This is a genomic window from Burkholderia latens, from assembly GCF_001718795.1.
In the GTDB taxonomy this organism is placed as follows: Bacteria; Pseudomonadota; Gammaproteobacteria; order Burkholderiales; family Burkholderiaceae; genus Burkholderia; species Burkholderia latens_A.
Genome location: NZ_CP013435.1, coordinates 1,022,185 through 1,079,237, shown reverse-complemented (window position 1 = coordinate 1,079,237; position 57,053 = coordinate 1,022,185). Strand labels below are relative to the sequence as shown.

The 57,053-nt window shown below is 66.6% G+C and carries 52 protein-coding genes, 1 other RNA gene and 1 riboswitch (2 of these 54 only partly in view); of the genes, 22 read left to right on the top strand and 31 right to left on the bottom strand.

What is annotated here, in order from left to right:
* Positions 1 to 462: the 5' portion of an Lrp/AsnC ligand binding domain-containing protein gene (locus WK25_RS05045; RefSeq protein ID WP_040143708.1), read on the bottom strand. Its footprint begins 27 nt before the window's first position; the window shows 462 of its 489 coding nt (coding positions 1-462); it begins with the start codon at positions 460 to 462; the stop codon falls past the left edge of the window.
* Between the two features lie 145 nt (positions 463 to 607).
* Here WK25_RS05045 and WK25_RS05040 point away from each other — a divergent pair, with 145 nt between their 5' ends.
* Positions 608 to 1,894: a D-amino acid dehydrogenase gene (locus tag WK25_RS05040; RefSeq protein ID WP_069241116.1), complete on the top strand. Its 1,287-nt coding sequence runs from the start codon at positions 608 to 610 to the stop codon at positions 1,892 to 1,894.
* 304 nt (positions 1,895 to 2,198) lie between these two features.
* On the opposite strand, the gene WK25_RS05035 is transcribed toward WK25_RS05040, so the two are convergent.
* The 5 genes from WK25_RS05035 to WK25_RS05015 all read right to left on the bottom strand — a co-directional run bounded on the left by WK25_RS05035 (position 2,199) and on the right by WK25_RS05015 (position 6,636).
* A complete protein-coding gene (locus tag WK25_RS05035; RefSeq protein WP_040143706.1) occupies positions 2,199 to 3,134 on the bottom strand; it encodes an electron transfer flavoprotein subunit alpha/FixB family protein in 936 nt (311 codons plus the stop codon).
* A gap of 16 nt (positions 3,135 to 3,150) precedes the next feature.
* Positions 3,151 to 3,900 (bottom strand): electron transfer flavoprotein subunit beta/FixA family protein, encoded by a 750-nt coding sequence (locus WK25_RS05030; protein WP_014897713.1) that lies wholly within the window; start codon positions 3,898 to 3,900, stop codon positions 3,151 to 3,153.
* Between the two features lie 233 nt (positions 3,901 to 4,133).
* Positions 4,134 to 4,928 carry a MetQ/NlpA family ABC transporter substrate-binding protein gene (locus WK25_RS05025; RefSeq protein WP_069241115.1) on the bottom strand — a complete coding sequence of 265 codons (795 nt, stop codon included), beginning with the start codon at positions 4,926 to 4,928 and terminating at the stop codon, positions 4,134 to 4,136.
* A gap of 30 nt (positions 4,929 to 4,958) precedes the next feature.
* Positions 4,959 to 5,612 (bottom strand): methionine ABC transporter permease, encoded by a 654-nt coding sequence (locus WK25_RS05020; protein ID WP_040144905.1) that lies wholly within the window; start codon positions 5,610 to 5,612, stop codon positions 4,959 to 4,961.
* A complete protein-coding gene (locus WK25_RS05015) occupies positions 5,602 to 6,636 on the bottom strand; it encodes a methionine ABC transporter ATP-binding protein (RefSeq protein WP_040143704.1) in 1,035 nt (344 codons plus the stop codon). The genes WK25_RS05020 and WK25_RS05015 overlap by 11 nt, the downstream gene beginning before the upstream one ends.
* Before the next feature lie 216 nt (positions 6,637 to 6,852).
* Between WK25_RS05015 and WK25_RS05010 the strand changes: the two genes are divergently transcribed.
* Positions 6,853 to 7,770 (top strand): alpha/beta hydrolase, encoded by a 918-nt coding sequence (locus WK25_RS05010; protein WP_069241114.1) that lies wholly within the window; start codon positions 6,853 to 6,855, stop codon positions 7,768 to 7,770.
* 22 nt (positions 7,771 to 7,792) lie between these two features.
* On the opposite strand, the gene WK25_RS05005 is transcribed toward WK25_RS05010, so the two are convergent.
* On the bottom strand, positions 7,793 to 8,716 hold the full coding sequence (locus tag WK25_RS05005; RefSeq protein ID WP_040143702.1) for a histone deacetylase family protein: 924 nt from the start codon (positions 8,714 to 8,716) through the stop codon (positions 7,793 to 7,795).
* 170 nt (positions 8,717 to 8,886) lie between these two features.
* Between WK25_RS05005 and mltB the strand changes: the two genes are divergently transcribed.
* Entirely contained in the window at positions 8,887 to 10,110 is a 1,224-nt protein-coding gene (mltB, locus tag WK25_RS05000) for a lytic murein transglycosylase B (protein ID WP_059543825.1), read from the top strand.
* A 90-nt stretch (positions 10,111 to 10,200) separates the two neighbouring features.
* Here the strand turns inward: mltB and cysM are convergent, their stop codons facing one another.
* The 16 genes from cysM to gyrA all read right to left on the bottom strand — a co-directional run bounded on the left by cysM (position 10,201) and on the right by gyrA (position 27,951).
* Positions 10,201 to 11,103, bottom strand: a complete 903-nt coding sequence (gene cysM, locus WK25_RS04995; RefSeq protein ID WP_040143700.1) for a cysteine synthase CysM — start codon at positions 11,101 to 11,103, stop codon at positions 10,201 to 10,203.
* A 218-nt stretch (positions 11,104 to 11,321) separates the two neighbouring features.
* Positions 11,322 to 11,666: a ComEA family DNA-binding protein gene (locus WK25_RS04990; protein WP_040143699.1), complete on the bottom strand. Its 345-nt coding sequence runs from the start codon at positions 11,664 to 11,666 to the stop codon at positions 11,322 to 11,324.
* A 73-nt stretch (positions 11,667 to 11,739) separates the two neighbouring features.
* Positions 11,740 to 12,732, bottom strand: a complete 993-nt coding sequence (rfaD, locus tag WK25_RS04985) for an ADP-glyceromanno-heptose 6-epimerase (protein ID WP_059543826.1) — start codon at positions 12,730 to 12,732, stop codon at positions 11,740 to 11,742.
* 64 nt (positions 12,733 to 12,796) lie between these two features.
* A complete protein-coding gene (gene rfaE1 / locus WK25_RS04980; RefSeq protein ID WP_083252959.1) occupies positions 12,797 to 13,747 on the bottom strand; it encodes a D-glycero-beta-D-manno-heptose-7-phosphate kinase in 951 nt (316 codons plus the stop codon).
* 7 nt (positions 13,748 to 13,754) lie between these two features.
* Complete coding sequence (locus tag WK25_RS04975) at positions 13,755 to 15,155, bottom strand: UDP-glucose dehydrogenase family protein (RefSeq protein WP_069241112.1); 1,401 nt, start codon at positions 15,153 to 15,155, stop codon at positions 13,755 to 13,757.
* A gap of 89 nt (positions 15,156 to 15,244) precedes the next feature.
* Positions 15,245 to 16,417, bottom strand: a complete 1,173-nt coding sequence (gene lapB, locus WK25_RS04970; protein WP_040143697.1) for a lipopolysaccharide assembly protein LapB — start codon at positions 16,415 to 16,417, stop codon at positions 15,245 to 15,247.
* Positions 16,418 to 16,470: 53 nt separating this feature from the next.
* Positions 16,471 to 16,764, bottom strand: coding sequence for a lipopolysaccharide assembly protein LapA domain-containing protein (locus WK25_RS04965; RefSeq protein WP_040143696.1), 294 nt, complete (start codon positions 16,762 to 16,764; stop codon positions 16,471 to 16,473).
* A gap of 209 nt (positions 16,765 to 16,973) precedes the next feature.
* Positions 16,974 to 17,297, bottom strand: a complete 324-nt coding sequence (locus WK25_RS04960) for an integration host factor subunit beta (protein ID WP_006750752.1) — start codon at positions 17,295 to 17,297, stop codon at positions 16,974 to 16,976.
* Between the two features lie 22 nt (positions 17,298 to 17,319).
* Positions 17,320 to 19,032, bottom strand: a complete 1,713-nt coding sequence (gene rpsA / locus WK25_RS04955; RefSeq protein ID WP_040144903.1) for a 30S ribosomal protein S1 — start codon at positions 19,030 to 19,032, stop codon at positions 17,320 to 17,322.
* A gap of 140 nt (positions 19,033 to 19,172) precedes the next feature.
* Complete coding sequence (cmk, locus tag WK25_RS04950) at positions 19,173 to 19,859, bottom strand: (d)CMP kinase (RefSeq protein ID WP_069241111.1); 687 nt, start codon at positions 19,857 to 19,859, stop codon at positions 19,173 to 19,175.
* A gap of 14 nt (positions 19,860 to 19,873) precedes the next feature.
* Complete coding sequence (gene aroA / locus WK25_RS04945) at positions 19,874 to 21,178, bottom strand: 3-phosphoshikimate 1-carboxyvinyltransferase (protein ID WP_069241110.1); 1,305 nt, start codon at positions 21,176 to 21,178, stop codon at positions 19,874 to 19,876.
* A 14-nt stretch (positions 21,179 to 21,192) separates the two neighbouring features.
* Positions 21,193 to 22,119, bottom strand: coding sequence for a prephenate dehydrogenase/arogenate dehydrogenase family protein (locus WK25_RS04940; protein WP_040143693.1), 927 nt, complete (start codon positions 22,117 to 22,119; stop codon positions 21,193 to 21,195).
* 185 nt (positions 22,120 to 22,304) lie between these two features.
* Positions 22,305 to 23,387 carry a prephenate dehydratase gene (pheA, locus tag WK25_RS04935; protein WP_069241109.1) on the bottom strand — a complete coding sequence of 361 codons (1,083 nt, stop codon included), beginning with the start codon at positions 23,385 to 23,387 and terminating at the stop codon, positions 22,305 to 22,307.
* 33 nt (positions 23,388 to 23,420) lie between these two features.
* A complete protein-coding gene (gene serC / locus WK25_RS04930; RefSeq protein WP_040143691.1) occupies positions 23,421 to 24,503 on the bottom strand; it encodes a 3-phosphoserine/phosphohydroxythreonine transaminase in 1,083 nt (360 codons plus the stop codon).
* 162 nt (positions 24,504 to 24,665) lie between these two features.
* Positions 24,666 to 25,265 carry a DUF2059 domain-containing protein gene (locus WK25_RS04925; RefSeq protein ID WP_040144902.1) on the bottom strand — a complete coding sequence of 200 codons (600 nt, stop codon included), beginning with the start codon at positions 25,263 to 25,265 and terminating at the stop codon, positions 24,666 to 24,668.
* Between the two features lie 82 nt (positions 25,266 to 25,347).
* Positions 25,348 to 27,951, bottom strand: coding sequence for a DNA gyrase subunit A (gyrA, locus tag WK25_RS04920; RefSeq protein WP_040143690.1), 2,604 nt, complete (start codon positions 27,949 to 27,951; stop codon positions 25,348 to 25,350).
* A gap of 535 nt (positions 27,952 to 28,486) precedes the next feature.
* On the opposite strand from gyrA, the gene ompA reads away from it, so the two are divergent.
* The 4 genes from ompA (at position 28,487) to ssrA (ending at position 31,123) form a co-directional block, all read left to right on the top strand.
* Complete coding sequence (gene ompA, locus WK25_RS04915) at positions 28,487 to 29,155, top strand: outer membrane protein OmpA (protein WP_006400736.1); 669 nt, start codon at positions 28,487 to 28,489, stop codon at positions 29,153 to 29,155.
* A 152-nt stretch (positions 29,156 to 29,307) separates the two neighbouring features.
* A complete protein-coding gene (ubiG, locus tag WK25_RS04910; protein ID WP_040143689.1) occupies positions 29,308 to 30,006 on the top strand; it encodes a bifunctional 2-polyprenyl-6-hydroxyphenol methylase/3-demethylubiquinol 3-O-methyltransferase UbiG in 699 nt (232 codons plus the stop codon).
* Positions 30,007 to 30,019: 13 nt separating this feature from the next.
* Complete coding sequence (gene gph / locus WK25_RS04905) at positions 30,020 to 30,736, top strand: phosphoglycolate phosphatase (protein WP_069241108.1); 717 nt, start codon at positions 30,020 to 30,022, stop codon at positions 30,734 to 30,736.
* 17 nt (positions 30,737 to 30,753) lie between these two features.
* Positions 30,754 to 31,123: a transfer-messenger RNA gene (ssrA, locus tag WK25_RS04900) on the top strand.
* Positions 31,124 to 31,392: 269 nt separating this feature from the next.
* Here ssrA and WK25_RS04895 read toward each other — a convergent pair.
* The 3 genes from WK25_RS04895 to WK25_RS04885 all read right to left on the bottom strand — a co-directional run bounded on the left by WK25_RS04895 (position 31,393) and on the right by WK25_RS04885 (position 33,519).
* A complete protein-coding gene (locus WK25_RS04895) occupies positions 31,393 to 31,743 on the bottom strand; it encodes a DUF4148 domain-containing protein (protein ID WP_040143687.1) in 351 nt (116 codons plus the stop codon).
* 298 nt (positions 31,744 to 32,041) lie between these two features.
* The gene (locus tag WK25_RS04890) at positions 32,042 to 32,311 is read right to left on the bottom strand and encodes a hypothetical protein (RefSeq protein WP_040143686.1); all 270 of its coding nucleotides are present in this window, start codon (positions 32,309 to 32,311) and stop codon (positions 32,042 to 32,044) included.
* 101 nt (positions 32,312 to 32,412) lie between these two features.
* Positions 32,413 to 33,519 carry a substrate-binding domain-containing protein gene (locus WK25_RS04885; protein ID WP_040143685.1) on the bottom strand — a complete coding sequence of 369 codons (1,107 nt, stop codon included), beginning with the start codon at positions 33,517 to 33,519 and terminating at the stop codon, positions 32,413 to 32,415.
* Positions 33,520 to 33,650: 131 nt separating this feature from the next.
* Here WK25_RS04885 and WK25_RS04880 point away from each other — a divergent pair, with 131 nt between their 5' ends.
* Genes WK25_RS04880 through WK25_RS04865 form a run of 4 tightly spaced genes read left to right on the top strand, consistent with a single transcriptional unit; the run spans position 33,651 to position 38,953 of the window.
* Entirely contained in the window at positions 33,651 to 34,151 is a 501-nt protein-coding gene (locus tag WK25_RS04880) for an NAD(P)H-dependent oxidoreductase subunit E (protein WP_069241107.1), read from the top strand.
* A complete protein-coding gene (locus WK25_RS04875) occupies positions 34,148 to 35,725 on the top strand; it encodes a formate dehydrogenase beta subunit (protein WP_069241106.1) in 1,578 nt (525 codons plus the stop codon). Before WK25_RS04880 ends, WK25_RS04875 begins: the two co-directional genes overlap by 4 nt.
* 17 nt (positions 35,726 to 35,742) lie before the next feature.
* Entirely contained in the window at positions 35,743 to 38,694 is a 2,952-nt protein-coding gene (gene fdhF / locus WK25_RS04870; RefSeq protein ID WP_069241105.1) for a formate dehydrogenase subunit alpha, read from the top strand.
* 7 nt (positions 38,695 to 38,701) lie between these two features.
* Positions 38,702 to 38,953 carry a formate dehydrogenase subunit delta gene (locus WK25_RS04865; protein ID WP_059543838.1) on the top strand — a complete coding sequence of 84 codons (252 nt, stop codon included), beginning with the start codon at positions 38,702 to 38,704 and terminating at the stop codon, positions 38,951 to 38,953.
* 7 nt (positions 38,954 to 38,960) lie between these two features.
* Here WK25_RS04865 and WK25_RS04860 read toward each other — a convergent pair whose 3' ends face one another.
* Positions 38,961 to 40,631, bottom strand: coding sequence for an FAD-dependent monooxygenase (locus tag WK25_RS04860; RefSeq protein WP_069241104.1), 1,671 nt, complete (start codon positions 40,629 to 40,631; stop codon positions 38,961 to 38,963).
* A 130-nt stretch (positions 40,632 to 40,761) separates the two neighbouring features.
* Between WK25_RS04860 and WK25_RS04855 the strand changes: the two genes are divergently transcribed.
* A complete protein-coding gene (locus WK25_RS04855; protein WP_413464093.1) occupies positions 40,762 to 42,597 on the top strand; it encodes a tetratricopeptide repeat protein in 1,836 nt (611 codons plus the stop codon).
* Positions 42,598 to 42,663: 66 nt separating this feature from the next.
* Here WK25_RS04855 and WK25_RS04850 read toward each other — a convergent pair whose 3' ends face one another.
* Positions 42,664 to 43,959, bottom strand: coding sequence for an MFS transporter (locus WK25_RS04850; RefSeq protein WP_059543843.1), 1,296 nt, complete (start codon positions 43,957 to 43,959; stop codon positions 42,664 to 42,666).
* A gap of 426 nt (positions 43,960 to 44,385) precedes the next feature.
* Between WK25_RS04850 and WK25_RS04845 the strand changes: the two genes are divergently transcribed.
* Positions 44,386 to 45,258, top strand: a complete 873-nt coding sequence (locus WK25_RS04845; RefSeq protein ID WP_226208918.1) for a hypothetical protein — start codon at positions 44,386 to 44,388, stop codon at positions 45,256 to 45,258.
* Positions 45,259 to 45,336: 78 nt separating this feature from the next.
* Here WK25_RS04845 and WK25_RS04840 read toward each other — a convergent pair whose 3' ends face one another.
* Positions 45,337 to 45,993, bottom strand: coding sequence for a DUF2968 domain-containing protein (locus tag WK25_RS04840; protein ID WP_052111032.1), 657 nt, complete (start codon positions 45,991 to 45,993; stop codon positions 45,337 to 45,339).
* A gap of 164 nt (positions 45,994 to 46,157) precedes the next feature.
* Positions 46,158 to 47,360, bottom strand: coding sequence for a gamma-glutamyl-gamma-aminobutyrate hydrolase family protein (locus WK25_RS04835; protein WP_040143675.1), 1,203 nt, complete (start codon positions 47,358 to 47,360; stop codon positions 46,158 to 46,160).
* Between the two features lie 267 nt (positions 47,361 to 47,627).
* On the opposite strand from WK25_RS04835, the gene WK25_RS04830 reads away from it, so the two are divergent.
* The 8 genes from WK25_RS04830 (at position 47,628) to WK25_RS04795 (ending at position 55,637) form a co-directional block, all read left to right on the top strand.
* Positions 47,628 to 48,308 carry a GntR family transcriptional regulator gene (locus WK25_RS04830; protein WP_069241101.1) on the top strand — a complete coding sequence of 227 codons (681 nt, stop codon included), beginning with the start codon at positions 47,628 to 47,630 and terminating at the stop codon, positions 48,306 to 48,308.
* A gap of 7 nt (positions 48,309 to 48,315) precedes the next feature.
* A complete protein-coding gene (locus WK25_RS04825; protein WP_059543850.1) occupies positions 48,316 to 49,695 on the top strand; it encodes an amidase in 1,380 nt (459 codons plus the stop codon).
* 145 nt (positions 49,696 to 49,840) lie between these two features.
* Positions 49,841 to 50,353 (top strand): disulfide bond formation protein B, encoded by a 513-nt coding sequence (locus WK25_RS04820; protein ID WP_069241100.1) that lies wholly within the window; start codon positions 49,841 to 49,843, stop codon positions 50,351 to 50,353.
* A gap of 578 nt (positions 50,354 to 50,931) precedes the next feature.
* On the top strand, positions 50,932 to 51,936 hold the full coding sequence (gene xdhC, locus WK25_RS04815) for a xanthine dehydrogenase accessory protein XdhC (RefSeq protein ID WP_069241099.1): 1,005 nt from the start codon (positions 50,932 to 50,934) through the stop codon (positions 51,934 to 51,936).
* 18 nt (positions 51,937 to 51,954) lie between these two features.
* Positions 51,955 to 52,980: an adenosine deaminase gene (locus WK25_RS04810; RefSeq protein ID WP_069241098.1), complete on the top strand. Its 1,026-nt coding sequence runs from the start codon at positions 51,955 to 51,957 to the stop codon at positions 52,978 to 52,980.
* Positions 52,981 to 53,007: 27 nt separating this feature from the next.
* A complete protein-coding gene (locus WK25_RS04805) occupies positions 53,008 to 53,412 on the top strand; it encodes a hypothetical protein (RefSeq protein ID WP_069241097.1) in 405 nt (134 codons plus the stop codon).
* Positions 53,413 to 53,428: 16 nt separating this feature from the next.
* Entirely contained in the window at positions 53,429 to 54,751 is a 1,323-nt protein-coding gene (gene guaD / locus WK25_RS04800) for a guanine deaminase (protein ID WP_069241096.1), read from the top strand.
* Positions 54,752 to 54,845: 94 nt separating this feature from the next.
* Positions 54,846 to 54,986: riboswitch (yybP-ykoY riboswitch) on the top strand.
* Positions 54,987 to 55,064: 78 nt separating this feature from the next.
* A complete protein-coding gene (locus tag WK25_RS04795; protein WP_040143667.1) occupies positions 55,065 to 55,637 on the top strand; it encodes a TMEM165/GDT1 family protein in 573 nt (190 codons plus the stop codon).
* Positions 55,638 to 55,720: 83 nt separating this feature from the next.
* On the opposite strand, the gene WK25_RS04790 is transcribed toward WK25_RS04795, so the two are convergent.
* Positions 55,721 to 56,422 (bottom strand): DUF4136 domain-containing protein, encoded by a 702-nt coding sequence (locus WK25_RS04790; RefSeq protein ID WP_040143666.1) that lies wholly within the window; start codon positions 56,420 to 56,422, stop codon positions 55,721 to 55,723.
* Between the two features lie 187 nt (positions 56,423 to 56,609).
* On the opposite strand from WK25_RS04790, the gene pepN reads away from it, so the two are divergent.
* Positions 56,610 to 57,053, top strand: the 5' portion of a protein-coding gene (gene pepN, locus WK25_RS04785; RefSeq protein ID WP_069241095.1) for an aminopeptidase N. 2,250 nt of this gene lie beyond the right edge of the window; only the first 444 of its 2,694 coding nucleotides appear in the window; its start codon is at positions 56,610 to 56,612; its stop codon lies off the right edge, out of view.

Below are 57,053 nucleotides of genomic sequence, written 5' to 3'. Positions count from 1 at the left end.
CTCCTTGATTTCCTCCATCACGACGTAGCTCTTGGACTGCACCGCACCGGGCAGTTGCAGCAGGATGTCGCCGAGCAGCTTGCGATAGTCCGCCATTTCGCCGATCCGTGCCTTGATCAGGTAGTCGAAATCGCCGGAGACGAGATGGCATTCGAGCACCTCGTCGATCTTCATCACTTCACGGCGGAACTGCTCGAACATGTTGCCGCCCTTGTGGCCGAGCGTGATCTCGACGAATACCAGCAGCGCCGCGCCGAGCTGCGCCGGATCCACGCGCGCGTGGTAGCCGGTGATGACGCCGTCGCGCTCCATGCGCCGCACCCGCTCGATGCACGGTGTAACGGTAAGCCCGACCTGTTCCGCGAGGTCCTTCATCGCCATCCGGCCGTCGTCCTGCAGCAGTTTGAGGATGCGCCGGTCGAGCTTGTCGAGCGAGCGTACTGGCTGGCGTTGCGTTCTCATTTCTTTATGCTGAAAACCTGAAAAATACGATAACAAAACCTGCACATTCGACAATAACATAGCGCAAAAAACTAGATCAGCTAGAGGTTACACGGAGCCGCAGGTGCGCCCGGCCTCGACCTGATTTCTTCGATCTGGAGCAGCTATGCGAGTCGTCATTCTGGGCAGCGGTGTGGTGGGCGTGGCAAGCGCGTATTACCTCGCGCGGGCCGGTCATGAAGTCACGGTGATCGACCGGGAAGCCGGCCCGGCGCTCGAGACGAGCTTTGCGAACGCGGGCCAGATCTCGCCCGGCTATGCTGCGCCGTGGGCCGCGCCCGGCGTGCCGTTGAAGGCCGTCAAGTGGATGTTCGAAAAGCACGCGCCGCTTGCGATCCGGCTCGACGGCACGCGCTTCCAGCTCCAGTGGATGTGGCAAATGCTGCGCAACTGCACGGCCGAGCGCTATGCGGTCAACAAGGGCCGCATGGTGCGCCTCGCCGAATACAGCCGCGACTGCCTGCAGGCGCTGCGCGCCGACACCGGCATCCAGTACGAAGGCCGTACGGGCGGCACGCTGCAGCTGTTCCGCACGCAGCAGCAGCTCGACGGTGCGGCAAAAGACATCGCCGTGCTGCAGGAAGCGAACGTGCCGTTCGAACTGCTGTCGCCGGCAGAGCTCAAGAATGCCGAACCGGCGCTCGCCGCCGTATCGCACAAGCTGACGGGCGGCCTGCGCCTGCCGGGCGATGAAACCGGCGACTGCCAGCTCTTCACGACGCGCCTTGCGGCGCTTGCCGAATCGCTCGGCGTGAAGTTCCGCTACAACACGCCGATCGATGCGCTCGCGATCGCCGGCGGCAAGATCGCCGGCGTGCAGTGCGGCAGCGAGACGGTGCGCGCGGATGCGTACGTCGTCGCGCTGGGTTCGTACTCGACGAACTTCATCGCGAACCTGATGAAGATTCCCGTGTATCCGCTGAAGGGGTATTCGATCACTGCGCCGATCGTGAACGAGGCGGCCGCACCCGTGTCGACGGTGCTCGACGAAACGTACAAGATCGCGATCACGCGTTTCGACCAGCGCATCCGTGTCGGCGGGATGGCCGAAATCGTCGGCTTCGACAAGAACCTGCGCGCGGCGCGGCGCGAAACGCTCGAAATGTGCGTGAACGACCTGTTCCCGGGCGGCGGCGACACGTCGAAGGCGACGTTCTGGACGGGCCTGCGCCCGATGACCCCGGATGGCACGCCGATCGTCGGCCGCACGCCGGTGTCGAACCTGTTCCTGAACACCGGCCACGGCACGCTCGGCTGGACGATGTCGTGCGGGTCGGGGCAGTTGCTCGCCGACCTGATCTCGGGCAAGAAGCCGGCGATCCAGGCCGATGACCTGTCGGTCCATCGCTATCTGAAGGACGTGGCCGGCCAGACGCGCCCGGCATACGCGTAAATCGGAGCGAGCCGCTGCATCGACGACAAAGGCGCCGGACGGCGCCTTTGTTGTTTCGGAGAGCGCGGCTGCGAGTGTCGATGGGGTCCGAGACTGGCTTCCACGTGCGCTCGTCGCCCGCCGGGCGAATCGACGTCGTCGGCTCCCGTCCTGCCGCTGCGATGCGAGCCGCGCGACACGGTGCGATCGCAGACCGTCTGTGACGAAGGTCATCCGCCCCGCTTCGGCGACGACCCAACAAAAAAGGGGCGCTCATCGCGCCCCTTGTCGTGCCGTACGCCTAGCGCGTCGACGTCACGCGATATCAGCCGAGTTCGTTCACGAGTTCCGGCACGAGCGAGAACAGATCGCCGACGAGACCGTAATCGGCCACGCTGAAGATCGGCGCCTCCGGATCCTTGTTGATCGCGACGATCACCTTCGAATCCTTCATGCCGGCCAAGTGCTGGATCGCGCCCGAGATGCCGACCGCGATGTACAGCTGCGGTGCGACGATCTTGCCGGTCTGGCCGACCTGGTAGTCGTTCGGCACGTAACCGGCATCGACTGCCGCACGCGATGCGCCGAGCGCTGCCGACAGCTTGTCCGCCAGCGGCTCCAGCACCTTCGTGTAGTTCTCGCCGCTACCCAGACCGCGGCCGCCCGACACGATGATGCTCGCGCTGGTCAGCTCCGGACGGTCGAGCTTCGTCACTTCACGGCTGACGAACTGCGACTTGCCTGCATCGGCCGCCGCTTCGATCTTCTCGACCGACGCGCTGCCGCCTTCCGCCGCAACCGGATCGAAGCCCGTTGCGCGCACCGTGATGACCTTGATCGGGTCGCTGGACTGCACCGTCGCGATCGCGTTGCCCGCGTAGATCGGGCGCTCGAACGTATCGGCACTGTCGACCGCCGTGATATCCGAGATCTGCGCGACGTCCAGCTTCGCCGCGATGCGCGGCGCGACGTTCTTGCCGTAGGCCGTTGCCGGCGCGAGGATGTGCGAGTAGTCCTTCGCGATGTTCAGCGCGGTCGCCTCGACGTTTTCCGCGAGGCCTTCGGCCAGTTGCGGCGCGTCGGCCAGCAGCACCTTCGACACGCCTGCGATCTTCGCTGCCGCATCGGCCGCTGCTTGCGCGTTGTGGCCAGCGACCAGCACGTGGATGTCACCACCGATCTTCGTTGCCGCTGCGACCGTGTTCAGCGTCGCGGCCTTGATCGACGCGTTGTCGTGTTCTGCAATCACCAGAATCGTCATTTCTTTCCGCTCCCTCTCACAGCACCTTGGCTTCGGTCTTCAGCTTCTCGACCAGCGTCTTCACGTCCGGCACCTTCACTCCGGCCGCGCGCTTCGGCGGCTCGACCACCTTCAGCGTCTTCAGACGCGGCGCGACGTCCACGCCGAGGTCTTCCGGCTTCACCGTTTCCAGCGGCTTCTTCTTCGCCTTCATGATGTTCGGCAGCGTCACGTAGCGCGGCTCGTTCAGGCGCAGGTCGGTCGTCACGACTGCCGGCAGCGTCAGCGACAGCGTTTCCGCGCCACCGTCGACTTCGCGTGCAACCGTTGCCTTGCCGTCGGCGATCGTCACCTTCGACGCGAACGTCGCTTGCGGCAGGCCTGCGAGCGCCGCGAGCATCTGGCCCGTCTGGTTCGAATCGTCGTCGATCGCCTGCTTGCCGAGGATCACCAGTTGCGGCTGCTCCTTGTCGACCAGCGCCTTCAGGATCTTCGCGACGGCCAGCGGCTCGACGCTGTCGTTCGACTCGACGAGGATCGCGCGATCCGCGCCGATTGCCAGCGCCGTGCGCAGCGTTTCCTGCGCCTGCGTGACGCCTACCGACACCGCGATCACTTCGGTCGCGACGCCGGCTTCCTTCAGGCGCACGGCTTCTTCAACGGCGATTTCGTCGAACGGGTTCATCGACATCTTCACGTTCGCGATGTCGACGCCCGTGTTGTCCGACTTCACGCGGACCTTCACGTTGTAATCGACCACTCTTTTCACTGGCACCAGGATTTTCATGCACACGCTCCAAAGTTACGAATACGACCAGAGGCCATTCTATAGCGAGGCCTTGTGACTGCGCGGCCAAGCGGACCCATCCCTCATGGCTACCGAGGATAGCGCTCCTCGATGGCGCGCCGGTAATAGCGAACGGTCGTTCTATTTTAAAAGAGAAAAAACCCGGACGCAAAGCCCGGGTTTTCGATCATCGACTCTAATCGCCGCCGGGCGCGCCCTGTACGTTGCGCTGCTTACCACGCGGCGATGACCGCGCCGCCGAATTTCTGTTCGATGAACTGCTTCACTTGCGCGGAATGGTAGGCCGCGATCAGTTTCGCGACCCACGGCTTGCCGCGGTCCGCGTCGCGAATTGCGAGAATGTTCGCGTACGGGCCGCTCGGGCCCTCGATCGCAATCGCGTCCTGCTTCGGTTTCAACCCCGCTTCCATCGCGTAATTGGTATTGATCGCCGCCGCGTCGACGTCGCCGAGCGAACGCGGGATCTGCGCCGCATCGAGTTCGACGATCTTCAGCTTGCGCGGATTGTCGACGACGTCGAGCGGCGTCGCCTTGAGGCCCGCGTCCGCACGCAGCTTCAGCAGCCCCTGCTTCTGCAGCAACAACAGCGCGCGGCCGCCATTGGTCGGATCGTTCGGCACGGCGACGCGCGCGCCCGGCTTCAACTCCGCGAGCGACTTCACGCGCTTCGAATAAATGCCCATCGGGAACGTGACGGTGTCGGCCACCTTGATCAGCTTGTAGCCGCGATCCTTTACCTGCGCCTGCAGATACGGATCGTGCTGGTAGCTGTTCGCGTCGAGATCGCCCGACGCGAGCGCAGCGTTTGGCTGCACGTAATCCGAGAATTCGACGACGCGAATGTCGAGGCCGCTCTGTGCGGCGACCTTCTTCACCACGTCCATGATCTGCGCGTGCGGGCCACCCGTCACACCCACCTTGATGGTTTCGGCGTGCGCGTGCGCGCTCGCGAACAGTGCGGCTGCGCCCAGTGCAGCCGCGAATTTCAGCATGAAACGTCGTTGCATCGTCTTCCCCGAACCGAATGAAGGCCGTTTTTACTTGTGGCTGAGCCGGCGCACCAGCCAGTCGCCGAACGATTGCACGATCTGCACGAACACGATCAGGATCGCGACGACCGTCCACATCACTTCAGGCAGATAGCGCTGGTACCCGTAGCGGATCCCGAGATCGCCGAGCCCGCCGCCGCCGATCGCACCGGCCATCGCCGAATAGCCGACGAGCGACACGAACGTGATCGTCAGGCCGGCGACGATGCCGGGCAGCGACTCGGGCAGCAGCACCTTGAATACGATCTGCGACGTCGTCGCGCCCATCGACTGCGCGGCTTCGATCAGCCCGCGGTCTACCTCGCGCAGCGCCGTCTCGACCAGGCGCGCGATGAACGGCGCGGCCGCGAGCGTGAGCGGCACGACCGCCGCGGCCGTGCCGATCGACGAGCCGGTAACGAGCCGCGTAAACGGAATGACCGCGACCAGCAGGATGATGAACGGCGTCGAACGCACCGCGTTCACGATGCCGCCGAGCACACGATTCACGCCGAGGTTCTGCAGCACGCCCTGGCGGTCGGTCAGATACAGCAGCACGCCGAGCGGCAGCCCGACGAGCGCACCGACCGCCCCCGAGATGCCGACCATGATCAGCGTCTCCCAGAACGACTGCACGAACATATCGAACATCTCACTCAACATACGAAAGCTCCTCCACCACCACGCCTTGCTCGCGCAGGAACGCGAGCGCCTGCCCGACCTTGCCCGGTTCGCCGCCCGCGAGCACCGCCAGCGAGCCGAACGCCTGCCCCTGGATCTCGTCGATCTGGCCGTGCAGGATGTTGAAATCGAGTTCGTACCGGCGGATCGTCTCCGACAGGATCGGCTGGTCGACGCCGGAGCCGGTGAACGCAAGCCGCAGCAGATGGCCGCTGCCGGCCTTCAATCGCTCGGCCACGCGCGCCTTCAGCGCCGGCGGCAACTCCTGCGCGATCACGTCGCCGATCAGCGCGCGCGTCACCTCGTGATGCGGCTGCAGGAACACGTCGATCACGCGGCCTTCCTCGACTACGCGGCCCGCGTCGAGCACCGCCACGCGGTCGCACACCTGCTTGATCACTTCCATCTGGTGCGTGATCAGTACGATCGTCAGGCCGAGTTCGCGGTTGATGCGCTTCAGCAGGTCCAGAATCGAGCGGGTCGTTTCGGGATCGAGCGCCGACGTCGCTTCGTCCGACAGCAGCACCTTCGGCTTGCTGGCGAGCGCGCGGGCGATGCCGACGCGCTGCTTCTGGCCGCCGCTGATCTGCGCCGGATAGCGATCCTTCTGCGCGGACAGCCCGACGAGTTCGAGCAGCGGCAGCACGGCCGCCTCGATGTCGGCCCGGCTTGCGCCGGCCAGTTCGAGCGGCAGCGCGACGTTGTCGAACACCGTGCGCGACGACAGCAGGTTGAAGTGCTGGAAGATCATGCCGATCTCGCGGCGTGCTTCGCGCAGGGCGCCGGCGGGCAGCAGCGTGAGATCGCGCCCGCCGACGACGACATTGCCTTCCGTCGGCCGCGTGAGCAGATTGATGGTGCGCACGAGCGTGCTCTTGCCGGCGCCGCTTCGGCCGATGATGCCGAACACTTCGCCTTGGGGAATCGTCAGGTTGACGTTGTGCAATGCGTCGACCCAGCCTGTCGGCCCGGGAAAACGCTGCGACAGATTGCGTAATTCGATCATGTAAACAAAACGGCGGCCGGCTGGCGAGCAGGCCCGCCAATCGGCCGCCGATGCATCGGGAATAGCCGGCGATTTTACCGCAAACCCCTCATTCCCCTTAATAATCGATTTCGATCTTTTCATAACCGGACGAAATTAGAGCGCTGCCGCTGCCCGCCGCCGGACGGCCGCGTCTATGATCCGGATCACGATATGAACGAAAAGGGGACACGCCCGATGACCGCGACGACCACGCAGCCTCCCAACACCGCGACCACCACGGGCGCATCGCCGCCGCCCGCGCCGCGAATGGGCCGCCTGCGCACCGCAGACGGACTCGAACTCGCGTCGTACCGCTGGCCGGCCGGCGACGGCACGCTGCCGCCCCGCGCGACGATCGCGCTGGTGCACGGCCTGGCCGAGCATGCGGGCCGTTATGCGGCGCTTGCAGCGAGACTGAACGCGGCCGGCATCGACGTGCTCGCGATCGATCTGCGCGGGCACGGCCAGTCGCCGGGCAAGCGCGCGTGGGTCGAGCGGTTCGACGATTACCTGAACGATGCCGATGCGCTCGTCGACGAAGCCGCCCGCGGCAATACGCCGCTCTTCCTGATGGGGCACAGCATGGGCGGAGCCATTGCGGCGCTGTATGCGATCGAACGCGTGCCGGCCCGCGGCCATGCGCTGTCCGGTCTCGTGCTGTCGAGCCCGGCGCTCGCGCCCGGGCACGACGTGCCGCGCTGGATGCTTGCGATGAGCCGCTTCATCAGCCGCGTGTGGCCGACCTTTCCCGCGATCAGGATCGACGCGGCGCTGCTTTCGCGCGATCCGGCCGTCGTCGCGGCCAATCGCGCCGATCCGCTCGTGCACCATGGCGCGGTACCAGCGCGCACCGGCGCGGAAATCCTGGATGCGATGGCGCGTATCGAGCGCGGGCGCGGCACGCTGCGCGTGCCGGTGCTCGTCTATCACGGCACCGACGACAAGCTGACCGAACCTGACGGCAGCCGCGCATTCGGCGCGCACGTCGGCTCGCCCGATCGCACGCTGACGCTATTCGAAGGTGGCTTCCACGAAACGATGAACGATCTCGAGCGCGATCGCGTGATCGACGCGTTGATCGCGTGGATTCTCGCGCGCGTGCCGGCGCGCTGAGCGGGTGCCGCGCCGCGGCCGCTCAGATGCCGGCCAGCACGCGCAGGTGCGCGACGACGCTGCGTCCGAGCGCGGACAGGTTGTAGCCGCCCTCGAGGCAGCTCACGATGCGGCCCTGCGCATGCCGGCGAGCGACGTCGACGATCTGCGCGGTCAACCATTCGAAATCGGCCTCCACGAGACCGAGGTTGCCGATGTCGTCCTCACGATGCGCGTCGAAGCCGGCCGACACGAACAGCATTTGCGGCTTGAACGCGTCGAGACGCGGCAGCCAGAACATGTCGACCGCCTCGCGGATCGCCATCCCGTTGCTGCGCGCGGGCATCGGCAGATTGACCATGTTCGGCGCCTGATGGTCGACGCCGGAAAATGGGTACAGCGGATGCTGGAAGAAGCTGCACATCAGCACGCGCTCGTCGTTCGCGAACGCCGCTTCGGTGCCGTTGCCGTGATGCACGTCGAAATCGACGATCGCGACGCGCTCGAGGCCGTGGACGTCGAGCGCATGCCGTGCCGCGATTGCAACGTTATTGAAGAAACAGAAGCCCATCGCCCGCGCCGGTTCCGCGTGATGGCCGGGCGGACGCACGCTGCAGAACGCATTCGCATAGCGGCCTTCGATCACAGCGTCGGTTGCCGCGATTGCGCCGCCGGCCGCGCGCAGTGCAGCCCGCCACGTGTCGCGGTTCATCAGCGTATCGGGATCGATTTCGACGTAGCCGTCGACGGGCGTCATGCTGCGGATGTAGTCGATATGGGCCTGCGTATGCACGCGGCCTAGCGCGACCTCGCTCGCGAACGGCGCGGTTTCGTGCACGATCAGATCGTCGATGCGGCTCGCGATCAGCTGATCCTGGATCGCCGACAATCGGGCCGGACATTCCGGATGCCATTCCCCCATTTCGTGCAGCATGCAGTCGGGGTGCGTATAGAAGGCGGTTGCCATAAGCTGTCATCCGCGACGCAGCGTGCGCCGCAGGTCTCCATCAATGATGTCCATCGTCTGCCGCGAATTCCGCCGCTAACTTACCACATCGGTGCGCTGCCTCGCCCCGGCACGCAGGATGCGTCGGGTATACTGCGCCGAACCCCATCGCCCTGTCCGCCCGCTTCGACATGAATTCCAGCAAGCCCGCCGCCCTTCTCTCCATGCTGTTCCGCGTTCGTGTTCCGCTCGTTGCCGGTGCCGTCGCCGCGATGCTGGCCGCCGCGCCGGCCGCCGCGCAGACGCCGTCTGCGAAGTCGTCCGGCACGCTCGTCGCGCAGGCGCAACCGCAGCAGCCGGCACCGCAAGGCCAGACCTTCGAAGAGGAAATCGTTCCGCAGCGTTACGCGAACAACGCGAAGGTCGATGCATTCATCGACGAGATGGCGAGCCGCAACGGCTTCGATTCCGCGAGCCTGCATGCGCTGTTCTCGCGCGTCAGCTACTCGGCCACAGCCGTGAAGCTCGTGAAGCCGGCGCCGACGCCTTCGGTGAAGAACTGGCGCGTCTATCGCTCGCGCTTCATCGAACCGATCCGCATCAACGCGGGCGTGAAATTCTGGAAGGAGAACCGGGCGACGCTGCAACGCGCATCTGCGCAATTCGGCGTGCCTCCGGAGGTAATCGTCGGCATCATCGGCGTCGAAACGATCTATGGCCGCTACATGGGCAACTTCCGCGTGCTGGATGCGCTGACGACGCTCACGTTCGACTACCCGGACACGCCGAATCGCGACAGCCGCCAGGCGACCTTCCGCAAGAACCTGGAGGATTTCCTGGTCTGGACCCGCGACAACCAGCTCGATCCGACCACCGTGCTTGGCTCATATACGGGCGCGATCGGCATCCCGCAGTTCCTGCCGAGCAGCATCCGCGAATATGCGGTCGACTACGACGGCGGCGGCCACGTCGATCTGCGCAGCAGTCCTGCCGATGCGATCGGCAGCGTCGCGAACTATCTGAAGCAACACGGCTGGGAAACCGATCGGCCGGTGGTGTGGCGCATCACGCCCGACACCGGCAGTCTCGGCATCGCGCAGGCCGCAGCCGACGGCCAGCCCGAGCCGCACTGGGCGCTGTCGCAATTGCTGCGCGCGGGCATGACGCTCAACGAGCCGACAGTCAACATCACGACCGAAGCGAGTACGCCGGTCACCGTGGTCGACCTGCCGTCGCCGGCAAGCGCAACCGAGTACATGCTCGGCCTGAAGAACTTCTATGTGCTCACGCGCTACAACCGCAGCTTCTTCTACGCGCTCACGGTGTACCAACTCGGCGAAGCCGTGAAGGCCGAAATGGAAGCGCGCGGCGCGCTGCCGCTGCCTGCGGCCGACACGGAAGCGCCGGCGCAGTAAGCCCGGCCCCAAGCAAAGAAAAAGCGCTGCTGATGCAGCGCTTTTTTTATCGCGCCGCCCGGCCGACGCCGACCGGGCACCGCCTCGCGTTCATGCGGGGAACACGCCGGTCGACAGGTAGCGGTCGCCGCGATCGCAGATGATGAACACGATCGTTGCATTCTCGACCTGGCGCGCGATGCGCATCGCGACTTCGCACGCGCCACCCGACGAGATGCCGGCGAAAATGCCTTCGACCGCCGCGAGCCGGCGCGCCATCGTTTCCGCCGCGGCCTGGCTCACGCCCTCGACGCGATCGACGCGGCTGCGATCGAAAATCGTCGGCATATAGGCTTCCGGCCACTTGCGAATGCCCGGAATACGGGAGCCCTCTTCCGGTTGCGCACCGACGATCTCGATTGCCGGGTTCTGCTCCTTCAGGTAGCGCGACGTGCCCATGATCGTGCCCGTCGTGCCCATCGCCGACACGAAGTGCGTGATGCGCCCTTCGGTATCGCGCCAGATCTCCGGTCCCGTCGTTTCGTAGTGCGCGACGGGGTTGTCGGGATTCCCGAACTGATCGAGGATCACACCCTTGCCTTCGCGCTGCATCTGCTCCGCGAGATCGCGCGCCAGTTCCATCCCACCCTTCACCGGCGTCAGGATGATTTCGGCGCCGTAGGCGGCCATGCTCTGGCGGCGCTCGACCGACAAGTCCTCCGGCATGATCAGCACCATCTTGTAGCCGCGGATGGCCGCAGCCATCGCGAGCGCAATGCCCGTGTTGCCGCTCGTCGCTTCGATCAGCGTATCGCCCGGCTTGATGCGGCCGCGTGCCTCGGCCTTGCTGATCATCGACAGCGCCGGACGATCCTTCACGGAACCGGCCGGGTTGTTGCCCTCGAGCTTGGCGAGCAGCACGTTATTGCGTGCGCGAATCTCATCGTCCGGCAGGCGGACCAGTTGCACGAGCGGCGTGTTGCCGATCGTGTCTTCGATAGTTTTGTAAGCCATGGGGATACCGTGAGTGCGAGGGCGATCAATCGATTGATTGTAAACCAGCGCAGGCGCGCACGCGGGCAACCCCCATCGACACGATGGAATACCGGTGCCGCGCGATTCAAGATCGTGCCGGCGCAGCTTGCACGCAAAAAACCCGCGGCGTGCCGCGGGAAGCCGTCGCAACGACGGCGACTGAAGGAGCCTTTGCTGGAACCGTTGCGGGGCGGGCGTTACTTGTGCGCAGTGCGTGCCGGCGCCGGCGCGGATTTCGCGGCAGCGGACTTGCCGGCAGCAGGCACGGCGGCACCAGGAGCGGTAGACGAGATGGTCAAGCCCTCCTGCTGAAGGCGCTCGACCGTGTGGCCGCCCATGCCTTTCACGCGCGACGCGAGATCTTCTGCATTCCTGAACGGGCCGCGCGCGGAGCGCTCGTCGAGAATCGCCTTGGCCCGCGCGGGGCCGATGCCCTTGATGCCGACGAGCGCATCCTCGTTCGCGGTGTTGACGTCGACGGCCGCCCAGGCCGAAGCGATCGCGCCGAACATCGCGGCGGCCGCAAGCCATTTCCTGATCATGTGCTGGATCTCCGATGAAAACGGCCGGCGGCTGCCGACCGTGAGACCCAGTCTAGCGACGCAACGACTGCGTTTAAACCTGGCCGGACAGCCAACGCACGTAGCGATCGACCCCTTCCTGCACGGTCAGGAACGGCGCATCGTAGCCGGCGGCACGCAGCTTCGTCTGGTCGGCCTGCGTGAAGCATTGGTACTTGCCGCGCAGCGCATCGGGGAACGGCACGTATTCGATCAGCCCCTGTTCGACCTGCTGCGCGAGCGTCAGCGGCGGCTGGTTGTCGAGCGCGCGCAGCGTGTTCACGACCGTCGATGCGATGTCGTTGAACGGCTGCGCACGGCCGGTGCCGAGATTGAAGATGCCCGACTTCTCCGGATGATCGAAGAAGAACAGGTTCACCTTCGCGACGTCCTCGACCGAAACGAAATCGCGTGTCTGCTCGCCCGGCGCGTAGCCGTTGTATTCGCCGAACAGCTTGACCTTGCCTTCCGCGCGGAACTGGTTGAAGTTGTGGAACGCGACCGATGCCATGCGGCCCTTGTGCGTTTCACGCGGACCATACACGTTGAAGTAGCGGAACCCGGCGATCTGGCTCTTCGCGCTCGGCAGCACGCGGCGGACGACCTGGTCGAACAGGAACTTCGAATAGCCGTAGACGTTCAGCGGCGCCTCGACCTCGCGCTCCTCGACGAAGCGCGTCGAGCCGCCGTAGATCGCGGCCGACGACGCGTACAGGAACTGCGCGCCCTGCGCGAGGCACGCATCGAGCACCGCGCGGCTATAGCGGAAATTGTTGTCCATCATGTAGCGGCCGTCGGTTTCCATCGTGTCCGAACAGGCGCCTTCATGGAACACCGCACGTACCTTGCCGAAGTCGCCACGCGTAAAGCGCTCGACGAATTCGGTCTTGTCGAGATAGTCGTCGATCTCGCAATCGACAAGATTCCGGAACTTGTCTGCGCGCGTCAGATTATCGACCGCGATGATGCGCGACTCGCCGCGCTCGTTGAGCGCCTTGACGATGTTCGCGCCGATAAAACCGGCTGCGCCGGTGACGATAATGGTCATGGTCGTCCTGCCTGAAAAATTACAATACCCATGCGCGGCGCGCTCAGCGCGCCGCGCAACGCGCTTAGTGAAAGAGTTCGTCGTAGTCTACCGTGGCCGTGCCGAGCTTACCGACCACGATGCCCGCGGCACGGTTCGCGAGCACGACGGCGTCGACGAGCGGCACGCCGGCGCCGAGCATCGTCGCGACCGTCGCGATCACCGTATCGCCCGCACCCGACACGTCATATACCTCGCGCGCCAGCGCCGGCGCATGCAGTTCGCCGTTCGCGGAGAAGAGCGTCATCCCCTCTTCCGAGCGCGTGAGCAGCAGCGCATCGAGGTCGAGGTCCGCGCGCAGCTTCGCGACGCGCGCACGCAGGTCGTCTTCCGAATGCCAGTGGCCGATGACTTCGCGCAGCTCGGCGCGATTCGGGGTAATCAGCGACGCGCCGCGATAGCGCTCCCAGTCGCCGCCCTTCGGATCGACGAGCACGGCCTTGCCGGCCGCGCGCGCCTTCTCGATCATCGTCGTCACGTGCGTGAGGCCGCCCTTCGCGTAGTCCGACATCAGCACGACGTCGTGCTCCGGCAACAGCACGTCGAAACGGGCGAGCCCGGCGAGCAGTACTTCGTGCGTGGGCATCGCCTCGAAGTCGACCCGCAGCAGCTGCTGCTGGCGCGCGAGCACGCGCAGCTTGATGGTGGTCGGCAGCGCCGCATCGCGTTCGAGATGAGGCGTCACGCCGCTACTGCCGAGCAGCTCGACGATCCGCTCGCCGGGTTCGTCGCAACCGACCACGCACAGCAAGCCGGCCTGGCCGCCGAGCGTCACCGCATTGCGCGCGACGTTGGCCGCGCCGCCGAGGCGCTCTTCCTGGCGCTGCACGTGAACGACCGGCACCGGCGCTTCCGGCGAAATACGTTCGACGTTGCCAAACCAGTAACGGTCGAGCATCACGTCGCCGACGACGAGCACGCGCGAGCTCGCAAGCTGCGCCCGCGGTACCGGCACCACTTCACGAAGCGTAGTCATCGTGCACTCACCGACGGGAAAGGGACTGGGGATCGACGTGCGGGCGGCCGATCGCGTAGTAGTCGATGCCGAGTTCCGCCATCGCGTCCGGCTCGTACAGGTTGCGCCCGTCGAAGATCACCGGCGCCTTCAGTTCCGCCTTCAGGCGCGTGAAATCCGGGCTGCGGAATTCCTTCCACTCGGTGACGATCACGAGCGCGTCCGCGGCTGTCACGGCTGCGTCCTGCGTATCGACGAAGTGCAGGCGCGCAAGCGCGTCGGAACCGTCGCCGAGATCGAGCGAAAACACACGGCGTGCCTCGTCGATCGCGACCGGGTCGTATGCGCGTACGGTCGCGCCGCGCTCGAGCAGCGCGCCGATCAGCCGACGGCTCGGCGCCTCGCGCATGTCGTCCGTATTCGGCTTGAACGCGAGACCCCACACCGCGAATTCGCGACCGGTCAGGTCCGCACCGAACCGCTGCTCGATCTTGCCGATCAGCACGTCCTTCTGCGCGGAGTTGGCCGCTTCTACGGCCTCCAGGATGCGCAGCGGCTGGCCGTTCTCGCCGGCCGTGCGGATCAGCGCCTGCACGTCCTTCGGGAAACACGAGCCGCCATAACCGACGCCCGCGTACAGGAAGTGATAACCGATGCGCGGATCGGAGCCGATCCCGCGGCGCACGGCTTCGATGTCGGCGCCGACCTTGTCCGCCAGGTTCGACATTTCGTTCATGAACGAGATGCGCGTCGCCAGCATCGCATTCGCTGCGTATTTCGCGAATTCCGCCGACCGCACGTCCATGTAGATCGTGCGTTCGTGATTACGATTGAACGGCGCGTAGAGCTTCTTCATCTTCTCGCGGGCGATCGTTCCCGTCTCGTCATCGTCGACGCCGATGATGATGCGGTCCGGGCGCATGAAGTCCTCGACGGCCGCGCCTTCCTTCAGGAACTCGGGATTCGAAACGACCGAGAAGCGGTGCGCGACGCTGCCCGCGAGCCCGCGCGCGCCGAGCGCCTCGTCGACCACGCTGCGCACGCGCTGCGCGGTGCCGACCGGCACCGTCGACTTGTCGACGATCACCTTGAAGCCGGTCATGTGACGGCCGATGTTGCGCGCGGCCTCGAGCACATATTGCAGGTCGGCCGAACCGTCCTCGTCGGGCGGCGTGCCGACCGCGATGAACTGGATCTCGCCGTGCGCGACGCTCGCTTCGATGTCGGTCGAGAAACGCAGGCGGCCGGCCGCGCGGTTGCGCGCGATGATGTCCAGCAGCCCCGGTTCGTGAATCGGCATCCCGCCGTTGTTCAGGATGTCGATCTTGCGCGGATCGACGTCGAGACAGAAGACGTCGTGGCCGATCTCTGCAAGACAGGAGCCCGTGACGAGACCGACGTAGCCGGTGCCGATGATGGTGATTTTCATAGATGTTCCGGTACTTCCCGGTGATTGACTAACTTGGCCGCCAGGCCGGGCCCGGCGGCGACGCCGCGTGTCGCTGCCGCGCGCCGGGATCAGCCCGGCATCGCAGGTTCGACGCGGCGCGGCGCATAGGTTTCCCAGCCGCTGCAGCCGGGGCACTGCCAGTAGAAAAGCCGTGCCCGGAAACCGCAATTTTGGCACGTATACCGTGGCAGATTTTTGGTGCGCTGCTTGATCAGCGCACGCATCATTTCAAGCTCCTTACGGCGCGGCTCGTCGGCGGCCGCGATCTGCGCGTCGAGCAGATGCAGCATGCCCGACAGGTTCGGCGACTTCTCCATCTGCGTGCGCGCAAGCGTATGTGCAGCGTCCTGGCCGCGCAGCCCCGCGATGTGCTGGTATGCGATGTCGAGCAGGTCGTTCGACGGATAACGATCGATATAGCCCATCAGCAGCTCGGCGCCCTCGACCGGCTTGCCGAGCGCAACGTGGGCCTTCATCAGCTTGTCGGCAACGAGCGGCAGATATGCGGGATTCTGCGCTTCGACGCGCTTCCAGTGCTCGATTGCAGCTGCATGATCGCCCGCGGCCTGCGCGGCGTCGCCGGACAGGATCGTCGCCCGCACGTTCTGCGGGTTCGCCGCGAGCGCGAGCTTCAGCTGGTCGGCCGCGACCGCAGCGTTCTTGCGCTGCAACGCGTCCTGCGCGAGTTCGCAGTGGAACTGCGCAATTTCGATGCCGAGCGGCTTGTCGCTCATCGACTCGATGCGCTTCGCCGTATCGATCGACTTGTTCCAGTCCTTCTCGATCTCGTAGATCGTCAGCAGCGCCCGCTGCGCTCCGAGCGCGTAGTCGCCGTCGGCAAGCCGGTGGAATGCCTCCTCTGCCCGATCGAGCAGGCCGGCCTTCAAGAAGTCCTGGCCGAGCTCGTACAGCGCGTGATCGCGCTCGTTGACGGGCAGGTCCGTGCGGCTCAGCAGGTTCTGATGCACACGGATTGCGCGGTCCGTTTCGCCGCGACGACGAAACAGGTTGCCGAGCGCGAAGTGCAGTTCGACCGTCTCCGGGTCGAGCTTCGCGACTTCGATGAACGCATCGATCGCCTTGTCCGGCTGTTCGTTCAACAGAAAATTCAGGCCGCGGAAATACGATCGCGGCAGGTTGGCACTCTCCGACAGGAGGTTCTTCAGGTCATAGCGTGACGCCGCCCAGCCGAGCGCGAACGCCACCGGAATCGCGAGCAGCCACCAGAAATCCAGATCCATGCGAAATATCGATGCAGAGACGAAAACCGCGCGAAGATCGCGCGGCGTCCGAGTTAAATGACGGGCGGCATCGGCGGCTGGTCGACGATGGCCGGAGTTTCCCGGGCCGCGCGCAAATCGCGCTTCAGGCGCCCGTTCTCGACGCGCAGGCGGAAGATCGCCGGCAGCGCGGACAACAGGCCGGCAAGCAGCCCGACGACGAAGAACGCGAGGCCGATCAGGATCAGCGGCGCTTGCCATGCATAGCCGGCAACGAAATTCAGCGTCGCGGTTTGCGTATTGGCCAGCGCGAGCACCAGCAACAGCACGAACACCAATACCCGGATCAGCCAGACGATAAACTTCATGTAGCCCTCTCGTTGTTGAGGTTTGCCGTGGCGCGCGACTCCCCTTCGCGTCGCCGAATCGACCCGTATTGTAAAGGAAGCGTTTCCGCGTCACCGCACATCCTGCGGCCAGGCGCGGCCACGCAGCGGCCGAAAATGAAAAAAGCGCCCACTGGGGGCGCTTTTTTCTTCAGCTTTGCCGGCGTGATTCCGGGCATGCCGAACGACGTTCAACGCTCGTCGTCCGGATCGTCAGCTTTCAGCGGCTCGCCGGCGCGGCCGTCGACGCGTTCACGCAATTCCTTGCCAGGCTTGAAGTGCGGCACGAACTTCTCGGGCACCTGCACTTTCTCGCCGGACTTCGGGTTGCGTCCGACGCGCGCCGGGCGACGGTTGAGGCCGAAGCTGCCGAAACCGCGAATTTCAATGCGATGACCTTTGGACAGAGCATCGGACATCGCATCGAGCATCGTTTTCACCGCGAAATCCGCATCCTTGAGGACAAGTTGCGGAAATCGCAGTGCCAGCTGCGCGACCAACTCGGATTTGGTCATACTTCAGCAGACCTCGTGAGGCTTACTGGTTCTGGCCGTCGAGCTTCGCCTTCAGCAGCGCGCCGAGGTTGGTCGTACCGGTCGCAGCAGCGCTGGAGTCGGACTGCAGGCCGCGGATCGCTTCCTGTTGTTCAGCCGAATCCTTTGCCTTGATCGACAGGTTGATGCCACGCGACTTGCGATCGATGTTGATCACCATCGCGTTGACCTTGTCGCCTTCCTTCAGCACGTTGCGTGCGTCTTCGACGCGATCCTGCGAGATTTCCGATGCACGCAGGTAGCCTTCGACGTCGCCCGTCAGCGTAATGACAGCGCCCTTCGCATCGACCGACTTCACCACGCCGTCGACGATCGAGCCCTTGTCGTTCATTGCAACGTAGTTGCTGAACGGGTCGCCTTCGAGCTGCTTGATGCCGAGCGAAATGCGCTCCTTCTCGACGTCGATGCCGAGCACGATCGCTTCGACTTCGTCGCCCTTCTTGTACTTGCGAACAGCTTCTTCGCCGGCTTCGCTCCACGACAGGTCCGACAGGTGGACCAGGCCGTCGATGCCGCCCGGCAGACCGATGAACACGCCGAAGTCGGTGATCGACTTGATTGCGCCCGTGATCTTGTCGCCCTTCTTGAAGTTGCGGCTGAAGTCATCCCACGGATTCGGCTTGCACTGCTTCATGCCGAGGCTGATACGACGGCGGTCTTCGTCGATCTCGAGGACCATGACTTCGACTTCGTCGCCCAGTTGCACAACCTTCGACGGTGCAACGTTCTTGTTGGTCCAGTCCATTTCCGACACGTGGACGAGGCCTTCGATGCCCGATTCCACTTCGACGAATGCGCCGTAGTCGGTGATGTTCGTGACCTTGCCGAACAGGCGCGTGCCCGACGGGTAACGGCGCGAGATGCCTTCCCACGGATCGTCGCCCAGTTGCTTGATGCCGAGCGAGACGCGGTTCTTCTCTTGGTCGAACTTGAGGATCTTCGCGGTGACTTCCTGGCCAACCGACAGGACTTCGCTCGGGTGACGCACACGGCGCCATGCGATGTCGGTGATGTGCAGCAGGCCGTCGATGCCGCCGAGGTCGACGAACGCGCCGTAGTCGGTGATGTTCTTGACCACGCCGTTGACGATCGCGCCTTCCTTCAGCGTCTCGAGCAGCTTCGCGCGCTCTTCGCCTTGCGTTGCCTCGATCACTGCACGACGCGACAGCACGACGTTGTTACGCTTGCGATCGAGCTTGATCACGCGGAACTCGAGCGTCTTGCCTTCGTACGGGGTCGTGTCCTTGACCGGACGCGTGTCGACCAGCGAACCCGGCAGGAACGCGCGGATGCCGTTGACCATCACGGTCATGCCGCCCTTCACCTTGCCGGTGATCGTGCCGGTGACGAGTTCGTTGTTGTCGAGGGCCTTTTCCAGCGACAGCCACGATGCAAGGCGCTTTGCCTTGTCGCGCGACAGGATCGTGTCGCCGTAGCCGTTTTCGAGTGCGTCGATCGCGACGGACACGAAATCGCCCGCCTGCACCTCAACCTCGCCCTGATCGTTCAGGAATTCCTCGATCGGAATGTAAGCCTCGGACTTCAGGCCTGCATTGACGACCACGAAGTTGTGGTCGACGCGCACGACTTCGGCGGAGATCACTTCGCCGGCGCGCATGTCTTGGCGGGTCAGCGACTCTTCGAACAGAGCCGCAAAGGATTCGGTATTCGGGGTGGAGGTTTGCAGGTCGGACATAAAAATCTGATTGTGCATGGTTCGCTGTGCCACGCCGGCCGGAATGGCAGGCTGAAAGGGCCAGATCGAAGCCACACGGGGTTAAGGGTTCGAAACACGCTCCGCACTTACGCGCGGAGCACCTACTGACGCCCGCCTTGTCAGGCTGGCTGGCCGAGCGCCCGGTACCACTGCAGCACCTCGTCGACGGCTTCATCGACCGACAGCGCCGACGTATCGAGCAGCTTGGCATCTGCCGCGGGCTTCAGCGGCGCGGCCGCGCGATTGCTATCGCGCGCGTCCCGTTCGCGCAAATCCCGGAGCAAGTCAGCTATATTAGCAGAAAAACCTTTTTGCATCAATTGCTTATGCCGTCTGGCCGCGCGCGCCTCCGCGCTGGCCGTCAGGAACACCTTCAGCACGGCATCCGGGAAGATTACGGTGCCCATGTCGCGCCCGTCCGCGACGAGGCCCGGCGTCTTGCGAAACGCCCGCTGGCGCGCGACCAGCGCGGCGCGCACCGGCCCGTGCACGGCAATCGCCGACGCGCGGTTGCCGACCGCTTCCGCACGAATGTCGTTCGACACGTCGACCCCGTCGAGCTGCGCGCAGCCCTCGCGAAACGTGATGTGAAGATCGTCGATCAGCTTCACGAGCGCGTCGATGTCCTCCGCTGCGATGCCGTAGCGCACGCTTGCAAGCGCGGCGAGCCGGTACAGCGCCCCGCTGTCGAGCAGGTGGAAGCCGAGGTGCGCGGCGACGAGCGCGGCGACAGTGCCCTTGCCGGAGGCGGTCGGGCCGTCGATCGTGATAACGGGGGTCGGGTGAAAGGGTCGTGTCGATTTCATCGGGTACGGTCGGGTCAGGCTTTGGCGAGCGCGGCGAAGCGGTCGAAATAGTCGGGGAACGTCTTGCCGACGCACTTCGGGTCGTTGATCCGCACGGGCACGCCGCCCAGGCTGACGAGCGAGAAGCACATCGCCATCCGGTGATCGTCGTACGTGTCGATCGCAGCGTTCGGCGTGAGCCGCTGCGGCGGCGTGACGACCAGATAGTCGGAGCCTTCCTCGACGATCGCACCGACCTTGCGCAGCTCGGTCGCCATCGCGGCGATACGGTCGGTTTCCTTCACGCGCCAGCTCGCGATGTTGCGCAGCGTGCTCGCGCCGCTCGCGAACAGCGCCGCAACCGCGATCGTCATCGCGGCATCGGGAATCAGGTTGAAGTCCATGTCGATCGGCTCGAGCTTGCCGTGGTCGTGGCCGATGCCGCGCACTTCGATCCAGTCGTCGCCCATCGTCACGTTCGCGCCCATTTGCATCAGCGCGTTCGCGAAGCCCACGTCACCCTGAATGCTCGCGCGTCCCACGCCCTCGACGCGCAGCGGGCCGCCGCCGAGCGCGCCGGCCGCGAGGAAGTACGACGCCGACGACGCATCGCCTTCGACCATGATGCGGCCCGGCGAACGGTAACGGACACCGGCCGGCACGACGAAGCGCTGCCAGCCGTCGCGCTCGACGGTCACGCCGAAGCGCTCCATCAGCCGGATCGTGATGTCGATGTACGGCTTCGAGATCAACTCGCCGTCGACTTCGACGACGATCTTTCCGTCCTTCGCCTTCACGAGCGGCAGCGTCATCAATAGCGCGGTGAGGAACTGGCTCGACACGTCGCCGCGCACGCGGATCGGCGCGTCGACTGCAATCGCCGCGGGCTTGATCCGCAGCGGCGGGAAGCCTTCGTTCTGCTCGTAGTCGATCTGCGCGCCGATCTGCCGCAGGCCGTCGACGAGGTCGCCGATCGGCCGCTCGTGCATGCGCGGCACGCCGTGCACGCGATAGTCGCCACCGTTCACGGCGAGCGCGGCCGTCAGCGGGCGCACGGCGGTGCCCGCGTTGCCGAGGAACAGGTCGGCCGTCTTCGCGGTAAACGCGCCGCGCGTGCCGGTGACGACACAGGTGTCGCCGTCGCGCGCGAGTTTCACGCCGAGCTTGCCGAGCGCGTCGAGCATCACGCGCGTGTCGTCGGAATCGAGCAGGTTCGTGATCGTGGTGTCGCCTTCGGCAAGCGCGGCGAGCAGCAGCACGCGGTTCGAGATGCTCTTCGAGCCAGGCAGGCGCACGGTGCCCGATGCGCTGGAATACGGGCCGAGATCGAGATAGTCCATGGGGAATCGTCCTGTTATTTCTTGACCGGCTCGGCAGCGGGCTGCGCGCCGCGCTCCTGCCATGCCTTGCGTGCCGCGCGCGAGCGCGTGAACACGGTTTCGAGCGCCGCGCCGTCGCCCGCGTCGATCGCCGCACGCAGCCGTGCGAGCACGCGCGTGTAGCCGTCGAGTTCGTCGAGCAGCGCCGCGCGGTTCGCGACGCACACGTCGCGCCACATTTCCGGGCTCGACGCAGCAATGCGCGTGAAGTCGCGGAAGCCGCCCGCCGCGTACGAGAATTTCAGCTCGGCATCCGCCTCGCCGAGAATCTGCTCGACGAGCGCGAACGACAGCACGTGCGGCAGATGGCTGATCGACGCGAATACGCGGTCGTGCTGCGCCGTGCTCATCGTGCGCACGTCGGCGCCGGTTGCCCGCCACATCGCGTCGATCCGCTCGACCGTTTCGGGTGCGTTCTCCGGCAGCGGACACAACACGACGTTACGGCCGACGTACAGATCCGGCAGCGCGGCTTCGACGCCGCTCGACTCTCGTCCGGCGATCGGATGCCCCGGCACGAACTGCGCGATCCGTGCGCCGAGCGCCTCGCGCGCGGCCGCGACGACGTCGGACTTGGTGCTGCCCGCGTCGGTGACAATCGTCGCGGCGTCGAGCGACGGAGCGATGCGTGCGAGCAGCGGGTGCGTCTGTGCGACGGGGGCGGCCAACAGTACGAGGTCGGCGCCGGCCAGCGCGTCGCGCAGTTGCGCATCGTCGTCGAGCGACGCCGCGCGATCGATCACGCCGAGCGCGAGCGCACGCTCGACCGACGCCCGCGAACGGCCGACGCCGACGACTTCACCCGCGCCGCCCGGCTCACGCTCGCGCAGCGCGCGCGCCAGCGATCCGCCGATCAGGCCGACGCCGAAGATGACCAGTTTGTTGAATGCAAAGCCTGACACGACATGAGCCAAGTGACGCACGCGGAACGATGCCCCGCGCACGGAAGTCCAGATTCCGGGCAACAGGCGCGCACCCGGCGCTCCACGCGCCGGCTACCGCCCGAACCCGCCTTCGGCAGTGCCGCCAGGCCTGCCCTGCCCGCTGCGCCGCCGCGTTCGCACGGCACGCGACGGGCCGCCGCGCGTCAGCGCGCGCGCGGATACGATCCGAGTATCTTCAGGAACGCGGCCTTCTGACCAAGCTCCGCGAGCGCGGCGGCCACGGCCGGCTCGCCCCGGTGCCCTTCGATGTCGATGTAGAAGTAATACTCCCACGTGCCGACCCGCGCCGGACGCGACTCGAAGCGCGTCATCGACACGCCGTGCCGCGCGAGCGGCTCGAGCAGCTTGAACACGGCGCCCGGCTCGTTCTTCACCGACACGATCAGCGACGTCTGGTCGTGACCGCTTTGCCCCGCCGGCTGCTTGCCGACGATGACGAAACGCGTGCGATTGTGCGGATCGTCCTGGATCAGCGAGAACGCGATCTGCAGCCCGTAGTGCGCGGCCGCGCGATCGCCGGCAATCGCCGCCACGCCCGGATCCGCCGCCGCGAGGCGCGCGGCCTCCGCATTGCTCGCGACCGCTTGCCTCTCGAGCTGCGGCGCGTTCGCGGCGAGCCACTGCTGGCATTGCGCGAGCGCCTGCGCATGCGCGCATACGCGCGTGACGCCGTCGAGCGTGCCGCTCTGCGTGAGCAGGTTGTGATGGATGGGTAGTGCGAGTTCGCCGCTGATCAGCAGCTGCGTCTGCAGCAGCAGATCGAGCGTGCGCGACACCGCGCCTTCGGTCGAATTCTCGACCGGCGCGATGCCGAACGCGCACGCGCCAGCCTCGACCGAGCGGAACACCTCATCGATCGACGGACACGGCAGCCCTTCGATCGACTGGCCGAAATACTCGAACATCGCCTGTTCGCTGTACGTGCCGACCGGCCCGAGGAATGCGACGTGGATCGTCTGCTCGAGCGCCCGGCTCGCGGCCATGATCTCGCGCCAGATCGCGCTGATGTGCTCGCCCGCGAGCGGCCCCGCGCTCATGTCCTGCAGGCGCGCGATCACCTGCAGCTCGCGCTCCGGCCGGAACACCGGCGCGTTGAAATGCTTCTTGACCTCGCCCACCTCGAGCGCCACCGCGGCGCGCTGGTTGAGGAGCGCAATCAGTTGCGCGTCGATCGCATCGATGCGGTCGCGCAGCGGTTTCAGGCGGGAATTCAGTTCGTCGTCCATGCGTTTTGCCGTGCTGTTTGAACAGCGCCGCCGTCAGGCGCCGCGCTGCTCGAAGTCCTTCATGTACTCGACGAGCGCTTGCACGCCCTCGAGCGGCACCGCGTTGTAGATCGACGCCCGCATGCCGCCGACGGACTTGTGGCCCTTCAGCTGCAGCAGCCCGCGCGCCTTTGCGCCGGCAAGGAAGTCTTCATTGCGCGTTTCGTCGGCCAGGAAAAACGGCACGTTCATGCGCGAACGCACCGCCGGCTCGACCTTGTTCAGATAGAAGCTGCTCGCATCGATCGTGTCGTAGAGCAGCTTCGCTTTCTCGATATTGCGCGCCTCGATCGCGGCGAGGCCGCCCTGCCGCTTCAGCCACTGGAACACGAGGCCGGCGATGTAGATCGCATATGTGGGCGGCGTGTTGTACAGCGAGTTGTTCTCGGCGACGGTTTTCCATTCGAATGCGGACGGACAGATCGACAGCGCGCGATCGAGCAGATCCTCGCGGACGATCACGACCGTCACGCCTGCCATCCCGATGTTTTTCTGCGCGCCGCCGAACAGCACGCCGTACTTTGCGACGTCCATCGGGCGCGACAGGATATGCGACGACACGTCCGCGACGAGCGGCACGTCGCCGAGATCGGGAATCTCGAACGTCTCGACGCCGTCGATCGTCTCGTTCGTGCACAGGTGCACGTAGGCCGGATCGTCCGACAGTTGCCATTCGTCGCGGGCCGGCGCGCGCGTGAAGCCGTCGGCCGTCTTGCCGGACGCGGCCAGATGCGGCGTACCGTACCGCTTCGCTTCGTTGAACGACTTCTGCGACCACGAACCCGTCACGACGAAGTCGGCGGTCTTGCGCGTGCCGAGCAAGTTCATCGGCACGATCGCGTTCTCGGCGATGCCCCCGCCCTGCAGGAACAGAATCCGGTGGCTGGCCGGCACGTCGAGCAGCTCGCGCAGGTCGGCCAGCGCCGCCTCGTGGATCGACATGAATTCCTTGCCGCGATGGCTCATCTCCATCACGCTCATGCCGCTGCCGTGCCAGTCGAGCATTTCGTCTGCGGCCTGCCGCAGCACTTCCTCGGGGAGCGCCGCCGGGCCGGCGGAGAAGTTAAAGACGCGCATCGTGAAAAACCTCGGGAGGGACGCGACCGGCTTGCCGCCGGCAGAAAGAACCGCGCCAGAAAAGGAATGGCCGCTTGCGCTCGCGCGCAAACGGCCATTATCGCACTGTCATCAGGCTCCCGCCAAACCCGGCCGAACGGCCGGGCGGCGTGCCCGGACGGCTTACTTGCCCGGCTTGACTGCCGCGACTTCCTTGTCAGCCTGCGCGCGGGTTGCCTGAATCGCTTGCGGCATGTACTTCTGCATCAGGCCGTTGACCACGTCGCGGCCGACTTGATCCTGGACCTGGATGAACTTGCGGCCCGTCGGGCTCTTGTAGAACGTCGTCAGATCCTTGATCTCCGACGTGCTGTAGTACTTCGCGTACGCGTCGTACTGAGCCGACATCGCGTCGTTCTGGAACTGCTGCGTGCCGAACACCTTGCCCGCACCGTCGACCAGCTTCGGCACAGCGTTCTTCTGCAGCGTCGGCACGGCAGCCTGCTTCTGCTTGTCGTTCAGCGTCTTGTTTTCCGACAGCGCGTCCGACAGGATTGCCGGCACGAGCTGCTTTGCCTGCATCTCGGCGCTGTTGCCGATAGCCGACACGAGCTTCGGCGCGTCGATCGCGTCGAGCAGATCCTTGATCGCCGCCTTCTTGTCGGCGTCGATCGGCGCAGCTGCTGCGGTTGCGGCCGGTGCGGAATTCGACAGCGCTTGCGCCATCGCGAACGTCGGCACCAGTGCAGCCAGCAGAACCAGTTGCTTGAATTGCTTTTGCATCATCACTCCCTCTTGGAAATATGAATGGTTGCTCGCCGACCGCGGCGCTTTACGCGCGCGGCGGCTCGAGTCTCATCCGTTCTCAGGCTTCGCCGTCCGACGCCTCGTCGGCGTCGCCGTCGCCCTCTTCGGCTTCCGCGATCTGCTGCAGGCCGGAGAGCTTGGTACCCTCATCGAGACTAATGAGTGTAACACCTTGCGTCGCGCGGCCCATCTCGCGAATCTCGGACACGCGCGTACGAATCAGCACGCCCGCTGTCGTGATCAGCATGATCTGATCCTCGGCGTCGACGAGCGTCGCGGCCACCACCTTGCCGTTGCGCTCGGACGTCTGAATCGCAATCATGCCCTTCGTGCCGCGGCCGTGGCGCGTGTACTCGGTGATCGGCGTGCGCTTGCCGTAGCCGTTCTCGGTCGCGGTGAGCACGGTTTGCTCCTCGCTGCCCGCGACCAGCAGCGCGATGACCTGCTGACCGTCCTCCAGCTGCATGCCGCGCACGCCGCGCGCTTCCCGGCCCATTGGGCGCACGTCGTTCTCGTCGAAGCGCACGGCCTTGCCGGCGTCGGAGAACAGCATCACGTCGTGCGCGCCATCGGTGATCGACGCGCCGATCAGGTAGTCGCCGTCGTCGAGGCCGACCGCGATGATGCCCTTCTTCATCGGACGGCTGAATGCCTCGAGCGGCGTCTTCTTCACGGTGCCGAGCGACGTCGCCATGAACACGAACTTGTCGGCCGAGAACTCCTTCACCGGCAGCACGACGTTGATCTTCTCGCCGTCCTGCAGCGGGAACATGTTGACGATCGGACGGCCACGCGAGTTGCGCGAGCCCTGCGGCACTTCATACACCTTGACCCAGTACACGCGGCCGCGGTTCGAGAAGCACAGAATGTAATCGTGCGTGTTCGCGATGAACAGCGTCTCGATCCAGTCGTCTTCCTTCATCTGCGTCGCCTGCTTGCCGCGGCCGCCGCGCTTCTGCGCGCGATACTCGGACAGCGGCTGCGACTTCACGTAGCCCGCATGCGACATCGTGACGACCATGTCCTGTGGCGTGATCAAGTCTTCGGTATTCAGCTCGGTCGCGTTCAGCTCGATCTTCGAGCGGCGCGCATCGCCGAACTCGGCCTTCACCGTCGTCAGCTCTTCGCCGATCATCGTCGTGATCCGCTCCGGGCGGGCGAGGATGTCGAGCAGGTCGGCAATCTGCGCCATCACCTCGCGGTACTCGCCGATGATCTTGTCCTGCTCGAGGCCGGTCAGGCGCTGCAGACGCATCTGCAGGATTTCCTGGGCCTGCGTGTCGGACAGCTTGTACAGCCCGTCACCCTGCATCCCGAATGCCGGATTCAAGCCTTCCGGACGGTAAGCGGAGCGGCCGCCCGCGGCGGCATTGTCGGTTTCCGCCCGCGTCAGCATCTCGCGCACGAGCGACGAATCCCACGGCTTCGCCATCAGTTCCTGCTTCGCGATCGGCGGCGTCGGCGCGGCCTTGATGATCGCGATGAACTCGTCGATGTTCGCGAGCGCGACCGCGAGACCTTCGAGCACGTGGCCGCGTTCGCGTGCCTTGCGCAGTTCGTAGATCGTGCGGCGCGTCAGCACTTCGCGCCGGTGCGACAGGAAGCACTGCAGGATTTCCTTCAGGTTCAGCAGCTTCGGCTGGCCGTCGACGAGCGCAACCATGTTCATGCCGAACGTGTCCTGCAACTGCGTCGCCTTGTACAGGTTGTTCAGCACGACCTCGGGCACTTCGCCGCGCTTCAGCTCGATCACGACGCGCATGCCGCTCTTGTCGGACTCGTCGCGAATGTCGGAGATGCCTTCGAGCTTCTTCTCGTTCACGAGTTCGGCGATGCGCTCGAGCAGCGAGCGTTTGTTCACCTGGTACGGCAGCTCGTCGACGATGATCGCCATCCGCTGGCCGCGATCGATCTCCTCGAAGTGCGTGGCCGCGCGCATGACGACGCGGCCGCGCCCCGTGCGGTAGCCGTCGCGCACGCCGGCGACGCCATAGATGATCCCGGCCGTCGGGAAGTCGGGCGCCGGGATGATTTCGATCAGCTCGTCGATCGTCGCTTCCGGATTGCTCAGCAGGTGCTGGCATGCGTCGACGACTTCATTCAGGTTATGCGGCGGGATGTTGGTCGCCATGCCGACCGCGATGCCCGACGAACCGTTGATCAGCAGGTTCGGGATGCGCGACGGCAGGACCGACGGCTGCGTTTCGTTGCCGTCGTAGTTCGGCTCGAAGTCGACCGTTTCCTTGTCGATGTCGGCGAGCAGTTCGTGACCGATTTTCGCCATGCGAATTTCGGTGTAACGCATCGCCGCGGCATTGTCGCCGTCGATCGAGCCGAAGTTGCCCTGCCCGTCGATCAGCATGTAGCGCAGGGAGAAGTCCTGCGCCATCCGCACGATCGTGTCGTACACCGCGGTATCGCCGTGCGGGTGATACTTACCGATCACGTCACCGACGATACGCGCCGATTTCTTGTACGCGCGGTTCCAGTCGTTGTTCAGTTCGTGCATCGCGAACAGTACGCGCCGGTGCACGGGCTTCAGGCCATCGCGGACATCCGGAAGGGCACGTCCGACGATCACGCTCATCGCGTAATCGAGATACGAACGGCGCATTTCCTCCTCGAGGGAGGTGGGCAGGGTCTCTTTGGCGAATTGATCCATGTATCCGTATCGTTTCGGAGCGAAGACGGCGAACGCCTTTCGCGTGGGCGCTGCATGCGCAACGCAACGCGAGATTCTAACATGCGCCCATCCGCAGCCAATTCGCCGCCACCTCTATATGTAAACAGCAAAAACCGTGGCCGCCGCGATGGCGTCCGAACGATCGCGGTCGCACCCCGTTAAATGGCGCCGGCATCCGCGCCAACCGTTTTTGCGCGCGCAAGCAAACATTCAAGGCGCCCTCCGCAATTTCGCGGACACACTCTTGACAATTTCTTAAAGTTGCGGCAGGCCGGTGTTGCGCATGCACCACAAAGTTGAAGCGATCTTGGGGTGGGGAGGATTTTTTTTCGTAGGAAGGGAACGATATGGCAAAATGCCAACGCACTGAAAGTTAGACGCTGCTCGAAGTCTACACAGAGCGGTGCCGCGTTTTTTGTGCCGCACCAATGTTATACTTCGAGCAATGTATGACTTGTCACCGTCAACAGGCTCGCAGTAAACCTGCGGTAATCTCAATTTCGAGAGGAGAAATATGAATAAACTTTCAAAGCTCGCGTTCATTGCAGCTACCGCAGTTATGGCTGCATCCGCTTCGGCACAGTCGGTGCCGGCGTCGCGTCAAGCCGTCAATGACAACTGGGTGAACGGCACGGGCGAATGGGTTTGGATGAACGGCACGAACGAGCTCTGCTGGCGCGATGCGTTCTGGACGCCGGCCACCGCCAACGCGAAGTGCGATGGCGCACTGGTCGCCCAAGCACCGCAGCCGCCGGTCGCTCCGGTCGCTCCGGCCATCACCAGCCAGAAGATCACGTATCAGGCTGACGCGCTGTTCGACTTCGACAAGGCAACCCTCAAGCCGCTGGGCAAGCAGAAGCTCGACGAACTGGCTTCGAAGATCCAGGGCATGAACACGGAAGTGGTCGTCGCAACGGGCTACACGGACCGCATCGGTTCGGACAAGTACAACGACCGTCTGTCGCTGCGCCGTGCGCAAGCAGTCAAGTCGTACCTGGTCAGCAAGGGTGTCCCGGCCAACAAGATCTACACGGAAGGCAAGGGCAAGCGCAACCCGGTCACGACCGGCTGCAACCAGAAGAACCGCAAGCAACTGATCGCCTGCCTCGCACCGGATCGCCGCGTGGAAGTGGAAGTGGTCGGTACGCAAGAAGTGCAGAAGACGACCGTTCCGGCGCAGTAAGCCGCGGTTTTCGACTGCTTCAAAGCCCCGCTCCGGCGGGGCTTTTTCTTTGACGCCCGTCCGGGCGCTCGCTGGCCTCGTCGTCCGCCCGCTTATATACTCGGGGCTGACGTACCGATGCACCGCCCTCCTTCCGTAGCCCGTTTGCCGACATGACCAACGCCGACCCGCACGAACTCCAGAAATTCAGCGACCTCGCCCATCGGTGGTGGGATCCGAATGCCGAATTCAAACCGCTGCACGACCTGAATCCGGTCCGGCTCGGCTGGATCGACTCGCATGCGCATCTCGCCGGCAAGCGCGCACTCGACGTCGGCTGCGGCGGCGGCATCCTGTCCGAATCGATGGCCGGCCTCGGCGCGCAGGTAAAAGGCATCGACCTGTCGACCGAGGCGCTCGGCGTGGCCGATCTGCACAGCCTTGAAAGCGGCATCACCGTCGACTACGAGGCGATCGCGGCAGAAGCGATCGCCGAACGCGAGCCTGGCGCATACGATGTCGTCACGTGCATGGAGATGCTCGAGCACGTGCCGTCGCCGGCCGGCGTCGTGGCCGCGTGCGCGACGCTCGTGAAACCGGGCGGCTGGGTGTTCTTCTCGACGCTGAACCGCAACCTGAAGTCCTACCTGTTCGCCGTGATCGGCGCCGAGTACATCGCGCAGATGCTGCCGAAAGGCACGCACGACTACGCGCGCTTCATCCGTCCGTCGGAACTGGCGAGCTTCGTGCGCGGGACCGATCTGCACATCGTCGAGATCAAGGGCATCACGTATCACCCGATCGGCAAGCGCTTCGCGCTGTCGAACGACACCGACATCAACTATCTCGTCGCGTGCCGCCGCGGCGCGTGACCTTCCGACCGGCATGACGACTCCCCTTTCGACCGCGCGGGCCGCATTCGACGAGCCGCGCCTGGTGAACTGCGATGCGGTGCTGTTCGACCTCGACGGTACGCTCGCCGACACGGCGCCCGATCTTGCCGCCGCCGTCAACAAGATGCAGCGCGTGCGCGGCCTGCCCGAAACGCCGCTCGACGTGCTCCGGCCGCGCGCGTCGGCCGGCGCGCGCGGCCTGCTCGGCGGCGCGTTCGGCATCGATCCGCAATCGCCCGGCTACGATGCGATGCGCGACGAGTTCCTGATCAACTACGCGACCGACATCTGCGTGCACACGACGTTGTTCCCGGGCATCGACGACGTGCTCGGCGAACTCGAGGCGCGCGGCGTGCGCTGGGGCATCGTCACGAACAAGGCGATGCGCCTCACCGCGCCGCTTGTCGAACTGCTCGGCCTGTCGGCGCGCGCTGCCTGTATCGTCGGGGGCGACACAACGCCGCACTCGAAGCCGCATCCGGCACCGCTGCTGCATGCGGCCGCGCAGATGACGCTCGCGCCCCAACGGATCGTCTATGTCGGCGACGATCTGCGCGACATCCAGGCCGGCAGCGCCGCCGGGATGGCGACCGTCGCCGCCGCGTACGGCTACTGCGGGGACGGCGCCGCGCCGGGCGACTGGCAGGCACAGCATCTCGTCGGCTCGACGCAGGAACTGCGCGAACTGTTGCGCGATGTTGGGCTATAATGGTCGATCTTATCCGCGGGGGCGACCTGGTTTCGACAGGGGTTGTGAAGCGGCTAGGGCATGTCGAGGACCCGTCACCTCGTTAATCAATGGGAAAATCGTAACTGCAAACGACGATACGTTCGCACTGGCAGCCTAAGGGCCGCCGTCCTCTGCCTAGTTCACTGACGGGCTAGTGTCGCAAGACCGGTAGCAATACCGCCAGAGGTCATTTACGTCAGTTAAGCCCTGTCGGCGTCGCGACGCCAGGGTCGAAAACCTAGCGAATCGCCGTAGTGCAGCGTGTTCGTCCGCGTCGCTACGGTTAAATCAAATGACTGAACTAAACATGTAGAACTAGTCGTGGAGCGCTTCTGGACGCGGGTTCGATTCCCGCCGCCTCCACCAAATTCCGCGCTTGACGCACGAACCCCGCACGACGCGAGTCTGCGGGGTTTTTGTTGTCGGCGAACCGCACGTGCCCCCCGCCGCGAAAGCGCCCAGCCCCGGACGGGCCAGGCGGAATGCCGCCGGTATTCCAGCGGCAGGAGGTGACGGATGGTCGGCGTCGCCCGCGCTGCGATTCCGCGCACTGAACGACACCCGCCCCGGCAACCGCGGCCGTGGCACGACGCATCGTCGGCTCGGGCCCGCGGCACCACCGGATCATTGACGGCTTAGCTGCCGCGATACAGCGACTTCATTTCTTCTGCGCTGGCGGGACGCACGCCGATCGCACGGGAGCCCGACGCCGATGCGCCCTGCGCCTGCGCGCCGTAGCCGCTGGCGTCGGCGGCCTGCGCTTGTGCGAACGCGGCGCGCTGCTGCTCTGCGACGCGTGCGGTGGCTGCCTGGATCGCTTCCGGATAGTGCGGATCTTCGCCGCGGGCGGTGTTGTAGCCGGCCTGTTGCAACTGGACGAGTTCGGCGCGAACCTGCGCGCGAGTGAGTGCCGACGGCTGCGCGAACGACACGACCGGTGCGACGAGAGCGGCAGCAACGACAACGGCTTGAACGAGCGACTTCATGATGACCTACCTCCAGATTTGTCTGATTTCGCGGTGAACACCCGTTCATCGCTGACAAACCGAAGTTTATGTAGGTGAGTGCTTAAGAATAAGGCAGGTTTCTGGAAGACATTCTTCCTCAATCAAGGGTTAACCCTATACTCACGTTTGCCGCGTCCTCGCCACGCCGAACGCACCGCCTATAAAACACGAGCCCCGCGAAGCGGCAAGCTTCGGGGGGCTCGGCAATATCGCACGGGCGCGCCGGATTATCGGTCATGCCCTCGCCGGCGACTGTCGCGCGCGACGACGCGTGCTGTTACTGGGCGTCCATCGGGCACTTCAGGTTGCAGCCGTTAGGGTCGCCCATATCGCCCTTGCGCCGTAGCGCCGATTTCTTGCCGCTCTGGAATTTCTGCGACGGCGCCGACGCCGCGAACGGCATCTGCGGATGCTCGTTCAGGCGAAACTGGTCGCTCAGGATCCCGCCGGGCACGCCCGGCGAGTTCTGCGCCGACGCGAACGGCGACGCAGCGATCAGAAGCCCCGCAGTCAACGCGGCCGCGGAGAAGGGAACGGAAAGTTTCATGGCGGGATGACGCCTGAACGGCGTGCTTGTTGGAACGTTGATCAAGCGGCAAGCGTAGCGCAAATCCCCCGCTGCTGCAGTGCAGTTCGCACTTGCTCGCGTTACCGGGTGTTGACGTCCGGCGCCCCGGTCGCGCCGCTGCCGGCCAGCCCTGCCGCGATGCCGGTCAGCGTCCCGCACGCGGCCGGATCGTAGCCGTCGAGATGCGCGACGCGTTCGATGAAGCGTGCGTCGCGCAACAATTCCAGCACGCCGGCGAGCGGTCGGGAATCGATCCGCGCGCGTTCGCACGCAAAGTAATAATCCTCGTCGACGACCGGGATGAAATCGAGCCCGAAGTGGCGGGCGGCCGGCTCGACGCCAAAGCCCAGATCAGCCATCCCGCTCGCGACGAACGCTGCAATCGCGGAGTGCGTGAGCTCCGCGGACGCATAACCGTCGATTCGCTCCGGGTCGATGCCGATCGCGCGCAACGCCAGATCGAGCAGCATTCGCGTGCCGGAGCCCGGCTGCCGGTTGACGAAGCGGATGTCGTTCCGCGCGAGATCGGCGAGCCCGCGAACCTGCTTCGGGTTGCCGCGGGGCACGAACAGCCCCTGTTGGCGACGCGTCAGATGAATCAGCACGTGGCGCGCGTCGTCGAGCCACGGCCGGTAGATCTGCGCGCACTGCTCGCGGAACGCGCCGCGCGGCAGGTGGAAACCTGCCAGTTCGCATTCGCCGCGCACGAGCGCCTGCACGGCTTCGACACTCTCGCGATACTTGATGTCGACCGCAGCCTGTGCCTCGACGAGCGCGGAAACGAGCGTCGCGACCGCATAGCCGTGCGACGCGTGGATTCGCACGGCGCCGTCGCGCTGCGCAAGCCGCCGATTCAGGTCGCTCGACACCTCGGCCGCGAGCGCGCGCAGGTTCTCGTCGAGCCGGCTGCGCGCGAGACGCTGCGCGTCCACGATCGCCTGGCCCAATTCGGACAGTGTCGAACCCTTGCCGCGCGCGGTGTCGATCAACGCGCCGCCGACGCACGCCTCCAGCGCGCGCAGCATGCCCCACGCATGCCGATATGACAGTCCCTTCGCCTGCGCGGCTTGCGCGATGCTGCCCGTATCGGCCACGAGTTCCAGCAACGGCGCCACGTCCGACAGGCTGGCCGCGCGCCCTTCGGTGTCGCGTACGGTCAGATACGCGTCGCATTCGATTCGAATCAATTATGTGCTCCGATTTCCTATTGCGACTGCGAAATCTTCCGCTTATCGTTGACCAAAATCAATCAGAACGAAGCCTCGTTGCGCACTATATGAACTCATAGCGCATATGAGACTTTGGAGGAGCATAACCGATGTCCCCGAATTCCTCTGCGCCCGACGCGCTCGTCGAGCGCCATGCGCGCGCCGGCCGCTCGCTGCTCGCGGTCCTGCACGCGATCCAGGACGACGCGGGCTACGTGCCGGCGGGCTGCGTCGCGCCGCTCGCGAAGGCGTTGAACCTGTCGCGCGCGGAAGTGCACGGCGTGCTCACCTACTATCACCACTTCCGCACCGCGCCGCCCGCGCGCGTGACGATCCAGATGTGCCGCGCCGAGGCGTGCCGCAGCATGGGCTGCGAGACGCTCGCCGCCCATGCGGAAGCGCGCACCGGTTGCCGGTTCGACGCGTCGCACGGCAACGGTGCCGACACGCACGCGTCGGGCGACGTCGCGCTCGAGTCCGTCTACTGCCTCGGGCTGTGCGCGCAATCGCCGTCGATGACGATCAATGGCGTACTGCACGCGAAGGTCACGCCGGAAAAGTTCGACGCGCTCCTCGCGCGAGCCGCCGCCCACACGCCGGAGGCCGCATGACGACCCGCATCTACGTTCCGCGCGATTCGTCCGCGCTGGCGCTCGGCGCCGATGCCCTCGCCGCCGCGATCGTCGCGGAAGCCGAGCGACGCGGCGTCGCCGTCGAACTCGTGCGCAACGGCTCGCGCGGCCTGCTGTGGCTCGAACCGCTCGTCGAGGTCGGCACGGCCGCCGGCCGAGTCGGCTATGCGAACCTGTCGGCCGCCGACGTGCCCGCCCTCTTCGACGCGAATTGGCTGGACGGCGGTGCACATCCGAGCGGCGTCGGCCTCGTCGATGCGCTGCCGTATCTCGCGCGCCAGCAGCGCCTGACGTTCGCGCGGATCGGCCTGACCGACCCGCTGTCGATCGACGACTACCTGAAGCACGACGGCCTCGCGGGCCTGAAGAACGCACTCGCGCTCGGCGGCGACGCCGCGTGCGAGACGCTGATCGAATCGGGGCTGCGCGGGCGCGGGGGCGCGGCCTTCCCGGCCGGCATCAAATGGCGCACGGTCCGCCAGGCCAGCGCGACGCAGAAGTACATCGTCTGCAACGCCGACGAAGGCGACTCGGGCACGTTCTCCGATCGCCTGATCATGGAAAGCGACCCGTACTGCCTGATCGAAGGGATGATCATCGCCGGCATCGCAACGGGCGCGACGCTCGGCTACATCTACGTGCGCAGCGAATATCCGCATGCGATCGCGGCGCTCGAAACCGCCATCGAGCGCGCGCGCGACGCCGGCTGGCTCGGCGAGCACGTGCTCGGCTCCGCGCATGCGTTCGACCTGCAGGTCGCGAAAGGCGCCGGCTCGTACGTGTGCGGCGAGGAAACGGCACTGCTCGAATCGCTCGAAGGCAAACGCGGCGTCGTGCGCGCGAAGCCGCCGCTGCCCGCGCTGGCCGGCCTGTTCGGGCAGCCGACGGTCATCAACAACGTGATCACGCTCGCGACCGCGCCGATCATCTTCGCGCGCGGTGCCGCGTTCTATCGCGACTACGGGATGGGCCGCTCGCGCGGCACGCTGCCGTTCCAGCTCGCGGGCAACATTCGCCACGGCGGTCTCGTCGAACTCGCGTTCGGCCTCACGCTGCGCGAGCTGCTGTTCGACTTCGGCGGCGGCACGGCCAGCGGCCGGCCCGCACGCGCGGCCCAGGTTGGCGGCCCGCTCGGCACCTATCTGCCCGAGCACCAGTGGGACGTGCCGCTCGATTACGAGGCATACGCGGCCATCGGCGCGGTGGTCGGCCACGGCGGCATCGTGCTGCACGACGACACGTCGAACCTCGCCGAACTCGCCGAATACGCAATGAAGTTTTGCGCGATCGAATCGTGCGGCAAGTGCACGCCGTGCCGCATCGGCTCCACGCGCGGCGTCGAGACGATCACACGCATTCGCGAAGGCGATACGTCGGAGCGGCAGATCACGCTGCTGCGCGATCTGTGCGACACGATGCTCGCCGGTTCGCTGTGCGCGATGGGCGGGATGACGCCGTACCCGGTGCTGTCCGCGCTCGACCATTTCCCCGAAGATTTCGGGCTCGCCGCCGGCAAGCAAGCCGCGTCGGGTCCGGTCAAGGCTGCGGCCTGACCCAGAAGGAGCCCTGCATGTCCCTCGACACGAACAACGTCCGCCAAGGCGGCTGCGGCTCGGGCCAATGCGCTTGCAACAGCGCCGCCCAGGCGCGCGTGCGCGATCCGTTCGACGATACCGACTACGGCACGCCCCTGCGGCACGCCGATACCGACGTCACGCTCGAAATCGACGGCCAGCCGGTGACGGTGCCGGCCGGCACGTCGGTGATGCGCGCCGCGATCGAGGCCGGCGTCAACGTGCCGAAGCTGTGCGCGACCGACTCGCTCGAACCGTTCGGTTCGTGCCGTCTGTGCCTCGTGGAAATCGAGGGCCGGCGCGGCTATCCGGCGTCGTGCACGACACCCGTAGAAACCGGGATGAAGGTGCGCACGCAATCGGACCGGCTGCAGTCGCTGCGCCGCAACGTGATGGAGTTGTACATCTCCGACCACCCGCTCGACTGCCTGACCTGCCCGGCCAACGGCGACTGCGAGCTGCAGGACATGGCGGGGGTCGTCGGACTGCGCGAGGTCCGCTACGGCTTCGACGGTGCGAATCACCTGCGCGACCGGAAGGACGAATCGAACCCGTACTTCACGTACGATCCGTCGAAGTGCATCGTCTGCAACCGCTGCGTGCGCGCATGCGAGGAAACGCAGGGAACGTTCGCGCTGACGATCGCTGCGCGCGGTTTCGAATCGCGCGTCGCCGCGAGCGAAAGCGAATCGTTCATGGCATCCGAATGCGTGTCGTGCGGCGCCTGCGTCGCCGCATGCCCGACCGCCACGTTGCAGGAAAAGACGGTCGTCCAGCTCGGCCAGGCCGAACATTCGGTCGTCACGACCTGCGCGTACTGCGGCGTCGGCTGTTCGTTCAAGGCCGAAATGAAGGGCACGCAGGTCGTGCGGATGACGCCGCACAAGAACGGCCTCGCGAACGAAGGCCACGCGTGCGTGAAGGGGCGCTTCGCGTGGGGCTATGCGACGCACAAGGACCGCATCACGAAGCCGATGATTCGCGAGAAGATCACCGATCCGTGGCGCGAAGTGAGCTGGGAAGAGGCGCTCACCTATGCGGCGACGCAGTTCCGCAAGCTGCAGCAGAAGTACGGCCGCGATTCGATCGGCGGCATCACGTCGTCGCGCTGCACGAACGAGGAAACCTACCTCGTGCAAAAGCTCGTACGCGCCGCGTTCGGCAACAACAACGTCGACACCTGCGCACGCGTGTGCCATTCGCCGACCGGCTACGGACTGAAGACGACACTCGGCGAATCGGCCGGCACGCAGACCTTCGCGTCGGTCAGCCAGGCCGACGTGATCATCGTGATGGGCGCGAACCCGACCGACGGGCACCCGGTGTTCGGCTCGCGCCTGAAGCGGCGCATCCGGGAAGGCGCGAAGCTGATCGTGATCGATCCGCGCCGCATCGACGTCGTCGACGGCCCGCACGTGAAGGCCACCCATCACCTGCAATTGCGTCCCGGCACCAACGTCGCGATGGTCAATGCGCTCGCGCACGTGATCGTCACCGAAGGGCTCGTCGCCGACGCGTTCGTCGCCGAGCGCTGCGAAACGCGCGCGTTCGAGCAATGGCGCGAATTCGTGTCGCGCGCAGAGAACTCGCCGGAGGCGACCGCCGACGTGACGGGCGTGCCGGCCGAACAGGTGCGGGAAGCGGCGCGCCTCTACGCGACGGGCGGCAACGCCGCGATCTACTACGGCCTCGGCGTGACGGAACACGCACAGGGCTCGACGACGGTGATGGGCATCGCGAACCTCGCGATGGCGACCGGCAACATCGGCCGCGAAGGCGTCGGCGTCAATCCGCTGCGCGGCCAGAACAACGTGCAGGGCTCGTGCGACATGGGCTCATTCCCGCACGAGCTGCCCGGCTACCGGCACATCGGCGACGCAACCGTACGCGCGCAGTTCGAACAAGCATGGTCGGCGACGTTGCAGCCGGAACCTGGCCTGCGCATCCCGAACATGTTCGACGCGGCACTCGATGGCAGCTTCAAAGGGCTCTACTGCCAGGGCGAGGACATCGTCCAGTCGGATCCGAACACGCAGCACGTGGCCGCCGCGCTGTCGGCGATGGAATGCATCGTCGTGCAGGACATCTTCCTGAACGAGACGGCCAAATACGCACACGTGCTGCTGCCGGGCTCGACGTTCCTCGAGAAGGACGGCACGTTCACGAACGCTGAGCGCCGGATCTCCCGCGTGCGAAAGGTAATGCCACCGGTCGCGGGCTACGCGGACTGGGAAGTGACGCTGCTGCTGTCGCAGGCGCTCGGCTACGACATGCACTACTCGCATCCGTCCGAAATCATGGACGAGATCGCGCGGCTCACGCCGACCTTTGCGGGCGTATCGTACGAGAAGCTGGACGCGCTCGGCAGCATCCAGTGGCCGTGCAACGCGCAGGCGCCGGACGGCACGCCGACGATGCACATCGACGCGTTCGTGCGCGGCAAAGGCCGGTTCGTGATCACGCAATTCATCCCGACGCCCGAGAAGGTCACGCAGCGCTATCCGCTGATCCTGACCACGGGCCGCATCCTGTCGCAATACAACGTCGGCGCGCAGACACGCCGGACCGAAAACGTGCAGTGGCACGAAGAGGACCGCCTCGAGATCCATCCGCACGACGCCGAGGATCGCGGGATCCGCACCGGCGACTGGGTTGGCATCGAATCGCGGGCCGGCCAGACGGTGTTGCGCGCGCTCGTGTCCGACCGCATGCAGCCCGGTGTCGTGTACACGACGTTCCATTTCCCGGAATCGGGCGCGAACGTGATCACGACGGACAGTTCCGACTGGGCGACCAATTGCCCCGAATACAAGGTCACGGCCGTGCAGGTGCTGCCGGTTGCGCAGCCGTCCGACTGGCAACGTGCGTATGCGCGCTTCAACTCGGAGCAACTCGACCTGCTCGAGCGTCGCGCCGCCGCGCCGGCCGCCGTGACCACGGGCAAGTGAGGAAGCAATGGACCACGGACACCTGATCGACATGGCGAACCAGATCGGCGCTTTCTTCGAATCGATGCCCGATCGCGACGAAGCGCTGACCGGGATCGCCGAGCATATCCGCCGCTTCTGGGAGCCGCGGATGCGCCGCGCGCTTCTCGCCGCGCTCGACGATCCGTCGAGCGAAGCCGGACAACGCGCGACGCCGATCTTGCGCGACGCGATCGCCGCGCATCGGGCGTCGCTCGTGCCGGCCGCGGCCCCGGCCTGAAGGCTCGCTACGCGGGCAGCGGCATGCCCGCGAACCAGTTTTCGCAATGGCGCAGCAGCGCGTTCGCGTCTGTGGCGGTGCGGCCGCGCGCCGCGATGTAGCCGTCCGGCCGCAGCAGGTAGAACGATGGTCTCGAGCGGCCATACGCGTGCGCCAAACCTTCCGCGCCGTTGCCTTCGGCATCGCAGACGCGCCATGTCCGCACGGCGCCCGGCATGATCCGCTCCACGCCTTGCACGAGCGCCTGAGCATCCGCGGACATCGGCGGCACGTACACCGGCGGCACGTCAGCGGCGTCGCCGCCATCGGCGCCCGCCGGCTCCTCCAGCAACAGCAGCGTGAAGCTCGCCGGGTCGTGCAGATCGTATAGCCTTGCGGTTCCCGGCGCCGGGCCGAGCGGCCCGTCGACGACGCGTACCAGCGCGTCGGGCGCGCGCTCGCCGGCGCGCGGGCCACCGTCAAGCACGCGCTCGAGCGTGAGCGGGCTTTTCCGGTACTGCACGCCGAGCTCGCTGAACGTGCGCCGCACCGCGTCGCGCACCGGGCCGAGCGACGACAGCAGCGGCACCACGTGATCGCGCAGCAGCTTGACCGCGCCGTGGTCCGCTTCGACGAGCTGCGTGACGACACTCGTCTGCCGCAACACGTCGCGCTCGATCGGGTGGCGCTCGGCATGATACGTGTCGAGCAGCCGCTCGGACGTTCCCGCACCGAGCACGCGCGCGAGCTTCCAGCCGAGATTGAGCGCCTCCTGGATTCCCGTGTTCATGCCCTGCGCGCCGGCCGGACTGTGGATATGCGCGGCGTCGCCGGCGAAAAACACGCGCCCGTAGCGCAGCCGGTCGACCATCCGGCTGTTCAGATGGAAATACGACGACCACGCGAGATCGCTCGGCGCAATCGATGCGCCCATGCGGGCGCGCACCAGCGCGTCGCATTCGTCGAGCGATGGCGGCGGTGCATCGGGTGCCGGTGCGCCGCCGGGCGGCCGGTCAGCAACGAGCCGGTAGCGTCCGCTCCCCATCGGGAACAGCCCGGCGATGCCGTCGGGTGTCGTAAACAGATGGATTTCCTCGTCGGGCCAGGGCGGCAAGGCCTCGAAATCGGCAAGCAGAAACGTTTGTTCCAACGCGCGGCCCGCGAAGCCCACGCCGAGCAGATGCCGCACCGTACTGTGTGCGCCGTCGGCCGCGACCAGGTACGACGGCGCGCAGCGTTCGTCGCGGCCGTCGGCACCGCGCAGCGTCACGTCGAGCGACGGGCCGCCGGCGTCGCACGCGACCAGCGTGACACCGCGCTCGATCGTCACGCCGAGGCCGGCCAGATGTTCGGTCAGCAATCGCTCGGTGACGCTCTGATCGAGCAACAGCAGGTAGGGATAACGCGTTTGCAACGGATCGAAATCGAGCCGCGCGATCACGCGGCCGTCGGAATGCAGCGCGGCCTCGTGCACGCGATGGCCGAGTTCGAGAAACGGTTCGACCGCGCGATGCTGTTCGAGCAGTTCGAGCGTGCGCGCCTGGATGCCGATCGCGCGTGAATACGGCGCCGGCGTGGCGAGCCGGTCGACGATGCGCACCGGCACGCGGGCCCGCGCGAGACTCATCGCGGCAGCAAGACCGGTCGGACCGGCGCCGACGATCAGCACGGGCGGGATATCGAGCAATGTGTCAGCCATGAGCACCTCGATGACACGCGATGCCGCCAGTCTACGCCGCTCCGCGTGACGGGGCCATATGCCGGGCGGCCGATCCTCGGCGCGGGTGCGCAATGTGGGAAAATACGCGCTTTCCGTCAGTTTTCGCGTCATGGATTCCGCATTCGACCGAGCGTATGCCGCGCACCGCGCGGGCCGCCTCGCCGAGGCCGAGCACGGCTATCGCGCCGCAATCGCCACCAATCCCGCCGACGCCGACGCGCTGCATCTGTTCGGCGTGCTGCGCCATCAGCAGGGCCAGCATGCCGAGGCGGCAGATCTCGTCGGGCGCGCGGTCGAGTTGCGCCCGGACGATGCCGCGCTTCAGCTCAATCTCGGCAACGCGCTGAAGGCGCTCGGCCGGCTCGACGACGCGATCGACCGCTTTCGCAATGCGCTGTCGCTCGCGCCCGAATTTCCGCTCGCGCACTACAACCTCGGCAACGCGTATGCGGCGCTGCAGCGCCACGAGGATGCGGTAGATGCATTCGCCCGCGCGCTCCGGCTCACGCCCGACGATGCATCGATCCACAACAACCTCGGCAACGCGCTGAACGCGCTCGGCCGCCACGACGACGCACTGGCCGCGTTCCGCCGCGCACTGGAGCTGCGCCCCGGCCATGCGGGCGCGCACAACAATCTGGCGATGGCGCTAAACGCGATGGGCCGCGCGGACGACGCAATCGCGCACTTCCAGGCCGCGATCGACGCGCAGCCGCGCTTCGTCGCCGCGCATTTCAATCTCGGGAACACGCTGGAAGCGCTCGGCCGTCATGCGCAAGCCGCCGCCGCGTTCGAAGCGGCGCTCGCGCTGCACCCGCCGTTTCCGCTCGCGCTGTTCGGGCTCGCGAACGCGCTGTGCGCGCAGGCACGCCACCGCGAAGCACTGCCCTACTACGAACGCGCGGTCGGGCTCGATCCGTCGTTCGCCCTCGCGTGGCTGAACCTCGGCAACGCGCATCATGCGCTTGGCGCGCACGAGATGGCGCTGCGTGCGTTCGACCAGGCGCTCCGCGTCGCGCCGGACCTGAAGCTCGCGCAACTGCACCGCGCCGTCACGCTGCTCACGCTGCGCGACTTCACGCGCGGCCTGCCCGCCTATGAAGCCCGCCACGACACGCCGGGCGCAACGCCGCTCGGCACGCTGCCGCGCTGGCAGGGCGAACCGATTGCGGCGCGCACGCTGCTGATCCGCGCGGAACAAGGCTTCGGCGATACGCTGCAGTTCGTCCGCTTCGTACCGCTCGCTCGCGCACGCTGCGCGCGTGTCGTGCTCGAGGTGCAGCCGGAACTCGTCACGCTTCTCGCACCGGTTGCGGCACGCTGGCGCGTGACGCTCATCGCGCAGGGCGCCGCAAAGCCGCCGGCGGACGTCGCATGCACGCTGATGAGCCTGCCGTTCCTGCTCGGCCTGCAGCCGGACGACATCGTCGCGGACGCGCGCTATCTCGATGCGCCGGACAGTGCCCGCCGGCGCTTTCGCGGGTCGCTCGGCGGTCAGTCGAAACGCAAGTTCGGCCTGGCGTGGTCCGGGCGCCGACAGGCTCAGGAGGACCGCTCGATGCCGTTCGATGCGCTCGCGCCGCTGTTCGCGCTGCCCGACATCGACTGGCTCGTGCTGCAGCCGGCGCTCGACGACGACGAACGCGCGCGCATCGACGCGCACCCGCGCGTGCATCGGCTCGATGGCCGGCTGAACGACTTCGCCGATACGGCCGCGCTCATCGAGCGGCTCGACGGCGTCGTCACGATCGATACGGCCGTCGCGCACCTCGCGGGCGCGCTCGGCAAGCCGCTGTGGATCATGCTGCCGTTCGCAGCGGACTGGCGCTGGTTCACGGGCGACGACTGCCCGTGGTATCCGGCGGCGACGCTCGTGCGCCAGCCCGCACCGGGGCACTGGCTCGACGTGACGGCGAAGGTGGCCGCCGCGCTGCACGACGCCTGAGCGTCGGCAAAAAGGGAGCGCGCCGCGCGCCCCTTGTTTATCCGATGCGATGCAACACGGACGCCATCACGCCGACTTGTACTGGTTGCGCGCGCCGGGGGTCCGGTACAGCACGAGCGTCGCGATCAGCCCGCAGATCGCAGCGACGCTCAGCCAGAGGCCCGGCGCCGCCTTGTTGCCCGTCTGGTGGATCAGCAGCGTCGAGATCGCGGGCGTGAAACCGCCGATCGTCGTCGCGAGGCTGTACGCGAGCGAAAAGCCGGCGGTGCGCACGTCGGCCGGCATCACTTCGGTCAGCGCAACGACCATCGCGCCGTTGTACGACCCGTACAGGAACGACAGCCAAAGCTCGACCGCGAGCAGCCTCACGAACGACGGCTGCGCAACGAGCCATAGCACGGCCGGATAGGCCGACAGCAACGTGAGCACCGTGAACGCGATCAGCACGGGGCGGCGGCCGACTCGGTCCGACAACGCACCGGACAGTGGCAGCCACACGAGGTTGGACAGACCGACGCAAACGGTCACGATCAGCGCGTCGAGCGACGACAGGTGCAGCACTTCCTTGCCGAACGTCGGCGTGTATGCGGTGATCATGTAGAACGACACCGTCGTCATGATCACCATCCCCATCCCGGCGATCACGACACCCCAGTTCGCGAGCATCGAGCGCATGATCTCGCCCATCGTCGGACGGTGGCGCTTCGCGAGGAATTCATCGGTTTCCTTCAGCGAACGACGGATCAGGAACAGGAACGGCACGATCAGACAGCCGATCAGGAACGGAATGCGCCACCCCCACGCGGTCATCTCGTCGGCCGGCAGCATACGGTTGAGCAGCACGCCGACAAATGCGGCAAACACGACCGCGACCTGCTGGCTGCCCGATTGCCACGACGTGTAGAAACCCTTGTTGCCCTTCGTCGCGATCTCGGACAGATAGACCGACACGCCGCCGAGTTCGACGCCCGCCGAAAAGCCCTGCAGCAGCCGGCCGAGCAGCACGAGCACCGGCGCGAGCACGCCGATCGTCGCGTAGCCCGGAATCGCGGCCACCGCAAGCGTGCCGAGCGCCATCAACCCCAGCGTCAGGATCAGCCCCTTGCGACGGCCATGATGATCGATGTACGCGCCGAGCACGATCGCGCCGACCGGGCGCATCAGGAAGCCCGCGCCGAACACCGACAGCGACAGCATCAGCGACGCGAACGCGTTGCCGCTGGGAAAGTACGTTTTCGCGATGGCCGACGCGTAGTACCCGTAGACCATGAAGTCGTACATTTCGAGAAAGTTGCCGCTGACGACGCGGAACACGGTGCGAACTTTTGATTCCTGCGCGACAGCTTGCGTTGCTGTAGACATGTCGTTCTCTCGGCTCGGATGGCGCGAACGCCGCGCCGTGTGGGACCGACGATGCGTGCCGCGCCGCGGCGGCGCACACAGGCATCGCTGTGAGCCGGCGGCGCATCGCGCAACGACGTGCGCGCCGGCAAGATTTGCAAATGATGCCACGCGAAACCGACGATTGCCTTGGAGCGTCCCTGGGCGCGGCCGCCGGTCCGCGCGCCCGGTTTCCGCTCGTACGAATGAGCTCGAACCGGGCGCCAAAATCGGACTAATCCGATCGACCGATCGCGCTCGCGTGACCACAATGTCACGAATCGCAACGCTACTGCGCTGCAGCCGCACGATTGCCCGTGCCGCACCGCGCACCTTCTCATGACTTCATCGCCGCTTGTTCCCGTCGAAGGCGCGCTCGCCCGCCCTCGCGCCGCCCCGCTCGACGGCGTGCCGCCGTTCGGCCGCGAGTGGACGTTCCGCGGCGCGTCCGGTACGCGCGCGCTTGCGACGCTGACGACGTCATGCATCGACGTCGATGCACCGCACCGGTCGTGTCGCTGGCAACCGCAGCCCGTCGCGCCGCCGTCGTTGGCCGGCGCACCGGCGGTCGCGCCCGACATCCGCCGCCGCTCCATCGACGCAGCGGGCCGGGCGCCCGATCGACGCGCGCTGCATGCCGCGTGCTGGAGCATCGGTGCGTTCGTCATCATCGGCTGGCTCGTGGCCGCGCACGAACCGTTCCCGGTCTTCGCGCCAGCGTCCATGCAGGCGGCCGGCGCGACGCCGCGCCACGGCAATGAATCCAAGGGAACGGTGCGTACCGTCGCAGCCCTCGCGGCCAAGCCGGTCGACGCGCCGGCCCAGCAGGTCGCAGCGCATCCCGTCGCGACATCGGCCGGCCCCACTCGGCCTGCACGGGGCGCGACGCCGAAGGCCGCGCCGCAGCGCAGCGAAATGGCATCGCACGCCGCGCCCGTCTCCATCGTGTCGGCGGCGCCGCCACTATCGCGCCAAGGCCCGGCGGGCAAACGCGCAAAACGGGCGCGCGCTTCGGACGCCTCTGCGTCCCGGCTTGCCCCCCGCCCGCCCGTCACGCAGCACGCATCACGAGCGCCGTCGCACGATCATCGCCACCGGCGCTCGCATGCGCTCCCGCCGCAGCCCTCGCTCGACGATCCGCTCACGCTGATCGCGATTGCGCACGCGCTGAATGCCTCCCTTCCCGCGCCACCGGACAAAACGCCCGGCGCCGCCTTCGACTGGACCGCGCAACTGTCTCATCGGCGCCTGACCGACGTCTACCGCGCACTCCCCCGCTAACGCGCGCGCAATAAAAAACCCGGCGAAGCACGCTTCGCCGGGTTTCGTCCGTCCGTCGTTGCGTCGGACGTCCTGTCGTTACTTGTGCTGAGGCAATCCCGTTTCGGCCTGCCGCTCGAGTTGCCGCACCTGGTCCTGCAGTTCACGCAACTGCATCTGTGCTGCCCGCTTCTCGACCTGCAGCGCCTGCGTCTGCTCCTGTGCGGCCTTTTGCCGCTGCGCGACCTCGGCTTGCTGGCTGCGCGCGACGCCGAGATCGGCTTGCAACTGCTGCGCGCGATTCGCCTGCAGCGCGATCACGCGCTCGAGGAACGTCTTCTGCGCCTGCAGTTCGGTGCGGCGGATTTCGACGTCCGCAAGCTGCGCCGTCTGCTGGACGAAGTTCGCGTAGACCATCTCCGCCCGAGTCTTCTCCTGCGACTTGATCACGCGCCATAGATGCTTGTCCTGAAACAGCGCGACGTAGTACGTCATCTCGCGCGGATCGAACATGAGGCTCGCGCCGTAGCTGCCGTTGTAGGTCGTTCGCATCTCGACGATTCGCCCGTCGTGCAGCATCTGCGACAGTTCGGCGACGTTGCCTTGCGCACCGGCATCCGTCGCGCTCGCGGCCGATGTCGGTGCCGCTTCCGGCGACGCATCGCCGCTCAGGCTCGTCACCGCGGGGCGCGTGCCCGCGACAGGCGCGGTCGCATCGGCGGACCACGTTGCGCCTGCGTATGCGCAGGCAGCCATCGCAACGATCCACGTTGCGCATCGAGCAGGGGAAAAGTTTCGGAAGACCAACGTGAGACTCCGGCGAACGAATCGGAACTCGCGATTATCGTTCAAAACGAAACGGCCGCATCTCAAATTAAACGGGATGCGGCCGCCCTGCTTCGATGCGATGCAAATGCAGTCTACAGACGGGTCTCGCGTGCCGCGCGCAGGAATGCATCGAGCAGCGGCGTGCAGTCGAGCAACTCGGCGCCGCCCGCGCGATGAAACTCCGGATGCCACTGCACGCCGACGACGAACGGAGCGCGCCGGTAGCGGATGCCCTCGATGATCCCGTCGCCCGCCGACACGGCCTCGATGTTCAGATCGCGGCCGAGATCGCGGATCGCCTGATGGTGGATCGAGTTGACGATCGCTTCGCTGCGCCCGGGGAACATGCTCGCGAGCGTCGACGAATCGGGGAAGCGGATCGCGTGGCGATGCTGGTCGTAGTGCTCGCTTACGTGAGCATTCGCGGTCGGCACGTCGGTCGCGATGTCCTGGTACAGCGAACCGCCGAACGCGACGTTGATCAGCTGGCAACCGCGGCACACGCCGAGCACCGGCTTGCCGGACTCGACGAATTCGTGAAACAGCTCGAGCTCGTACATGTCGCGCACGCGGTCGCCCGGCCATTCGGGGCGCGCATCCGACGCCGCGTAGGTTTGCGGCGACACGTCGGCGCCGCCTTGGAGCAGCAGGCCGTCGAGATGCTTCGCGTAATCGCGCAGGCGGATGTTGCTCGGATGCAGCATGCCCTGGTGGCCGACCGTCGGGATCATGAACACGAGCACGTCGCGCGACATGACCCAATGCGCGATCGACTCTTCGAGGTACTGCAGCGTCTTGCCGCGCAACCCCTTCGCGCCGGGTTCCGGATGGAAGATCCGCGCCGACACGCCGATGCGCAGTGTGCGCTGCGTGATCCGCTGGCCGGCGCGATCGAACAGCCGGCGCGCACGCGCGGCGACGATCCGGCCGAATACCGACCACGGCGTGTCGCTCTGTTTCAGATAAGCCGGCGGCGCAGTCTGCGCGCTCGCAGGAGGCGGCCGCGGCGTGTCGAAATCGGGCTGCGCGCCGAAACCGGGCGGCGCCGCACCGGGCTTCGGCGTGGCTGCACCGGCTTCGCCGGTGGCGCCCGTCGCGCTCGCGCCCGTCGTGCCGGCGGCGCCGGGCTCGGATGCCGCCGTGACCGGCGATGCGCCATCGTCCGCAACGTCGTGCGCAGCGGCGGCCTGCGCGACAGCCGATGCGGGCGTTTTCGCCGGATCGGAACGGGGGAAATCGGAAGAAGGGGAAGAGGAACCGGTCAGACCGGCCGGGGAAGGCGTGGTTTCGCTCATGACGATGGTCTGGTGCGTCGCTCGCGCGTATTGGATTGACGAGGAATCATTATGCGTCAGTGCACGATCGCGCGGTAAACCAGCAACATCCTGTCGATAATTGTTGCAAGTCGTCGCATGCGACGCCGTCGCCGCTGTCCCGCCGACCCTCGCACCTCGCGCCCGTGCGCTGGACACCCGTGATATATCACAATAATATTCACGTATCGTCCAAATCGAACGCCGCTCGATGACCGCCTCCAGCCCGCCTGCCGCGCCCCAGCCCGCATGAACGCACTGACCGACGCACTGCCCGACCAGCCTGCCGCATCGGCGCGCAGCCTCGCGGAGCGCGCCTATGCGCTGATCCAGCGCGACATCATTACGATGCGCCTGAAGCCGGGCGCCGCCCTTAACGAGGCCGAGCTGGTCGCGCGTACCGGCATCGGCCGCACGCCGGTCCACCAGGCCGTGCACCGACTGGTGCTCGAAGGACTGCTGTCCGTGATGCCGCGCAAGGGACTCATGGTGCAGCCGCTGTCGCTCGACGACATCGTCGCGGTGATCGACGTGCGGCGCATCAACGAAGCCCATTGCGTCGAACTGGCCGCGCGCCATGCGACGCCCGACGATCTCGCGCGCCTCGCCGCGCTGCTCGACGCAGGGCAGGCGTGCGTCGGCACGCACGACGTCGAAGGGATGATGGAGCTCGACCGCGCATTTCATCAGGCGATCGCCGCAGCCGCGCGCAATCCGGTGCTCGCGGAAATCCTGCGCGGACTGCATGAGCGCTCGCTGCGGTTCTGGTTCGTCACGCTGTCCGAGCCGCACCACCTGTCCGACGTCCAGCATGAACACCGGGAATTGTTCGAACGGCTATCCGCACGCGACGCCGCCGGCGCGCGCGCAGCCGTCGAACGCCATATCGATTCGTTTCGCGCCACCCTCGTCCACCGTCTTCGTCCCTGAGCAGCCCATGACCACCACCTTCACGCCCTTCCCCCCGCTCGCCCAACTGGCCGCCGATCTCGCCGCCGGGCGGACCACGAGCCGTGCGCTCGTCGACGTCGCGCTCGACCGGATCGCCGATCCGTCGGGCCAGGGTGCGATCGTCTTCACCGAAGTCGACGCCGACAACGCGCGCGCGGCCGCCGACGCGCACGATCGCCTGCGTGCCGCGGGCACCGTGCTGTCGCCGCTCGCGGGCATCCCCGTGTCGGTGAAGGACCTGTTCGACGTCGCGGGCCAAGTGACGCGCGCCGGTTCACGCGTGCTCGACGGCGCGCCGCCCGCGCACGCCGACGCGGTCGCCGTCGCGCGCCTCAAGCGGGCGGGCGCGGTGCTGGTGGGCCGCACCAACATGAGCGAGTTCGCGTTCTCGGGGCTTGGCCTGAATCCGCACTTCGGCACGCCGCGTTCGCCGTACCGCCGCGACGTGCCGGGCGATGCGCGGATTGCCGGCGGCTCGTCGTCCGGCGCGGCCGCGTCCGTCGCCGACGGGATGGCGGCCGTCGCGCTCGGCACCGACACCGGCGGCTCGATCCGGATTCCGGCCGCGCTGTGCGGACTCACCGGCTTCAAGCCGACCGCGAGCCGGATCCCGACGCAAGGCGGCGTGCCGCTGTCGACGACGCTCGACTCGTTCGGCCCGATCGGCTTGACGGTCGCGTGCTGCGCGCTCGTCGACCGGATGCTCGCGGGCCTCGAGCCGCACGTGCCGGCCGCGCGGCCGCTCGAGGGCGTGCGCCTCGGCGTGCTGACCAACTACGTGACCGACGGCGTCGACGCGGATGTCGCCGCCGCGCTCGACGCATCGCTGAAGCATCTGGAAGCGGCCGGTGCGATCGTCACCGAAGTGCGCTTTTCGGCCCTCGACCGGTTGCCCGAGATCAACCGCTTCGGCTTCTCGCCGATCGAGGCGTATGCGTGGCATCGCCCGCTGCTCGCGCAGCACCGCGATCGATACGATCCGCGCGTGCTGTCGCGCATCCTGAAGGGCGAGCCGGCAAGCGCGGCCGACTATCTGGACTTGCTCGCCGCCCGCCGCGCGATGCTGGAAGAAGCGGCGCACACGGTATGGGCGCGCTTCGACGCACTCGTCGCACCGACGGTGCCGGTCGTGCCGCCGCGCATCGCCGAACTCGAAGCGGACGACGCCACGTTCACGCGCACCAATGCGCTGATCCTGCGCAATCCGAGCGCATTCAACTTCCTCGACGCGTGCGCGCTGTCGCTGCCGTGCCATCCGCGCGACGCGGCACCCGTCGGCCTGATGCTCGCGGCCGCGCCGCATCGCGACGACGCGCTGCTCGCGATCGGCCAGGCGGTCGAAGCGGTGCTGAACACGATCCGGTAATCGCACCGCAATGACGGCGCCGCCGCACGGCCGCTAGCGGGTGCGGCGGGTTGCCGCACCGGCGCTGTCAGTTTCGTGCCAGATCGTTCGCGCTAAAATCGCGCGATTGTTTATCGGACCGACCAACGACAGGAATCCCGCCGACATGAACGACTCCACGCTCGCACTTCGCCGTGAACGCCGCCTGCTGATGCTGCTCGGCTGGGTGTGCATCGCCCTGCTGGCGGGCGCGCTATACCTTCAGTACGTGAAGAACGAGGATCCGTGCCCGCTGTGCATCATCCAGCGCTACTTCTTCGCGGCGATCGGCATCTTCGCGTTCCTCGCGGCCGGGATGCGCAACTGGCGCGGCATCTGGGTGCTCGAACTGCTGATCGCGATCGCCGCGGCCGGCGGCGTCGGCACCGCCGCGCGGCATCTGTCGATCCAGATGAATCCGGGCTTCAGCTGCGGCTTCAACACGCTGCAGCCGATCGTCGACAGCCTGCCGCCCGCGCAATGGTTCCCCGGCATGTTCAAGGTCGCCGGCCTGTGCGAGACCGTCTACCCGCCGATCCTCGGCATCCTGCTGCCCGGCTGGGCGCTGATCGCGTTCGCCGTAATCCTCGTTGCCGTCGCATCGAGCGTCTGGCGCCATCGCCGGAAACTGGCAGGCTGACACGCTGAGCCGGCCGCCGCCGGGCCACTGCGCCGATGCCGGCCGAGCTGTGCCCGCGGCCGCCTTTTAGCCCGCTGGGCGTAAACACCTACCGGTGGCGCTGCGCTGTTTTCCGGGCGTACGCGCATTGCAGGCCATTGGCGCGCATGTCCCGCCACACGGGCGTTTCCGCCGGATGCCCGCGCATCGCCGCCACGATCCCGCGCGGCGGGCCTATGATCGACATGATCGCCGCCTGATGACGCGGATCACTGCCCGGCAATGTTCGCGCCGCATCGCAGTGCTATCTTCGCGACTGGATGGCGATCTACGTGCGCGAGACCAGGCGGTCTCACCTCCTGCGTAACGCGCGCCCGATCCGCAATGTCGACTGGATTCATCATGACAACGCAACCCATCCGCATCCGTCATCCTCATGGCGTCCGCACGTCCCTCGGCACCGAACGCGCGTGCCTTCGGCGCGATAGCGCCGCACCGGCTCCGTCGTGTGCCCGAACCGCCCCGCTCCCGCTTGCCGCCCCCGCGCCCGCTGACCCACACCGCGCGCCGCGCCGCGCCGTCCCGAACGGAGCGCACTGATGGAAGCGTGGCTCGGCGATCTGCAGCAACTGCTCGCGCACGGTGAAGCAGCCGTGCTCGTGACGGTCGCGCATACCGACGGCTCCGCGCCGCGCGAGGCCGGCACCAAAATGCTGGTCACGCGCGACACGGCCCGCCATACGATCGGCGGCGGTCATCTGGAATGGAAGGCAATCGAGATCGCGCGGCATCTGCTGAAAGACGGTGCGCACGTGCCGCACGCACGCCGGCTCGAACGGCTCGCGCTCGGGCCGAGCCTCGGCCAGTGCTGCGGCGGTGCGGTCGTGCTCGCGTTCGAGCGCCTGGACGTCGGCGACCTCGGCTGGATCATGTCGCTCGCGAAACGCGTCGCGGCCGGCGCCGCGACCGTCCGTAGCGTATCATTCGGCCCCTCGCCCGGCGCGCCGCTGCTGAGCGAGCCCGAACCGCAAGCCGCGCGCGCCGATTGCCTGCTGTGGGAAACCGGCGGCGTGTCGCTGATGACCGAAACGATCGCGCCGTATGCGTTCCCCGTCGTGCTGTTCGGCGCCGGACACATCGGCACCGCGCTCGTGAAGGTGCTCGCGACGTTGCCGTGCCAAGTGCGCTGGGTCGACGGACCCGATGCGGCGTTCCCGCCGGCAGACGCGCTCGCCGGAATCGGCAATCTCTCGATCGACGCGCTGGCGAGCCCGGCCGAGGCCGTCGACGCGGCGCCGCCGCGCGCGTACTTCGTCGTGATGACGCACGATCACGCACTCGACTTCATGCTGGCCGAGCGCATCCTGCGGCGCGGCGACTACGCGTACTTCGGGATGACCGGATCGCGCACGAAGCGCGCGCAGTTCGATCACCGGCTGGCAGCGATCGGCATCGACCCGGCCCAGGTCGCGCGGATGCACTGCCCGATCGGCGTCGACGGCATCGTCGACAAGGCGCCCGAAGTGATCGCGATCTCGGTGGCCGCGCAGTTGCTGCAGGCCGTCGAGGCGAACGCGTCCGCGCAGGTTCCCTCATCTTTCTGACCGACCAAGAACAACGCCATGACCCCGACATTCAAGGACAAGATTGCCCGCGCGCCGAAAGCGGAACTGCACATCCATATCGAAGGCTCGCTCGAGCCCGAACTGATCTTCGCGCTCGCGCAGCGCAACGGCGTGACGCTCGCGTACGAATCGATCGACGCGCTGCGCGCCGCATACGCATTCACCGACCTGCAGTCGTTCCTCGACATCTATTACGCCGGCGCGAGCGTGCTGCTGACCGAGCAGGACTTCTACGACATGACGGCGGCGTACTGCGAACGCGCGCTCGCCGACAACGTCGTCCATACCGAGCTGTTCTTCGACCCGCAGACGCACACCGAACGCGGCGTGCCGATCGAAACGGTGGTTGCCGGCATCGATCGCGCGCTCGCCGATGCCGAGCAGCGCGGGCTGTCGAGCAAGCTGATCCCGTGCTTCCTGCGCCACCTTTCCGAAGACGACGCGCTCGCGACGTTCGAATCCGCATTGCCGCTGTTCGAGCGCTATCGCCACCGGCTGATCGGCGTCGGCCTCGATTCGTCCGAACTCGGCCATCCGCCGACGAAGTTCGCGCGCGTGTTCGAGAAGGCGCGGGCGCTCGGGCTGAAGCTGGTCGCGCACGCGGGCGAGGAAGGCCCGCCAGCGTATATCTACGAAGCGCTCGACGTGCTGAAGGTCGACCGCATCGATCATGGCGTGCGCAGCATCGAGGACGCGGCGCTCGTCGAACGCCTCGCGCGCACGCGCACGGCGCTGACCGTGTGCCCGCTGTCGAACCTGAAGCTGTGCGTGTTCGACGACATGAAGAAGCACACGCTGAAGGCGCTGCTCGACCGCGGCGTCGCGGTGACGATCAACTCCGACGATCCGGCCTATTTCGGCGGCTACGTGAACGACAACTACTTCGCGACGGTCGACGGACTCCAGCTGACGGACGCCGAAGTGTACGCAGTGATCCGCAACGGCTTCGAAGCGTCGTTCGTCGATGCCGCGCAGCGCGATGCGCTGATCGCGCGCCTCGATTCGTACTGGCAGGCGGCGTGACGGCCGGCATCGGGTTTCGCTAGACAGATGAAACGTCGTCACGCCATCCGCTTTCCGGTGCACGGTTCGGCGCTGCACCGCGTGTCGCGCATGCGCGCACCGTACACGCATGCCGCGATCGCGGCGGCCGCATCCGTGGCGACGGCGTTGACGGCGTCGTACGCCGTCGCGCGGCGAAGCCGCTTGGGGCGGCTCGTCACGCAGCGCGCTGCCGCGCCGGTTGCCATCGCGATCGCACCGGCGCTCGCGGCAATGTTCGCGGCCCCGCGTCACGCAGCGGCCGCCTCCACGCTCGCGTGCGCGATCGCCGTGCAGTACGCGCTTGCATCCGCATTCGCGGTCGCACACTGCTGCAGCGAAGCGGCGCCCACTCTGCTGTCCGTGCCAGCAAGCGCACGAACCGACCGTTTTCCTCTGTTCGCCTTACCTTGATGCAGGACCCTTCGTCATGACGCAAACCGCTTTTCGTTCCCAGCTGCTGACCTTCAACGGCGACCCGGCGCAATCGAGCCAGGCCGCGAACTACGAGGCCGACGGCCTGCTGATCGTCGACGACGGCAAGGTCGTCGCGGCCGGCCCGCATGCGCGGCTCGCGGCGACACTCGCACGCGACGCGATCGTCCACGACCAGCGCGACAAGCTGATCGTGCCCGGCTTCATCGACACGCACATCCACTATCCGCAGACGGACATGATCGCGTCGCCGGCGCCCGGCCTGCTGCCGTGGCTCGACAAGTACACGTTCCCGACCGAGCGCCAGTTCGGCGATCCGGAGCATGCGCGCGAAGTGGCCGACTTCTTCGTCGACGAACTGCTCGCATGCGGGACGACGAGCGCGCTCGTCTACTGCACCGTGCACAAGCAGTCGGCCGATGCGCTGTTCGCCGCGAGCGCCGCGCGCGACGTGCGGATGATCGCGGGCAAGGTGCTGATGGATCGCAACTGCCCCGAGTTCCTGCGCGACACCGCGCAATCGGGCTACGACGACAGTGCCGAACTGATCAGCCGCTGGCACGGCAACGGCCGGCAGCTTTACGCGCTCACACCGCGCTTCGCGCCGACGTCGACCGAGGCGCAGCTCGAGGCGTGCGGCGAACTCGCTCGCCGCCATCCGGACGTGTTCGTGCAGAGCCACGTCGCGGAAAACGTCGATGAAGTGAAATGGGTGGCCGAGCTGTTCCCCGGCCACCGCAGCTATCTCGACATCTACGATCGCTATGGGCTGCTGCGGCCGCGCGCAGTGTACGGCCACTGCATCCACCTTGACGACGAGGACCGCCGCCGGATGGCCGAGACGCGCACCGTCGTCGCCCACTGCCCGACGTCGAACTTCTTCCTCGGCAGCGGGCTGTTCGACTTCGACAAGGCGGGCGAATTCGACGTGCCCGTCACGCTCGCGACCGACGTCGGCGGCGGCACGTCGTTCTCGATGCTGCAGACGATGAACGAGGCGCACAAGGTCGCGCGGCTGTCAGGCCATCACTTGACCGCCACGCGGATGTTCTGGCTGGCGACGGCCGGCGCCGCGCACGCGCTCAATCTAGCCGATACGGTCGGCACACTGGCACCACACACCGAAGCCGACTTCGTCGTGCTCGACCCGCAGGCCACGCCGCTGCTCGCGCGCCGCACGAAGCGCGCGGATTCGCTCGAGGAGTTGCTGTTCGCGTTCGCGCTGCTCGGCGACGACCGCGCCGTGTACCGCACGTACGCGGCCGGCCGGCTCGTGCACGAGCGCGGTACAGCGCGCCGCACTGCGACCCCGGCGTAACCTGCGCCGGTAAGCCTTGCTGCCGCTCCGGCGTGCGCGGCGACGCATACCGGAGCGGCCGAATCCGCATTGCACGCGGCACGCGTCGTGCTAGAATGCGGCCCTCATTGGGGAGTAGCCGCTCCGCTCGATGTCCCGCGCTTTCGGCGCGCATCGTGACGGAGGCGTCCGTCAACAGACTTGGCCGTTCGGCCATGGCGGGCGCAGCCACCAGGGCCTGGCGAGACCGATGGTTCACTGCGCGCCGCATCAGGGCCCGGCGCGCGGCGGATCGTCGCTCGCACGCACAACATCGGCCCGCGGAACCCCGTACGTGTCTCAAGCCTTCCTGATCTCCACCGGCGCCGTCGCCCTCGCTGAAATCGGCGACAAGACCCAACTGCTGTCCCTCGTGCTGGCCGCGCGCTATCGCAGGCCCGTGCCGATCATTCTCGGCGTGCTCGTCGCGACGCTCGTGAATCACGGGTTCGCCGGGGCCCTCGGCGAATGGCTCGGCGTGCTGGTCACGCCGTCGATCATGCGCTGGGCGCTCGCAATCTCTTTCATCGCGATGGGGCTGTGGATTCTCGTGCCGGACAAGCTCGACGAGGACGAAGCCAATGCGACGCGCTCGCGGCTGGGCGTGTTCGGCGCGACGCTGGTTGCATTCTTTCTCGCGGAAATGGGCGACAAGACACAAATCGCGACCGTCGCGCTCGCCGCGCGCTTCCAGGATTACATCGGCGTGGTGGCCGGCACGACGTTCGGGATGATGCTCGCGAACGTGCCGGCGATCGTGCTCGGCGACCGTTTTGCGCACCGCCTGCCGACGAAGTTCGTGCACGGCATCGCCGCGGTGCTGTTCGTCGTGCTGGGTGCGCTGGCGCTGCTGGGCGTCGGAGTTTGATTCGAGTTCGACGCACAGCCGCCGCGCGCTAGCGCGCGAGCATGCGGGCGGCGCGGCCGGGGGCCGCGCGTATCGCGATCGCGTTACTTCGGAGCCGCCGCACCCGATGCCGGGGCCGCCGGCACCGCGCGCTCGTTGGCGGCCGGCGCGGCCGGCCCGCCGCGCTTGTCGACCGGCAGCCGCACCGTACGAATCGCGCCGTTCGACAACGGGAAATCGGCGAGCGCGCTGCGCGCGAGGAACGGCATCGCGTACAGCAACGCGCCGTTGTCGCCGGTAGTGCGTGCGGTCACGTTGTAGACCTCCTTGCCGGTCGCGCGCTCGGTGATCCGGATCCCGAGCGTGTAGTCGAACACCTGATAGGTTTGCGCGACATAGCCGGCCGGCATCCCGCCCCAGGGCCCCCACGGGCCCCACGGGCCGCCCCGCCAGTACGGCCCCGGCCCCATGAACCACGGGTCGTAGTAGACGGGCTGCGGCACCGTCACCAGATCGCTGCCGACGCCGTACGTCAGCCCGACCAGATAGCGCGCCTGCGCGGCCGGCACCGGACGAAACGCGTACGCAGACAATTCGTTTGCGACGATCGGCTCGTAGGTCGACTGCTCGATGCTGTGTTTCTGCGCGTCGGTGCGCGTGAACGCGTACGTGCGTGTGGCGTCGCTGCCGCTCCAGTCCGAGAAGGCCGTGACCTGTGTCGTCACATAGCTCGTGCAGCCCGCGAGCAGCGCCACGCACAGCCCCGCCACCCAGCCCGCACCGCGTTGTATCCATTCGCGTTTCATGTCGATCCTCGTCGATCCGTCATCCGTTCGTCGCACCGCGCGAAGCATACGGGATGCCGATAATACGCGGACTCCCGGAACCGGTAAAAAGTTCGCAGCGGCACGCGGCCGCAAGCCTTTGTACAATGGCCCGGTTCGCCCGGCCCGCGTCGCGGGCCCGATCCCCACTCCACCGACCTCGACGACCATGTCCGACAACGCATCTTCCACCGTGATCCGCCGCGCCGACTACACGCCGCCGGCCTTCCTCATCGATTCCGTCGCACTCGAATTCGATCTCGCACCGGCGCGCACGATCGTCAGGAATACGATGCGCGTGCGCCGCAATCCGGATGCCGCACCCAACCCGCATCTGGAGCTGATGGGCGAAGCGCTCGAATTCCTCGGCGCGCAGCTCGACCACGCACCGTATGGCGCCGTGCGCGCGCACGAACACGGCCTCACCGTCGAAAACGTGCCGGACGCGTTCGAGCTCACCATCTCGAGCGCATGCGCGCCGGACCAGAACACGACGCTGTCGGGCCTGTACGTGTCGAGCGGCAACTTCTTCACGCAGTGCGAGGCCGAAGGCTTTCGCCGCATCACCTACTTCCTCGACCGTCCCGACGTGATGGCGTCGTACACGGTCACG

Bases quoted from the DNA above. Each gene is read 5' to 3' on its own strand.
- WK25_RS04820 (WP_069241100.1), top strand. From the start codon at position 49,841: ATGAACGACTCCACGCTCGCACTTCGCCGTGAACGCCGCCTGCTGATG.
- WK25_RS04860 (WP_069241104.1), bottom strand. From the start codon at position 40,631: ATGGCTGACACATTGCTCGATATCCCGCCCGTGCTGATCGTCGGCGCC.
- cmk (WP_069241111.1), bottom strand. From the start codon at position 19,859: ATGAAATCGACACGACCCTTTCACCCGACCCCCGTTATCACGATCGAC.
- serC (WP_040143691.1), bottom strand. From the start codon at position 24,503: ATGCGCGTCTTTAACTTCTCCGCCGGCCCGGCGGCGCTCCCCGAGGAA.
- WK25_RS04790 (WP_040143666.1), bottom strand. From the start codon at position 56,422: ATGAAACGCGAATGGATACAACGCGGTGCGGGCTGGGTGGCGGGGCTG.
- fdhF (WP_069241105.1), top strand. From the start codon at position 35,743: ATGTCCCTCGACACGAACAACGTCCGCCAAGGCGGCTGCGGCTCGGGC.
- WK25_RS05015 (WP_040143704.1), bottom strand. From the start codon at position 6,636: ATGATCGAATTACGCAATCTGTCGCAGCGTTTTCCCGGGCCGACAGGC.
- WK25_RS05030 (WP_014897713.1), bottom strand. From the start codon at position 3,900: ATGAAAATCCTGGTGCCAGTGAAAAGAGTGGTCGATTACAACGTGAAG.
- WK25_RS04850 (WP_059543843.1), bottom strand. From the start codon at position 43,959: ATGTCTACAGCAACGCAAGCTGTCGCGCAGGAATCAAAAGTTCGCACC.
- rfaD (WP_059543826.1), bottom strand. From the start codon at position 12,732: ATGACCATTATCGTCACCGGCGCAGCCGGTTTTATCGGCGCGAACATC.
- aroA (WP_069241110.1), bottom strand. From the start codon at position 21,178: ATGGACTATCTCGATCTCGGCCCGTATTCCAGCGCATCGGGCACCGTG.
- WK25_RS04840 (WP_052111032.1), bottom strand. From the start codon at position 45,993: ATGGCTGCCTGCGCATACGCAGGCGCAACGTGGTCCGCCGATGCGACC.
- ompA (WP_006400736.1), top strand. From the start codon at position 28,487: ATGAATAAACTTTCAAAGCTCGCGTTCATTGCAGCTACCGCAGTTATG.
- rpsA (WP_040144903.1), bottom strand. From the start codon at position 19,032: ATGTCCGACCTGCAAACCTCCACCCCGAATACCGAATCCTTTGCGGCT.
- ubiG (WP_040143689.1), top strand. From the start codon at position 29,308: ATGACCAACGCCGACCCGCACGAACTCCAGAAATTCAGCGACCTCGCC.
- rfaE1 (WP_083252959.1), bottom strand. From the start codon at position 13,747: ATGACTACGCTTCGTGAAGTGGTGCCGGTACCGCGGGCGCAGCTTGCG.
- WK25_RS04975 (WP_069241112.1), bottom strand. From the start codon at position 15,155: ATGAAAATCACCATCATCGGCACCGGCTACGTCGGTCTCGTCACGGGC.
- WK25_RS04880 (WP_069241107.1), top strand. From the start codon at position 33,651: ATGTCCCCGAATTCCTCTGCGCCCGACGCGCTCGTCGAGCGCCATGCG.
- WK25_RS04810 (WP_069241098.1), top strand. From the start codon at position 51,955: ATGACCCCGACATTCAAGGACAAGATTGCCCGCGCGCCGAAAGCGGAA.
- WK25_RS04825 (WP_059543850.1), top strand. From the start codon at position 48,316: ATGACCACCACCTTCACGCCCTTCCCCCCGCTCGCCCAACTGGCCGCC.
- WK25_RS04835 (WP_040143675.1), bottom strand. From the start codon at position 47,360: ATGAGCGAAACCACGCCTTCCCCGGCCGGTCTGACCGGTTCCTCTTCC.
- WK25_RS05020 (WP_040144905.1), bottom strand. From the start codon at position 5,612: ATGTTGAGTGAGATGTTCGATATGTTCGTGCAGTCGTTCTGGGAGACG.
- WK25_RS04805 (WP_069241097.1), top strand. From the start codon at position 53,008: ATGAAACGTCGTCACGCCATCCGCTTTCCGGTGCACGGTTCGGCGCTG.
- WK25_RS04830 (WP_069241101.1), top strand. From the start codon at position 47,628: ATGAACGCACTGACCGACGCACTGCCCGACCAGCCTGCCGCATCGGCG.
- lapB (WP_040143697.1), bottom strand. From the start codon at position 16,417: ATGGATCTGGATTTCTGGTGGCTGCTCGCGATTCCGGTGGCGTTCGCG.
- WK25_RS04865 (WP_059543838.1), top strand. From the start codon at position 38,702: ATGGACCACGGACACCTGATCGACATGGCGAACCAGATCGGCGCTTTC.
- pheA (WP_069241109.1), bottom strand. From the start codon at position 23,387: ATGGACGACGAACTGAATTCCCGCCTGAAACCGCTGCGCGACCGCATC.
- WK25_RS04965 (WP_040143696.1), bottom strand. From the start codon at position 16,764: ATGAAGTTTATCGTCTGGCTGATCCGGGTATTGGTGTTCGTGCTGTTG.
- WK25_RS04960 (WP_006750752.1), bottom strand. From the start codon at position 17,297: ATGACCAAATCCGAGTTGGTCGCGCAGCTGGCACTGCGATTTCCGCAA.
- gph (WP_069241108.1), top strand. From the start codon at position 30,020: ATGACGACTCCCCTTTCGACCGCGCGGGCCGCATTCGACGAGCCGCGC.
- WK25_RS05005 (WP_040143702.1), bottom strand. From the start codon at position 8,716: ATGGCAACCGCCTTCTATACGCACCCCGACTGCATGCTGCACGAAATG.
- guaD (WP_069241096.1), top strand. From the start codon at position 53,429: ATGACGCAAACCGCTTTTCGTTCCCAGCTGCTGACCTTCAACGGCGAC.
- cysM (WP_040143700.1), bottom strand. From the start codon at position 11,103: ATGGCTTACAAAACTATCGAAGACACGATCGGCAACACGCCGCTCGTG.
- WK25_RS04855 (WP_413464093.1), top strand. From the start codon at position 40,762: ATGGATTCCGCATTCGACCGAGCGTATGCCGCGCACCGCGCGGGCCGC.
- WK25_RS04990 (WP_040143699.1), bottom strand. From the start codon at position 11,666: ATGATCAGGAAATGGCTTGCGGCCGCCGCGATGTTCGGCGCGATCGCT.
- xdhC (WP_069241099.1), top strand. From the start codon at position 50,932: ATGGAAGCGTGGCTCGGCGATCTGCAGCAACTGCTCGCGCACGGTGAA.
- WK25_RS05010 (WP_069241114.1), top strand. From the start codon at position 6,853: ATGACCGCGACGACCACGCAGCCTCCCAACACCGCGACCACCACGGGC.
- mltB (WP_059543825.1), top strand. From the start codon at position 8,887: ATGAATTCCAGCAAGCCCGCCGCCCTTCTCTCCATGCTGTTCCGCGTT.
- WK25_RS05035 (WP_040143706.1), bottom strand. From the start codon at position 3,134: ATGACGATTCTGGTGATTGCAGAACACGACAACGCGTCGATCAAGGCC.
- WK25_RS04925 (WP_040144902.1), bottom strand. From the start codon at position 25,265: ATGCAAAAGCAATTCAAGCAACTGGTTCTGCTGGCTGCACTGGTGCCG.
- WK25_RS04895 (WP_040143687.1), bottom strand. From the start codon at position 31,743: ATGAAGTCGCTCGTTCAAGCCGTTGTCGTTGCTGCCGCTCTCGTCGCA.
- WK25_RS04875 (WP_069241106.1), top strand. From the start codon at position 34,148: ATGACGACCCGCATCTACGTTCCGCGCGATTCGTCCGCGCTGGCGCTC.
- WK25_RS04890 (WP_040143686.1), bottom strand. From the start codon at position 32,311: ATGAAACTTTCCGTTCCCTTCTCCGCGGCCGCGTTGACTGCGGGGCTT.
- gyrA (WP_040143690.1), bottom strand. From the start codon at position 27,951: ATGGATCAATTCGCCAAAGAGACCCTGCCCACCTCCCTCGAGGAGGAA.
- WK25_RS05025 (WP_069241115.1), bottom strand. From the start codon at position 4,928: ATGCAACGACGTTTCATGCTGAAATTCGCGGCTGCACTGGGCGCAGCC.
- WK25_RS05040 (WP_069241116.1), top strand. From the start codon at position 608: ATGCGAGTCGTCATTCTGGGCAGCGGTGTGGTGGGCGTGGCAAGCGCG.